Below are 47,721 nucleotides of genomic sequence, written 5' to 3'. Positions count from 1 at the left end.
GTTATGTTTTAGCAACATACAAATCAAAAAGGCATGGTATTCACAACCCTAAATACATCTTTTTAGGGTTGTGTTTACTATTTTCGAGGATTGTGTACAAATCAATTCTAACTGTTCTTTACAATCCCCATTCAACATTTACAAAACAACTATTTTACTCACAATCAGCAGGTGCTCCAGCTTTTTGAGCTGTTCTAAATGAAGTACCGCACCCACAGTTCGCAATCGCATTCGGATTGTCGATGGTGAAGCCGCCGCCCATTAGGGATTCTTTGTAATCCACTTTTGTGCCTTGCAGAATTGCTGCGTCTTCTTTTTTTACTAAGACAGGTATCCCGAACTGTGTGTACGAAATATCATCCTCTTCTTGCTCTTGAGCAAAACCGAGCCCATATGTTAATCCGCTGCATCCGCCGCCATTGACGGAAACGCGCAGATAAGATCCTTCTTCTTCATTGTGCTCCATCATTTTCTTCACGTGAAATGTTGCTGCTTCTGTAATTTCAACTGGATTGGTCATTCTTCTCACTCACTTTCCACGTTTTGTTCTATCATATCAATGTTTTTCATGGGAATGCAAACAAATACTCCGCCCATTAGGTCTATTTTGCTGTATAATAAGACTTAAGAATGAAAGGAATGAGTCTCATGGAAATTAGCCCTTTTTATGAAAAGAAAATGCAGTGCATGTTATGCAAAGAGCATTTTCCAACTACTAGAATCCGTTCGCGTCAAGTAAGGGTGTCAGAACATGATAGTGACTTCAGGCCTATATATGTAAACAAGGATATAAATCCTCTTTTCTATAATGTTGCGGTTTGTCCGAATTGCGGTTTTGCATTCACTGAAGATTTCTCACCTTATTTTGCACCCGGAACGAAAGAAATGATTGCACAAAACATAACATCCAAATGGCATAGTCGTTCATTCGGCGGTGAACGAACGAAAGAAGAAGCGATCGAGTCTTATAAACTGGCTTATTTAAACGCCAACTTCAAAAAAGAAAAACACTTAACAATGGCAGGTATGATGCTGAGGATCGCTTGGATTTATAGAGAAGCAGAGGACAAGACGGAAGAAATGCGCTATCTGAAAACTTCTCGGGATTTATACATACAGGCGTTTTCTGAAGGTGACTATGTAGGCACCCAGATGTCAGAGACTCGTGTGCAATTTATGATTGCAGAGCTTTCTTGGCGAATTAATGACCGCGAAGAAGCCATCCGTAATTTCTCCCGTGTCATCGAAGCACAAAAGAGATCAACCGAGCCGAATCTCATCCAGCTCGCAAAAGAACGCTGGCAGGAAATACGGGAAGCAGAAACTCAACCCGAAGAATGACAAAAGCGGTGCAAAGAGGCTATCTCTTTGTACCGCTTCTTTCATTATAATAATTAAAAGACCTGTTCTACTTCTACTACACCTGGAACTTCTTCCAATAATGCGCGTTCAATACCGGCTTTTAATGTAATGGTAGAACTCGGGCAAGTACCGCATGCTCCAAGTAGACGAAGCTTAACGATTCCTTCATCAATATCCACAAGTTCGCAGTCTCCTCCGTCTCGCAAGAGGAATGGGCGCAATTTATCTAAAACTTCTTTTACCGGTTCGTATAATTGAGTATCTGTTGTCATTGTAATCACTCTCTCCTTTCCTTATACTTATTATAAACTGCCAAGCAGAAAAAATCCAATAATGATTCGGAGGTTAGATCAATATGTCACAATCACCTGTAACAATTGAGGTATACGGAGCGGATATTATTTGCGCAAGCTGTGTCAATGCCCCATCTTCAAAAGATACGTACGAGTGGCTTGAAGCGGCTCTTTCCAGAAAGTATCCTGGACAGCCTTTTTCAATCAATTATATCGATATTGAGCAGGATATAAAAGATTCCCGCCAGCTTGAAATTATTGAAAAAATCCGGGAAGATGAGTACTTTTATCCGCTTGTCATGGTTGATCATGAGATGGTCGGGGAAGGCTACATCCAATTAAAACCAGTTTTCAAAGCGATGGAAGCACTTGGCTATCATGGAGAATAAGTTGATAATGAAAAGCAATAATTGAGAACATCCTGTACAATTTACAGCAGAATACCTCTTATTTGGCAGCCATTTCACTTTGTGATGGTTGCCTTTTTATATTAACCCACCATCAAAATTCATGCATTAAAAAAAGCCGTTGCACATCCGCGCAACGACTTTCATTTTTACCCATTGTGCCACTTGTACATCCACAGCAAACCGGATTTCATCAGTCTGGCAATTCGACCAGTTACCGTACGGTCAGCCAGATAAGCAAATCCTTGTTTCTTTCCTAATGAACCCATGAATCCCTTGAGTTTCAGTTCAGGCATCGTTTCCATTAGCGGCTCATCTTTCCAGATAAGACGCAGCACTTGAACGATCTGCTCGGCTTGGACCTCTGCCAGCTGGGCACTTGGTGCATGTGGAAGAGCCGCAATATCTCCTACTGCATAGACATTTGGATAATTCGGGATTTGATGGTACTGATTAAGCACTACGCGTCCTGAACGATCTTTTTGAATTTCCATTTCTTCAATAACCTGACTCGGCTTGATTCCAGCCGTCCATACGACAGCATCTACGTCGATTGTCTCTTCGTGATTATGTAGAGTACTCTCCCCAACTTTTGTAATATTCGAGTTGGCAATGACCTCTACATTGTTCTGGTCAAACCAGCCTTTAACGTAATTACTTAAACGTTCGGGGAAATCACGCAGAATACGAGGACTGCGGTCGAATAGTTTAATGTTCAAGTCAGGCCGGCTTTCACGCAGCTCACTCGCTAACTCGATACCGCTTAGACCGGCACCTACAATCCCTACTGTCGCGCCTCCGCTCAGGCCTAGAAGAGTCTGATAGGTAGTTCTGGACTTGCCAATTGTTTGGATGCTCAGTGTATGTTCTGCAGCACCGGGAACGCCATGGTAATTATCTACATTCCCTAACCCGATAACCAAATCATCATATGTCAGTACTTGTCCATTTTTGAGAATGACTTCATTTTGCTCAGGCTTAATTTCTTCGATCTCGCCTTCTACCACTTTTAATTGTTCATGAGTCGGAATCGCCACTCGAATCTCTGAATCAGGAGCCGTTCCTGCAGCAAGCGCGTAAAATTCCGTTTTCAAACTATGAAACGGCGTTCGGTCCACAAGTGTGATCTCCATATCGCTCGGTAAGTCTTTATTTAGCAGACGCAGCAATATTCGCATGTTGCCATATCCGGCACCCAGTAATAGTAATTTCCTCATAATGTTCTCCTTCTATGTCTATATTTCCGCTCAAACCTCATTTGCTATTATAGCAGTATGTGATTCTTTTCACAATATGCCATGTTCATTGACGCATATCTAAAAAAAGAGTACCATTTCTAATAGCGAGGTGAGAAAGATGAATCCCATCGTGGAATTTTGTATCAGTAATTTGGCGAATGGTTCCTATCCGGTATTCGAGACATTAGAAAGAGACCCGAACATTGATGTACTTGAGTACGGATGTTTGAGCTACTGCACAAAATGTGCGGATACGTTATATGCGATTGTCAACGGTGAACTTGTTGAAGCGGATACGCCTGATGAACTGACAAAAGCAATTTACCAGTTCATCGAGGAAAACCCACTTTTTTAACTATATAAGAAACAGCATAGCGCAAGTTGCTATGCTTATTTTTTTGGCCAGTCCGCCAATGAAGGAAGGACATACGTCGGCAAAACTTCTTTAATCAGCACTTCTTCTGCCGGCGTTACGCCGGTAGCGACATATGCTGTATCAATGCCATAGCGGATGCCTGCCAAGATATCCGTATCGTAATTGTCTCCGATCAGTACCATTTCCTCTTTAGCATAATCGCCTTGCTGTTGAATGAACTCAAGCATGTATGGTGCAGGCTTTCCTACTACGATAGGTGTCGTTCCCGTTGCGGCTTCCATTAAATGAAGGAAGGAGCCGTTGCCCGGCACTAATCCCCGCTCAGTAGGAAACTTCTTATCTTCATTGGTCCCGAAAAACTTTGCGCCGTTGCGTATCGCAAGACAGGCTTCCGCCAGCTTACTGTACGTAATCTGACGGTCCAGTCCCATCATCACGATATCGGGATTTTCATTGGTAATCGTAATTTTTTCGGCCGCCAATGCCTCTTCCAGACCTTCTTCACCGATCATCATGACACGGGCACCTGCATAATTTTGTTTACAGTACCTAGCGAGCGCAATTGCAGAATTCATAATATGATCAACATCTGTCTGCACACCAAATTCCGCCAGTTTCTTTTGCTGCGCGGCACGTGTCAAGGCCGCATTATTCGTAATGAAATACGTCTCTGCACCTGCAGCCTGACACCCATTGACGAAATCCACTGCCTCTGCAATAGGTTCTTTTCCACGATACATCGTGCCGTCTAAATCCAGACAATACGCCTTATAGTTTGTCATACCCATTACTCCGTCGGCAGAAACGCAGAAACAGGCCCTAATTCATTCTCTAGATAATCACGGACTTGTTTCGGAAACTGCCTTAACTCTTCTGACGTCGCACGGATTGCTTGTTCCACTTCAAGTGTCTTAACTTCAGTAAATTGGCGGACAATCATCGGCCGCAATGAAATAAGCGCTCGTAACGGGTCAGCCTGCTCCGTTGTGATCACTTTTTCATCTTCCAGAATATCGATAATATCCTCATAGCTGCCAGGATCTCTCATAATAAATCCATCAATCATGGAATTACCAACGTCAATGATTCCTTCAATTAAACCGTGTGCAATACGTTCAAGTGCCAACTTGTTTAATTCGTTCTGCTGCCAGCCGCTTTCCTTTTCAAAAATACGAAGCAGCTGTTCCATATACGCAAGTGTCTTACTGATTTGTTTCTGATCGACGAAATACATAACGCCTCTTCCTCCCTATTCATTAACTTCTTCTATCTTATCATATTTTTGATCAAACAAATAAAAGCTCCGGGCTAATTTTCCCGAAGCTTTCATTTTAATCTTGTTCAGTTTCCGGTTGTTGTTTTTCTTGCGATTCAGGTTTCACTTTCCCGATTTTCTTCAAAATGAAATAGGCGCACCCGAAGTTACAGTATTCATAAATATAATCCTGTACCGTGCTGATTTTCGTTTCATAGGTTGATTTGGCATTGCGGTCATCAAAAAAACCTTTTAACCGCAACTGTCCATAGCCCCAATCACCCAGAATATAATCATACTTCAAGAGTACTTCACTAAATCGTTCATTTAGTGCTTCCTCGTCAAAACCTTCCCGGAATTCTTCTGCTATTTCATACTGCATATTCTCTAAAATGACCATATTAAGCTTCACTTCCATATTAGCTGCTCGCTTGCTGTTCCAGCTCAAGCTGCTCGTCGCCTTTGCGCTGCTTTTCCTTAGCAGCAGCATTGACTTGCTCGTCAGCGTGGTAGCTGGAGCGAACTAGCGGCCCGGCCTCACAATGCGAGAACCCTTTTTCCATTGCAATCTTGCGTAGTTCACCGAATTCATCCGGCGAATAATACTTTACCACTTTTGCGTGTTTTTTTGTCGGCTGCAAGTATTGGCCGATTGTCATAATATCGACGTCATGCGCACGAAGATCATCCATCGTTTCGATGATTTCCTCTACTGTTTCCCCAAGCCCTACCATCAATGAAGATTTAGTTGGAATCTCCGGATACATTTCTTTCGCACGTAACAACAATTCTAATGAACGATCATAGGTTGCACGTGCACGGATTCTCGGTGTCAAGCGGCGAACCGTTTCAATATTGTGGTTTAGAATGTCAGGCTTAGCATCCATCAGACGCTGCAGATTATCACGTTCCCCGCCCATATCGGATGGCAGCACTTCAATGGTAGTGAAAGGATTGCTGCGGCGGATCGCGCGGATCGTTTCCGCAAAGATACCCGAACCTCCGTCTTTCAGATCATCACGTGCAACCGCTGTCACAACAACGTGCTTTAAGTTCATCAGTTCAACTGATTCTGCCACGCGTTCCGGTTCTGCTGTATCCAGTTCGTTCGGCAAACCTGTTTTAACTGCACAGAAGCGGCAAGCTCTTGTACATACAGCACCTAGGATCATGAAGGTCGCAGTACGGCGCTCTCCCCAGCACTCATGTATATTCGGGCAACGCGCTTCTTCACACACTGTATGTAAATTTTTCTCACGCATTAATTTCTTTAAACCTGTATAATTCTCGTTGGTGTTTAGCTTAATCTTCAGCCAATCCGGCTTCTTAATATGCTCTGTCTTCCTTCCGGTTTCAGGTCTACACGACAAGGCTACCTACTCCATTCTTTTGATAGATTCTACTCATGTCAATGTAACATAAATTCAGAAAACCTTCAATTAAGTTCGCACTTGCATCGAACAATAATTCCTGACAATCAATAAAAAAACGACTGCAGCAAAGTACACTGCAGACGTCTATCGATTACTGTTCAGTTTTGTACTTCTTCTTGAACTTCGACAAGATAGTTGCATAGAAGATGCTTAAAAATAGACCACCCCAGATGATTGTCACACCAACCAGCATCATGAGTATCGCAGAGCCACTCATTGCATTATCCATTTAAAGCCCTCCTTTATCATCTTCATAGTCTGTTGTAATTCGTGTATTGTCCTTCCACTTAAACGCAGTGAATACGATGGACATGACAAATGCGCCAATGGCAACCGGCCAACCGATCGTCCATAAGAACGATGTCGGATATCCTTCATAGTTTTCAGCAATATTGTCTTTGATCAGGAAGAACATCATGGTTCCAAGTAAAAGTGGCGTGATCACTGTCAATGACACTTTCCACCACCAACCTAAACGGATATCAGATACTGCATTGGCATGCTGTTCGAATACGCCAAGCTTTCTGAATACCCATGCCAGCAAGATTACTTCTACCAGACCGATTACAGCAATACCGAATTGGTTGATAAAGTAGTCTGCTGCATCAAGGAAGTACAGTCCGCCATTTGTTGCGTACAGCATAGAGATTAATCCTGAAAGACCGACACCGATTGTAACGGAACGGCGTCTTGAAATATTGAATTTATCAGATAATCCTGCAATGTACGTTTCACATATCGATATAAGTGATGTAATACCCGCCAGGACTAATGACAGGAAGAAGAAAGCTCCAAAGATTCCGTTCATACCCGGCATCTGATTGATGATTTCCGGGAATACAACGAAGGCCAGCCCTACTCCTGCTGCTGCCACTTCACTTACATCCACACCTTGCTGAGTTGCCATGAATCCAAGTACCGCAAACACCCCGATACCCGCAAGTAGTTCAACAGATGAGTTGGCAAAACCCGTAATGAATGCGTTATTCGTAATATCCGACTTCTTTGGCAAATAACTTGCGTACGTAATCATGATCGCAAATGCGATGGATAAACTAAAGAAGATATGTCCGTATGCAGCTACCCACACACGCGGATTCATCAGCTGCTCAAGATTAGGTTTGAAGAATGCATCCAATCCTACCATTGCCCCGTCAAGTGTAATCGCACGAATGACGACGAATAAAAAGAGTATAAAAAGGACAGGAATAAATATCCGATTCGCCAGCTCGATCCCTTTCTTGACACCGCCAAGTAAGATAAAGAAACAAATGACCCATACAAGCAGAAGCGGTAATGCAACGCCTCCCACTAATCCTCCGATTTCCCCCGGATTATCGGCACGTTTCAAGACATCGTTAATGAAGAAAGCTCCCGTGTCCTGACCCCAGGACAAACCAAATGAGTAAATCGTATACTTCATTGCCCATGCAATGATGACGGCATAGTAGGTAGAAATGACAAACGATACAAATATCCCCCACCAGCCTAAAAATTCCGTCTTTTTACCGCCTAAACGGAAAAAGGAAAGCGGCGCTGATCCACGGTACTTATGCCCGATTGTGAATTCCATGATCAAGATCGGAATACCTGCTGTCAGCAATGCGAACAGATACGGAATAAAAAACGCTCCCCCGCCATTTTCATATGCGACATACGGAAAGCGCCAAATATTACCTAGTCCGATTGCCGAACCCACTGCTGCTAATATAAAGCCTGCTCTCGTTCCCCATTGTGAACGATTTTCCATTCTGCTCTCCCCCTTCAAAATTATTATTCACAAACTTAACACCATTCTCTTTTTTCTGATAATTCTAGTTCCGTATATTTAGTATAAACAGGACTTTTGAAGATGTCAAAGCATTTTTTTAGACTAAGAGAACCACACTACTGGTACTCTTAGTCTAAATTAGGTTTACGCTGTATGTGCCTGACGCTGTCTGCCTTTGGCTGTCCAATACGTAAATAATACTATTAAGATAATAACAACTGCTGCTAATCCAATCCATACAGAACCAGTCAGTCCAAGAACGAAATATCCTGAAGCCGCAACGCTTGCGGCAACCATTGCATACGGTAGCTGAGTCGCTACGTGATCCATATGGTTACAACCCGCTCCCGTAGAAGACAGGATCGTTGTGTCTGAAATCGGCGAACAGTGATCTCCAAAAACTGCTCCTGCAAGAACTGCTGCCAAAGCCGGCAATAATAATTCCGGAGCTGCATTGACCATAATGGTTCCTGCAATTGGCATTAGAATACCGAAAGACCCCCATGAAGTTCCTGTAGAAAATGCCATCAGACCTGCTAAAACGAATATCAGCACAGGCAGGAAAGCTACCGGAATATTAAATTTCTCCACCGTTTCAGAAAGGAAGAGACCCGTATCGAGAGTAGCAATCAATTCTGTCAGACCCCATGCAAATATTAAAATCAGAATCGCCGGCATCATAGCTTTTAAACCGCTGATAAATGCACGGCCCATCCAGGAATAACTTGCCGTTTTATTTACTTTCATTTGCATCATATACAAGATCATCGCTAAAACCGTTGCGGTAATTCCGCCAATCACTAGTGATTTCGGTACATCCGTATTCTCGAAAATTGCCCAAATATTGAAGACGCCCGCTTCTTTGTATCCTGTATAGACCATCATGCCGAGTGTAACAACAATTAGTGTCACGATAGGTGCTACCAGATCAATTACTTTTCCATGGTTATGCTCCGGGAAATCTTCCTTAAGCTCCCCAGGAATTTCTTTATCCGGATCGTATAATGCACCTTCATTGATGGCACGGTCCTCATGCTTTTTCATTTCGAAAAAGTCGTTGTTCGTCCATGCGAAGAAAAAGACCATGGAAAGCGTCGCTATGACATAAAAGTTCATTGGCGCCATCATGATGAACGCTGTCAGCGGTGAGTAAGTGACCGCTGCTGTCGTGCCAAGTATAATAGCCAGTTGCCCTATCAGAAATGCGCCCCAGCTTGAAATCGGTGAGACTACACAGATGGGTGCAGACGTCGAGTCAATGAAATAAGCCAGTTTTGCACGCGATATTTTATGTTGATCCGTGATCGGTCTCGCAATCTGGCCGACTGCTAATGAATTGAAATAGTCATCAACGAAAATAGCAATCCCTAAAATCACCGTCAGCAATTTCGCTCCACGTTTTGTACGAATCCGTGTCACTGCCCACCTTGCAAACGCTGCGCTCCCGCCAGACAGGCTGACAAACGCAGTAATGACACCAAGCAGTAATAAAAATAGCATAATAAATAGGTTATACGTATTTAGTCCGCCATCCCAAAATGAAATCGTCATTGCCGTCCAGACGTTTTTTAATGTCTCTACCGGCGAAAAAGACGCGATCAGAAAGGCTGCAGTAACAATCCCCGCTCCTAAAGACAATAATACTCTCCTCGTCACCAATACCATTACAATGGCGATAACAGGAGGCAAAATGGATACCCATGTTCCAATCATGTTAATTCCTCCTCTTTCCTAGTTGCTAGACAATACCGAACATGCTAAATGATATGAAGAACAAATAGCTATTAACAGATAAAAAGCCCGCTCCGACAAGTTATACTAACGTGTAGGAGCCGGCTGAGTTCATCTGCAGATCATTCAGCATGACACTAAGTAAGTGGATGCAGATCATCTGGCTGTTGTAGTCCTCCATACATTTCGCTGTATGACAGTGTCATTCCTTTTCGAAATAACCCCAACCTGAGAAGTTGACCCTTCTCAGACTTCGGCATCGTCTCCTTTCACTTGCAGTCACGGACGTCACTCTCTTGCAAGATACTTATAAACAATGCAGCCTCTACGTAAGTCTCGATATTCTTCTATATCTAAGTGTAGCAATAATCGACAACGTTCACAATACCCATTTAATCCTCTTTCTCTAGCGGCACTTCAATTTGTGCCGGTGTCTGTTCACCCTTAGAATAAATTTGAGGTACCTTTCCTCTGATTAAACCAATCGCCACTGGCATCTTCTGTTCCACAACACTTTTGCTCGTCGCGAGCGGCACGATGATCTGTACATTTACTTGCAGCACTAAATTTAATTCCACGTAAGCATTGTTAATACCAAATTCTACTAAATTGGTTTCAACGTTGGCATGGACATCTCCTACGACATGAAAACGTATCGGAATTTTGGGACCGAGGTTACCGATTAACGGAATATTTGTCGCCTGACCGAGCGGAACAAAAAACACGATCCCTTGCTCTTTTTGCATCATATCTGGATTGTATTCCAAATCCCCGAGCGGCGGCAGCATATCCAGATCTCCGCCTTCAGCTCGTTCCAAATGATCTTCTACCAGTTGATGCATTTCTGCCATGACCTGCTGGATAATTTCCGCATTAAATTTCGTCGTCACGGTATCACTGGTGTCATCCGGTACATTTTCTATGATTTCATTGATATCATAGACACTGGAAGAACGCGCCTGAATTGCCTGGCTGATGACATAACTGGCTATTTTCTGTGTTTGAATTTCCGCATATTCAGTATAGATTGGGGTCAATTGTTTATTTACATAATAAAAGAATAAGGCGACTGCCACAATAATGGTCGGAATGATGAACCGCAGCCAATTTGTTGCCTGCCGCGTTTTTCTTGGTTTTTTTTGATTTGTATAAAACCGCATAAAGACGCCTCCTGCTTCACTTTATGCGAGTCAGGAGGCGTGCATAACTATCAGTCATTAAAATATTTCCTTCCATACCAGCCGAGAACATCACGCAGCATTTCGGGCATGATATATTGCTTAGGCGCTTCTTTCAATAACGGAAAGAAAAAACCAAATGTGAACATATCAAGTGTGGCAAGTGTGTAGCTTTTTCCTGCCTCCACCATTCGATTGCCGGCAAACAACTGACCTTCTGTGTTGAGAAATAGATGTTCATGGAGCACAGCACCCATGAATGTACCGCGAAAACCAAGTCCCCTAATTTTCATGTCCGTCCACTTGGGATCCAGTGACTGTTCATATACTTCCAGTAACTCCAAACCATCCAGCGTGACGAGGCAAGGATTAATTGGATGCGGCAGCAAACTGTGAAGATCTCCTTTCGTCACCCATCCTTTATCCAAACTGCCGAGGAATATTCCTGCATTGAAAAGGGCACAGTCTGCTTCTGTGTATGCAACTAGCGCGCGTCCGAAAAATGACGACAGCGGACTGTCACCGGTCAGCTTTTGCGATAAAGGGGATGGATTGTAGAATACCGGTACATGCAGTGCTTCTTCACCTGCAGAAAGATACCCTTTTATCTCCATCACATCTTCAGTTGTCTGTTCCATTTCATTCGTCGGAAAGACTTCCGCTTCCATAGAAACTACTTGATTAGTCATGCGGTCGACGTCTACACGGATATGGCCAATATAATGACCGAACTTTCCTGCAGCGCCGATCAGTGTATCACCTGACCACTCTCCATTTGGCAGCAAATGATGAGTGTGAGCACCTAAGATCACATCGAATTCAGGACATTCTTCTGCCAGCAGCCTGTCTTCATTAATCCCTAAATGCGATAGGCACACCACTATGTCTGACTCGTCCTTCAGCCTGCTGGCGATTTTCTGCAGCTGTTTATGCGGTTCTATAATCTCCCAGCCAAGCTGACGGTAAAAAGCGTAATAGGGTGCAGTCGCTCCGACAATTCCTATTCTGACGCCGTCTGACGTTTCAAGAATTTTAGAGGTCTTGATCCAATAAGGCACCGCACCTTCTACGTCTTTCAAATTACAAACCACCACATCGAATAAAGCATCTTCATAAAGAGTATTCAATGACTCCTTCGACATCGTAATTCCTTCATTATTACCGATTGTTACAGCATCGTATCCCGCTTCATTTAATAGCTCCACATTACCTTTGCCAACCGTTCCCTCTGTATAAGGATGTGAGCGGTCGACATGGTCGCCGATATCAAAAATGAAACAAGCTTCTCCAGCCTGAACTGCCTGCTCTTTGCGATCTTGTAAGAAACGCTTGATCTGCGGCCAGTTTTCAAAATGGCTATGTATATCGTTGGTATGATAAATATGAATGGTAGCAATCGTTTCCTTCATTAATTGTCAACCCCAAATCCCCTCATAAATGGAGCGCAGTCCAAAGACGAGTAAAATGATGCGTATGACTACAACCAATGTGTCTGATTTCAATTTTCCGTTTAAATAAGCACCGAGCATTCCGCCAAAGTATGCGCCAGGCACTACTGGAATCGTATAAAGCCACGGCACATGTCCGAGTGAAATATGAGATACCGAGTTAACGACAGCTGACAAAAAGACCATTAGCATAGAGGTAGCGACCGCCACATGCGGCGGGAACAGGAACAGCAAAATCATTGCCGGAACGATCATCGTACCGCCGCCGATACCGAATAATCCTGAGGTAAACCCGATAAACAGTGACAACAGTACAGCAAACCAGATTGGATAACCGTAAATATGCGTCTGGCCTTGCGGATCGGTAAATTTCATCTGCTTTCCGTGCTCCACAAACCATTGTATAGGTTTTAAATACTTTCTGGTTAATAATAACACGGACAGTACAATTAATAATATACCAAAATACAGATTAAAAGACTTAATATCGAGACCTTTATTGATATAAGCACCTAAGACAATTCCCGGTATACTCGCGCCAAAAAACAGAATGGCGCTGCGATAATCAATTGTTTTTACTTTCATATAAGTAACTGTCGAACCAAGTCCATTGGCAATCATCATAATGACTGACAAGCCAACCACGCTCTGTGGTGTTATATCGGGTATCATTCCCAGATTCAGTCCAATAAAAAGGGTCACGGGCACAAGAATCGTACCGCCGCCGAGACCTGCAATTGATCCGATCACACCGGAAGCTAATCCGATCAGTGCCAGTAGTAGAAATTCCATTTAATTTGACTCCTCTTCAAACAAATCCATTTGTTTCGTGATCGGCTGACCGTACTCTATATTGAAAAGCCCCGCAAACTGCTTGGCGTTCTTTGCTGCATGCTGACCGGAATTGTTATTAAAAATGACAAACACTTCTTGTGCCTGTTGCTGAAGACTGTTGACGATTTCGCCCATCTCTTCCAACTCTTTTTCATTATAATCATATAAGTAACGAACTTTTCGCCAGGCTTTGTTGTCTCTTTCTGTATTAACCCAGCCGCTGCCATTTCGCCCATGAAGCCTCAGCAGCACTTTAGAATCTGTAGCTACCGGCACAAGTGGTGCACTGCCGTCACCGACTTGCGGTTCATCGCACACTGCGTGGATAATATTCAAGCTTTGCAGAAAATCCAGTGTCTTTTGCCTGAAGGCAGGCGAATACCATGACTGGTTACGGAATTCCACCGCAATAGGCAGAGGCGGCAGTTGTTCATGAACATAGCGGATCCGGTCCACATTTTCTTTCTGGCAGTCAAACCAAGGCGGAAACTGCACAAGAACCATCGCCAGTTTCCCTGCTTCAGAAAAAGCGGTCATCGACAGTTTGAATAATGAGAACATCTCTTCCTCTGATTCATATGGCAGCTTGCCACGCTGATGTCCCGTGATACCCTGGTAGGCTTTCACAATGAACTGAAATCCATCGGGCGTTTCCTCCGTCCACTTCCGCATCATCTTGTCTGACTGTATTGCGTAAAATGTAGAGTCGAGTTCTACTATTGGAAAGTGTTTGCTGTAATCAATTAGTTTTTTATTGGCTGCAGTTTTTTCATTATACAGGCTTGGATGGTCTCCCCACCCTGTCAACCCCACATGAATCATGGCAACGCTCGCCCTCCTTTTACCTTTCTCGTAGTGTATCATACCTTATGTATTTTTCGGAATAATCGTTACTCTTATAGTCATAATTGGTTAGCTGCTCGGCCTTTTCTATTCTAGTACCCTGTCGCCCAACTTTTTATTCCATAAAAAAAGTGTTTCAGGAAAATTTACCTGAAACACTTTTGATCGTTATCCTTGCCACGCGCTCATACCGCCGCGAACATTTGTCACGCTGGTAAATCCTGCTTTTTTCAGCTGCTTGGCAGCCTGTGAACTGCGCATGCCGCTTTGGCAGATGACTACTACATCACGTTCTTTATCCAAAGTGGAAATCTTATTGTTCAATAGATTCAATGGAATATTTTTAAACTCTTTAATACGGCGTCCTTTATACTCTGCCGGTGTGCGTACATCGACGAACTGAATTTTTTTATCTTTTAAAATCTCTTTCAGCTCTCCCGTCGACATGGATTTTACGCCTTTTGTCGATTTGATCCGCCAGACAAGGAATACGACGATTACTGCAGCGATGATCCATCCCATTTTTGCTGCCTCCTCTTCATTAATGAGTTAGTTCTATGATGACCAGCACTATACCCATCACAACAAATCCGACGTGCCCTATACAAAACCGCGGAAACAGTTTCTTTTCCATCTCTTCCGCTGTTTCAAGCGTGCATGTTTTGCATACAAAAAGCTGTCTGATATACTTCATGCGTCCAAAGCAGCTTGCACACTTGCCGGATCAAAGCCTAAAATCCACTTGCCATTCAGCTGAGTCTGAGGTACACCCATCTGCCCTGTCGTTTCAACGAGGCGCTGTCCTGCTACCGGATCAGTTGAGACATTGATGGTTTCATAAGGTACATGAATCTCATCTAAATAATTCGTCATCATCGTACAGTAAGGACAAGTAGAAGATACATAAACAGTTGCTTTTGCAGTCATAATAAAGACCCCTTTTCATTAGTTGATATGTAGATTATATACCCCTGTAGGTATATAATCAACTAATTGATTTCTCTCCACCCATTCCTTACACAAACTAGTTATAATAAACGATTCATCTTGCCATCTTTCAACTCAAATATTGCAGTGCATATCGATTTTACAATATCTAAATCATGCGCTAATCATAGTATGATTATACTTTTACGTTGAAAGAAGATGTTCATTTTCAAGATGAAACGATTCTTTCGACGAATGATGTAATCTTTACAATTTAGATAATAATGAAACCTTTCATTTGTATATCCGTATAATTAGTAACAAAAGAATGTAGAAAAGAGGGATCAAAGATGGAGCTATTCGGAATTGCAGTTCAGAATCTGTATTTATCTATATTGATTATTGCAGGTATTGCCAGTGTGCTGTATGTATTGCTTAGCGACCTGGCAGAAGGTATCGGCGAATCTAGTCCATTCTTAGATCCCGCTGTCATTCTGGCGTTTATCACCTTTACTTCAGCTGCCGCATATATTTTAGAATTGCTTACGTCTATGAACAGCTGGGGCATACTCGCTATAGCAGCAGGGGTAGCTGTTGTACTCGACTTCTTACTCTATTTCTTTGTATTGGCTCCGCTCAGATCAGCTGAAGTCTCGCTTGCCTATACAGATGAATCACTGACAGGACTGGTTGGAAAAGTAATCGTTCCCATACCGTCAGACGGATTTGGTGAAATCCTGCTCGAAACTGTCAATGGGAATCTAGCAAAACGCGCTGCTGGATATGAGAATGAAGCAATCGAGTATGGAAAAGAAGTATTGCTGATCGAAGTGGAAAACGGAACATTCCTCGTCAAAGAGTATGAGCCGTTCCGCTTCAAATAATAAAAAGGGGGAAATAGTATGAATTTATGGATTGTGTTAGGTATTGTTGCAATTGTATTAATTTCTGTTATCGGTATCTATGTTTTGAAATACAGAACGGTAGGACCGGATGAAGCACTGATCGTAACCGGAAGTTACCTGGGCCCGAAAAATGTACATACGGATGAGTCAGGGAATCGAATTAAAATCATCCGGGGAGGCGGTACATTTGTATTCCCTGTATTCCAGCAGGCAGAACCGCTTAGTTTATTATCAAGTAAACTGGAAGTCTCCACACCTGAAGTTTATACAGAACAAGGGGTTCCGGTTATGGCGGACGGCACAGCCATCATCAAAATCGGAGGCTCCATCTCTGAAATCGCAACGGCTGCTGAACAATTTTTAGGAAAATCAAAAGCTGACCGTGAAAACGAAGCGAAAGAAGTTCTCGAAGGTCATTTGCGGTCGATCCTGGGCTCCATGACGGTAGAAGAAATCTACAAGAATCGTGATAAGTTTTCACAAGAAGTTCAGCGGGTCGCTTCACAGGATCTCGCGAAAATGGGACTGATTATCGTATCGTTCACGATAAAGGATGTACGCGATAAAAATGGCTATCTTGATTCATTAGGAAAGCCGCGTATTGCACAAGTCAGACGTGATGCTGACATAGCGATGGCTGAAGCAGAAAAAGAAACACGCATTAAAAATGCAGAAGCTTCAAAAGAAGCACAGAAAGCAGAGCTGGAACGTGCGACCGAAATTGCTGAAGCGGAAAAAGAGAATCAGCTGAAAGTAGCTGAATACCGACGCGAGCAAGATGTGGCGAGAGCACGTGCAGACCAAGCCTATGAATTGCAGACTGCCCGTTCCAAACAAGAAGTTACAGAACAGGAAATGCAGGTCCGAATTATCGAACGACAGAAACAAATCGAACTGGAAGAAAAAGAGATACTTCGCCGTGAAAAGCAATACGATTCAGAAGTGAAGAAAAAGGCAGATGCAGACCGCTACGCAATCGAACAAAATGCTGAAGCGGACAAATCAAGGCAGTTGGCAGAAGCCGACGCGGAAAAATACCGAATTGAAGCACGCGCCCAGGCAGATGCAGAGAAGGTCCGTCTAGATGGTACAGCGAAAGCACAGTCACAGCGTGCGCAAGGTGAAGCAGAAGCTGATATTATCAGATTGAAAGGTCTCGCCGAAGCGGAAGCAAAACGTAAAATTGCAGAAGCATTTGAATTCTACGGCCAGGCAGCTATGCTCGATATGATCGTCAATATGCTTCCTGAATACGCGAAAGAAATCGCTAGTCCGCTTGGCAATATCGATAAGATCACTGTAGTCGATACAGGCGGCGGTGAAGGTGGCGGTGCCAATAAAGTGACATCCTATGCAACTGATCTGATGTCGACACTGCAGGAAACACTGAAAGCTTCTTCAGGCATTGACGTAAAAGAGATGCTGGAAAACTACTCAGGCAAGAGCAATATCCGCCCGAGCATCGAACAGCTGACAAATGAAGTGATTCGTTCTAAATCTGATCCTGCTGCTTCTCAAACAGAATCAGCGGCATCAGTTGAGGATACTGAAGAGTAAATAGGAAAAACCGAAGTGCAATTGGCACTTCGGTTTTTGCGTTTTACGTACTCACGTAATTTTCACGTATTTTGAATTTCAGTAATTTCCCCTGCAGGCTGCGTGGAAGTATATCTACAAAATCAACATGCTGCGGAATTTTATATTTTGCCAATTTACCCTGACAAAATTCAATTAGCTCTTCTTTTGAAACTTCTGCGCCTTTTCGCAACACTACAACAGCTAAAGAAACTTCTCCCCATTTCTCGTCTGGGACCCCAATGACAGCAACGTCCACAACGCTCGGATGTTCGTGCAGGACACCTTCAATCTCTGCAGGATACACATTGATTGCGCCCGATAAAATCATATCCTGTTTCCGATCCACGATAGAATAATATCCGTCTTCATCCTGAACACCGACGTCGCCTAAACTGAGCCACTCACCGTCAAAAGACTCTTCATTCGCTTCCGGCCTCTTATAATATTCATCACACAGAGTAATTCCTCTGACAAAAAACTCTCCTGCTTCACCAGCCGGCACAGGTTCTCTTACATCATTGCGTAATTCAATTTCCATTCCAAGCATAGGGACGCCAACCGACCGGTCTTTATCGTTCTGCATTTCAGGAAATAAATTAGCTGCTCCGCCTAACTCAGTAGCTCCATAAAATTCATTCAGATCGACAGTCGGGAAATAATTGAAGACCTTTTCCTTCGTGCTAGTATGCAGAGGCGCCCCGACAGAAATGATAGATTGTAAAGACGATACGTCATATTGGCGCAGGATTTCTTCAGGTAATGAAAAAATCGCTTCCAGCATAGGCGGCGCCAAAAATGTAGTAGTTGTCTTTTCTTCATCAAGTGCTTTCAAGACTTCAACAGGATGAAAACTCTCCAATATATGAAGACTGTTTCCTACATATAAATTCGGAAGTGAAATACTTAGCGCAGCGGCGCCGTATAGAGGACCCGCTGCCAGTCCTTTCCCGAGCCTGCTGATATTAAATTCGATGCTGAATAATAACGTAACTAAGTACATACTGCGATGTGTGCGGACTGCTCCTTTCGGATATCCGGTTGTCCCGCCGGTATACATAATCGTTAATGTGTCTAATTCAGTAAGAGGTGACGAAGGGACCGGCTCTTCCATAGAGAAATCTGCAATCAATTTCTCATACTCAGGATATTGCACCTTTTCGCTCGATCCTACCGTTATAAAGTGTTTTACAGTCTTATATTTTTCAATTGAAGGCGTGATTTCACCCATAAATCGAGAGTCAACAACGAGCAAAACAGCTTCAGAATCATCTACAACATGTTGAATCTCCCGACTGACAAACCTGGAGTTAACCGGTACAGAAACGGCACCAATCTTCGCGCAGGCGAAAATCAGTTCGAATAATTGATGGCAATTCATCAGCATAATTGCCACCTTATCGCCTTTTTTTACTCCGATACTTTGCAGCGCATGAGACAGTTGATTAATTCTGTTGTTAAAATCCTGATAAGTAAATCGCAAGCCATTAAAGGAAAGAGCTTCTCTATCTTTATAGCGTACTGCATTTAATTTAATTGGATCACTGAATAACATGTGCTGCATAAATACCCTCCTTCATTATCTGCTTGCTGCGTTTACTCTGTCGCCAACTAATTGATCTTTCGCCAGTTTGTACTGCTCTGCTAATTGTGCCACATAGTCTTTCGTCGGCTGTACTTTATCGATCACGCCAATGCCCTGTCCGCAGCCCCAGATGTCTTTCCAAGCTTTTTGGCCGGCATCTCCGCCAAAATTCATTTTCGTCGGGTCACTTTCCGGCAAATTATCCGGGTCCAACCCTGAAGCACGGATGGAAGGGGCTAAATAATTCCCGTGTACTCCAGTAAAGTAGTTGCTGTAAACGATGTCATCAGAATTCGAGTCTACAATCGCCTGTTTATACCCATCTACTGCTCTTGCTTCTTCAGTCGCAATAAACGGCGACCCGATGTATGCAAAATCCGCTCCCATTGCTTCTGCCGCCAACACGCTTCCTCCAGTTGCGATGGAACCGCCAAGTGCAAGAGGTCCGTCAAACCATTCACGGATTTCCTGAACAAGAGCAAACGGGCTTTTCGGTCCTGCGTGCCCTCCTGCGCCTGCTGCTACCGCAATTAAACCATCTGCTCCTTTTTCAATCGCTTTCTTTGCGAACATATTATTAATGACGTCATGCAAGACGATCCCGCCATAGCTGTGCGCCGCCTGGTACACATCTTCTCTAGCTCCGAGTGATGTAATAATGATCGGAACCTTATACTTCACACATAGCTCCATATCTTCCTGTAGTCTTTCATTCGAACGGTGAACGATCTGGTTTATTGCAAATGGTGCAGCGGGTTTATCAGGATTTTTTGCATTATAATCCGCTAACTCTTCTGTAATCTCGATGAGCCATTCTTCAAATTGTGCGATTGGTCTTGCATTTAATGAAGGCATGGAACCGATAATTCCTGCTTTACACTGCTCGATTACCGTCTTCGGATTACTGATAATAAACATGGGCGAAGCGATCACCGGAAGACTCATACTCTTTTTCAATTCTACTAAATTCATCAAAAACACTCTCCTTTTCCGTAAGCGCTTTCAATATATTTGCAAGTCTATCACGTATAAAAAGCAAATAGGTATTGTAAGCAAACTCACATTGCATGTATATACATGTATTTTACTAGATTTTTTAGACTTGTCAATCAATTTATTACTATAATTTCTAAATTCCTACTCTAAACTCAGTGAATAACGCAGAAACAACTTACGTATCGTGCTAATTCAGATGTCGTAATTGTCAATGACGTCTTGCAACTCGTCTAGTTTGCGTAATAAATTTGCATACTCATCTTTCCCTATTGAACCTTCAATCTGATCTTGGACCTTGTTCCAGATGGGTGTAGCATTATTTAATTTCTCATATCCTAAATCGGTTATAGATACCACTTTTGTGCGCGAATCATGCTCATCACGTTTGATCTGAACTAAGCCAGATTCCTTTAAAATATTCAAACTACGGGTGACAGTTGTTTGATCCAGCTGCATAATATCCCCCAGCTTGCTAATAGAAATATCCGGTGAAGTATAAATATTGCCCAACATATAGTATTGGGTGATCTTCAACCCTGTTGGTTTCAACAGCTTATTGTATAGCTGTGTTAAAGATCCTGAAACTGTTCTAAGATTTGCACATGCGCAGACCTGGATTATATGATCGGCTTGTTTCTGCTCTAAATCATGTTTCATTAAGTCCGCTCCTTTTATAGAAATTCAATTCAGTTATCGATGTTTTCTGTTAATCTTGACAAATGGTATACATTCTATATTATTATATGTATATACATGGATTATAACAGAATTTATGCTTCAAGTAAAAATCTTATGCAAATGTCGATGAAGTAGAGCACAGCATATAGACAGGAGAGATTCATATGAATGAGCTTAATTTATTAAATGGTATTGATTTGGAGAAGACGCTTATCGGGGCACTGGGGATTACATTTAAAGAGGTAACGCCAGACAAGGTAGTATGTGAAATGCCAGTGGGGCCAAAAACCGTTCAGCCTATGGGATTGCTGCATGGAGGAGCTTCCGTTGCCCTTGCTGAAACAGCTGCCAGCATAGCCGCTGCCGCGAACCTGAATCCTGAGACTCATTATCCTGTTGGTCTTGAAATTAACGCGAATCATATACGAGGTAAAAAAGATGGCACAGTCACCGCAACTGCCGTACCATTTCACAGAGGACGTACATCAATGGTATGGGATATTCAGATCACGGATGAAGAAGGTAAATTAATCAGCGTTTCACGATGTACAATTGCTGTTGTGCCAGTCAATAAGGATGAACGTTAATATCTTTATTACAGAAATCGTGTAGGAGCGAGCGTTTAACATCCGACAACTCTCACCACCGTACGTACTGTTCGGTATACGGCGGTTCAATCAAGATAGATGATGCAAATTTCCGTAACGAGATAATAGACTTTTGAGCCCTCGGGAACTCCAGTAGGGGTTTCCGAGGGTTCTGTGTAGTATGATACTTCGGGAGATTCGCCAATAGCTTTTACGTGTGTTGCCCTATTCGTAAGCCTTCGCTTTTGGGACACCTAATCCGATCAGTTTAATCTGGTTCTATGCTTCTTCATTGTGTTCATGTTGTCGCCTACATTGCTTACAAGTTTCGTGCTCGTTTCGCTGCTTCATTGGCTTCCCGCTGCAACGTATTCGCTTTGTTGAGCCTGCTGTCAAAATGATGCGTATTTACATTATACCGAGCTTGCTTTCCTGCATGCCTCCATGCGTGGTCAGCTTTTCCTTGTTTCTGTCTAGCTTCCCAGTCCGCGTCTTTTTTCAACTTCTTTCTGTTACTTGAACCTGGAGACGAAGTGCCGCCTCCTCCTCCTCCTCCTCCGTATCCAGACGAGTACCCACCGCTGCGACCACCAGAGCTGAAAGCCCCTATAAAGAACGCTATATACAGAAGCACTGTACCCATAACTGATAGCACCTTCCGTATGCCTACATACAACTTAACAACCACGATTCCGAACAATCGCAGCCCTTTATAAACTTCTCCATCTTTTGTCAGCTGCCTGGAAGCCAAGGCTCTATTGACAGTTGGATTGCTCAATACGTGACCCTTTGCAAAAAGCCACAGCTTGACTGTCCAAACACTTAAAATAGCTGCCGGGATAACAAAGAGTAACCCAATGTTTCCAAGAGAATAGTTGTACTGGAAGATGGATGTGTTTTTAGCATTCATCATGTTGCTATATCCATTCTCCGCCATTTTAATGAATATAACAGTAAAGATCAGCGTCCATATGGAAAGTTGAATCTTCTTCCCTTTGACAATTTCTCTCCATGTCCATTTTTTTTGTAAATTACTCATGCATTTCTTCCTTTCTTTTTTGACTTTCCACACAATCTGTTCTTGATCTCTTAAAAAGTTTTTTAGTACAAGAATCCAGTATAACGATTACTTTTTGGATTTGGGCGGAAGATGGGCGACTCCAGCGGGAACAGCGCGAGTCGAAGACCATGGACCGAGCAGAGCTAGCGAAGCGGCTGAGGCTGAGGCTGAGGCCGTGCCCTCGCAAAGCGTCCCATCTCATGCATAGATCCCGGACAGCATAGTAAATGCGCTATCAAGCATTTTAATAACGAGCCCTTTTTTCTAACTGTTTATTTTCTCATTGACTACATAACTCACATTTCATATTTTGTATTCAAATGTAATTATACCAGATTTATACACCTAGTACTCCGGCCAATAAAAAAAGCACCACATTATGTGATGCCTTGCATGTTTAATCATTCGCCGTCAAGTACAACCGACGTTAACGCATGGTATGTCTGAGATTTATCTACAGATTTCAAGGGCAATATCCGTACAATCAACTAACCGAAAATCCCTTTCTGATATATGGTGCCAATCATAGAACTATCTTGACTATTGTCGATATTGTCACCCATCACAAAGTATTCATCTTCCGGTACGACCATTTCTCCGACCGTGAAGGTCTTTAGGACATGAAGGATACGGTTCTTCGATTAATTTATCGTTCAGATACACGGATTCATCGTTAAATTGAATATGGTCACTAGGGCAGTCCGACAATCTGTCAAGGAAACCAGCATAGTTACATTCCCGTCAAAGAAAGAAGCAGAAATCTCAGCTAACAAAGTGTCAGAATATATATATCACAGCCAGACATCGAATGACTATTCTTGTAGAGAATGAATGGCAGCAGGAACATAAGAAGCCGACATTAAAGCGTACATATTCGACCAACTGCAAGTTATCGTGAGGTTGCATATTATTCCGTATTTCAAAAACTTGAAAATCTTGTGGAGTAGGAGAAATAACGTGAAGGATTCGATTGGAGCATTTGAAGAGAATTCTTAAGGCGCATCGAAAGCTACTAGACATCACCGAAATAATATAAGAAGACGAACTGAAATAGTTCGCCTCTAATTCAAAACGTGCCGACCATCCAAATTGAATCGGCATGAAATCGGCACGTTGCTTTATATAACTGTTAGGAATACCTTGTAAACACTGGACTAGCAGTGCTTAACCGATGGAACCTTCCATCTCAAACTTGATCAATCTATTCATCTCTACCGCATATTCCATCGGCAGTTCTTTTGTGAATGGCTCGATGAAGCCCATTACGATCATTTCCGTTGCTTCCAATTCAGGAATACCGCGGCTCATCAAGTAGAAGAGCTGCTCTTCGGAAACTTTCGATACTTTTGCTTCGTGTTCCAATGAAATGTTATCGTTCAAGATTTCATTGTACGGAATTGTATCGGAAGTGGATTGCTTATCCATGATCAATGTATCACATTCGATATTCGCACGAGCACCGTCCGCTTTACGTCCAAAGTGGACAATACCGCGATACGTTACTTTACCACCGTGCTGAGAAATCGACTTGGATACAATCGTTGAAGAAGTATTTGGAGCCAAGTGCATCATTTTCGCACCGGCATCCTGATGCTGACCTTTACCGGCAAGTGCAATCGATAACGTCATACCGCGTGCGCCTTCGCCTTTTAAGATAACAGCCGGATACTTCATCGTCAATTTAGAACCGATGTTGCCGTCGATCCATTCCATTGTCGCGTTTTCTTCACATACCGCACGCTTCGTTACCAAGTTGTAGACGTTGTTCGCCCAGTTCTGGATCGTCGTATAACGGCAATATGCGTCTTTTTTGATAATGATTTCAACAACTGCACTGTGAAGTGAGTTCGTTGTGTAGACAGGTGCTGTACATCCTTCCACGTAGTGAACGCTTGCGCCTTCGTCTACGATGATCAGTGTACGCTCAAACTGTCCCATGTTTTCCGAGTTAATACGGAAATACGCTTGCAGCGGTGTTTCTACTTTAACGCCAGGCGGTACATAGATGAAAGAACCACCGGACCATACAGCAGAGTTTAATGCTGAGAATTTATTATCCGAGTTTGGGATAACCGTACCCCAATACTTCTTGAATAGCTCCTCGTTTTCACGAAGTGCGGAATCTGTGTCTTTAAAGACAATTCCTAGATCTGTAAGTTCTTTTTTCATATTGTGGTAAACCACTTCTGATTCATACTGTGCAGATACACCAGCCAAGTATTTTTGTTCCGCCTCAGGAATCCCTAGTTTATCAAACGTACGCTTGATTTCTTCAGGCACTTCATCCCAAGAAGTTTCAGTTGCTTCAGAAGGTTTAACGTAATACGTGATTTCATCGAAGTTCAATGAATTCAAGTCTCCGCCCCACTGTGGCATTGGTTTGCTGTAGAAAATCTCTAAAGATTTCAAACGGTAATCCAGCATCCACTGCGGCTCTTCTTTCATATTTGAAATTTCTTCTACTATTTCACGTGTCAGACCACGTTCTGAACGGAATACAGAAACGTCTTTGTCATGAAAACCATACTTATAATCGCCGATTTCTGGCATTTGTTTCGCCATTTATTATTCCTCCGTCCCATAATTGCTCATACTTTGGCCAAGGTCACTGCGGCTCGCCGGAGACTCCCTTTTCCATCGCTTTCCAGCTCAATGTTGCACATTTAATGCGGGCAGGGAATTGCGCGACACCCGAAAGTGCTTCTAAATCATCGAGTTCAATCGAATCATCCAAGTCTTTGCCTAACATCATATCCGAAAAAGTATGCGCTAGTTTCGTTGCCTCTTCCGTCGTTTTGCCTTTGATCATTTGGGTCATCATGGAAGCCGACGCCATTGAAATGGAGCAGCCTTCCCCTTCAAACTTCGCTTCTTTGACGATATCATCTTCTACATTCATAGTCAGATGAATGACATCACCACAAGTCGGATTATTCATGTCAATCGTGACATTTCCGCCTTCCAAGACGCCTTTATTTTTCGGGTTTTTATAATGATCCATGATTACAGACCGGTAAAGTTGATCAAGTTTATTAGTTGACATCTTTGAAATACTCCTTTGTTGAACGAAGTCCTTCCACGAGACGATCTACGTCATCTGTCGTGTTATAAAGATAGAAACTAGCACGGGCTGTCGCTGAACATTCAAGCCATTTCATCAATGGCTGTGCACAGTGATGGCCAGCACGGACAGCAATTCCGTTCATGTCCAGCACAGTTGCAACATCGTGTGGATGTACATCATCCAAGTTAAATGTCACTAAGCCTGCACGTTTTTCAGGATCTCTCGGACCATAGATCGTCAGTCCGTCAATTTCAGACATTTTATCCATTGCATAGCCCGCTAAATCGTGTTCATGACGTTCGATTGCATCCAAACCGATTTCTTCTAAATAATCGATGGCTGCGCCTAATCCAATAGCACCTGCAATAATCGGTGTGCCGCCTTCAAATTTCCAAGGGAGCTCTTTCCAAGTAGATTCGTAAAGACCGACAAAATCAATCATTTCGCCACCGAATTCAATTGGTTCCATATTATTGAGCAAGTCCTTCTTACCGTACAGCACTCCGATTCCTGTTGGTCCACACATCTTATGTCCGGAAAACGCCAGGAAATCACAATTAAGCTTCTGTACATCGATTTTCAAGTGAGGAGCTGCCTGAGCAGCATCCACTACCATTATTGCACCGTGCTGATGAGCAATTTCAGTAATTTCTCTAATTGGATTCATTGTTCCAAGAACATTTGAGACATACATAATCGATACGATTTTTGTACGATCTGTAATTGTCTCACGCACTTTATCAAGTGACAGCGTGCCGTCTTCTTCTAAATCAATATACTTCAGCACCGCGCCTGTTTCTTTAGCGAGCTGCTGCCACGGAATGATATTAGAGTGATGTTCCATATGCGTGATAACAATTTCATCGCCTTCAGAGAGATTTGCATGCCCATAGCTTTCTGCCACAGTGTTCAAAGCAGTTGTCGTACCGCGCATGAAAATAACTTCTTCTGTTGACTTCGCATTTATAAATTTACGGACTTTTTCCCGAGCGCCTTCATAACCATCTGTCGCTTTATTTCCAAGCGTATGCACTCCGCGATGCACATTGGAATTGTTCCAGCGGTAATAGTTGTCGAGTGCCTCAATGACTTGAACAGGCTTCTGTGAAGTAGCTGCACTGTCTAAGTACACGAGAGGATGTCCATTGATTTCTTGGTTTAGTATCGGGAAATGATTGCGGATCTCTTTATTGAGCATTAGCGCACTTTCCTTTCGATAACCTCCGTCAATTGCTTTCTAACCCCTTCGATCGGCAATTTGCTGACCACTGGCGCTAAAAATCCATGAATGATGAGGCGTTCTGCTGCTTCTTTTGAAATACCACGGCTCATGAGATAGAACATTTGCAGCGGGTCTACCCGGCCAACTGATGCTGCGTGGCCTGCCGTTACATCATCTTCATCAATAAGCAAAATTGGATTCGCGTCACCGCGTCCTCTCTCACTCAGCATGAGAATACGTGATTCTTGAACAGCGTTAGAGCGAGTTGCTCCTTTAGCAATACGGCCAATACCGTTAAAGATTGCAGAAGAAGATTCTTTCATTACGCCGTGTTTCAAAATGAAACCCTCTGTATCCGTTCCCCAGTGCACAATCTCTGAAGTGAAATTCTGCTTCTGGCTTCCACGTCCGACAACCACTGATTTCATATCACTTGAAGAGCCGTTTCCGACTAAGTGTGTAATGTTTTCCGAAATCGTGTTGCTGTCATTCATCAAGCCCAGAGCCCATTCAATACGTGCATGAGGCCCTGTTACGCCGCGACGATTCACGTAAGTAGTCAAACCTTCCGCTAACACGTCTACTGCGCCATAGACAACTTTGGCATTATCCTGGGCAAACACCTCAGACACAATGTTCGCTTGCCCTTCGCCACGTTCCATTGTAGAAAGATAGTTCTCTACATATGTCACAGAGCTGTTTGCTTCAGCTACCACTAACACGTGGTTAAATAATGAAGCTTTTTCATTATCATGAATGAACAGTACTTGAAGCGGCTCTTCAATCACAACATTTTTCGGTACATAAACGAATGCACCGCCATTGATCAATGCTGCATGTAGAGCAGTCAATTTATGCTCATCCACTTTAACACCGTCAGTCATCAAATACTTCTGCATCAGATCACTGTGCTCGCGTGAAGCAGTGAAGATATCTGTCAAAATTACACCCTGTGACTTCAAGTCTTCTGATAATGAAGTGAATGCCGGTGTATTATTGTGCTGCACGTAAATATTTTTTTGCTGTTCATGGTCAATCAATGCTTTTGCTTCAGTCGGTAATTCCTCAAGCGTCGCAAAAATTGAACTTTCTACTGTATGTGAAGGGAATTCTGTGAAATTCCAATTAGTAATCTTAGTTTTATCTGGTTTCGGCATTGCAAGCGTCTCTGCTTTCGCAAGAGCATTTGCACGAAAATCTGCCATCCAAGCAGCTTCCTCCACTTTTGCGGAATAAGAGCGGACGTCCTGTTCGGTCAATGCCAATGTTGTTTCAACCGTCATTTTGAGTCGTCCCCTTTCTTATGCTTCTGAATGAACTGTTTCGTCTTCGATGCCTAACTCTTCTTTAATCCAGTCATAACCTTGGCTCTCAAGCTTAGCTGCCAATTCAGGACCGCCGGATTTCACTACTTTACCCTGCATCATCACGTGTACGTGGTCAGGTGTAATGTAGTTAAGCAAACGCTGATAGTGTGTGATGATCAAGCAACCGAAACCTTCTCCGCGCATTTCGTTGATTCCCTTAGAAACTACTTTCAATGCATCAATATCCAATCCGGAGTCAATTTCGTCGAGAATAGCGAATTTAGGTTTTAACATCATAAGCTGAAGGATTTCATTACGCTTTTTCTCTCCGCCTGAGAAGCCTTCGTTTAAATAACGAGTGGCCATATCTTCATCCATTTCAAGGAACTCCATTTTGCTGTCGAGTTCACGAATGAATTTCATCAGACCGATTTCATCGCCTTCATCGCGGCGCGCGTTAATACCTGAACGAAGGAAATCTGCATTTGTAACGCCAGTGATTTCACTTGGGTACTGCATTGCAAGGAACAGACCAGCTAAAGCACGCTCGTCCACTTCCATTTCAAGAACGTCTTCTCCGTCAATTGTGACAGATCCGGAAGTTACTTCATATTTCGGGTGACCCATGATTGCAGATGCAAGTGTGGATTTTCCCGTTCCATTCGGTCCCATAATTGCATGGACCTCATTTGTATTAATTGTTAAGGTAACACCTTTTAAGATTTCCTTGCCTTCAATTTCGACATGAAGATCTTTAATTTCCAAAGTTGCCATTCCAATACCTCCAGTATGATCGCGTTGAATGGTTAGCCATTCTCTATTTAGTATCATTCTAATCTTACCCCATATTACAACCGGTTGCAAATCATTAAGAATCATTATAAATGATGAGGTGTTTCCCTGTTATGACGCGGTTCATTTCACTTCAACCACCCAATATTTTTCAATTGACTTATATCCAATGAGAATCAATGAGAGAATGGTACATAAGAATTAGACAGAAAAAAGCCGGCAGAAATCGCCGACTTTAGAGCTAGAGCTATACTTTTTTTGTAAAACGGTCTACGATCATAGCAAGCGCACCGTCTCCTGTTACGTTGGTAGCTGTACCAAAACTGTCCTGCGCTAAATACAGGGCAATCATCAGCGCAACCATTGCCTCACTGAATCCTAGCATGGAAGTCAACAGACCTGTCGCCGCGACGACAGCTCCTCCAGGGACCCCCGGCGCTGCAATCATCGCGATGCCCAGCATGAATATGAACTGAAGATAACTGCCAAAACTAATGTCGAATCCGTTCATCAGCATGACGCCGATTGAACATGAAACGATGGTAATCGTACTTCCGGATAAATGAATCGTCGCGAATAAAGGAATCGCAAAGTTTGTCACTCGTTCGGAAGCACCGGTTTTCTTAGCCTGACGCAGCGTAACGGGAATCGAAGCAGCTGAAGATTGAGTGCCGATTGCCGTTAAATAAGCAGGCAGCATTATTTTCATTAGACTGAAAGGATTACGTCCGTTCAGTACACCTGCCGTCGTATACTGGATTGTCAGCATGATCAGATGAAGTGCGATGATCATGACAAATACAACAACAAATACAGAAAGTACATTTACCACTTCACCAGTGTACGTCATATTCAAGAAGATACCAAAAATATGGAATGGCAATAAAGGAATGATGATTACGGAAATTACTTTTTCGATAATGAGGTTAAACTCATCGAAGAAGCTCATCATCGTTCTTCCTTTAATCGCAGCTATTCCAATACCAAGAACGAAGGCTAGCAGCAGCGCGGTCATGATTCCCATCACCGGTTCCATTTCCATCTTAAAGAATGCTTTACCTGCTTCACGCGCACCTTCTGCAAAAGAAGTATTCGTTGATTGATGAATGAAGTTCGGCAAAATCATTGTTGCCGCAAAAAATGCGAGCAATCCCGCAATAATAGTAGATCCGTATGCAAATGCTGCAGACAGACCTAGTAATTTCCCAGAACCCTTCCCAAGCTTCGCAATACTTGGGGCGATAAATGCGATAATAATAAGTGGAACAATAAAATTCAAAAATCCTCCAAACAGCATATTAAACGTGGCCGCCAAACGAACGAACCAATTCGCAAACCCTTCATGTATGGCAGGTAGCAACATACCCAGCCCGATCGCTAGCACAATGGCAATCAAAATTCGCCAAATGAGCCCTAATTTAAACTTCACAATACGTCCTCCTCAAATAGACATCTGTATGACTGAAACAAAATAACTTTACCACAATTAACTGAAATAGAATAGACGGAGAGTAAATTCGTAATTGTCTGAACTCCCATTGGAAAGAAGTATTGCTGTAGGAAAAGGCCGATAAGCGCAAATTTCAGGTGTATGATCGCTTGGTCGGATTGAATGATCTTTTCCACTATAAAAATCCGGCAGCTAATTTAGCTGCCGGTCTGATTCTGCTTATTTTACCGGAACGACCGCGCCGCCCCATTGTTCTACAATAAAGTCTTGAATCTCCTGTGAATTCAATACTTCTATCAATGCTTTGATTGCTTCACTGTCTTCATCGCCTTTTTTCACTGCGATGATATTGACATAAGGAGATTCTTTATCTTCTAATGCGATTGAATCTTCCATCGGGTTCAATCCTGCGTCGATTGCAAAGTTCGAGTTGATCAACAATGCATCGCCTTCGTCATTGTTATATAGCTGAGGCATTAAAGCTGCTTCATAGTTCGCATCAAATTTAAGATTTTTCGGATTTTCAACGATATCTCCTAATTCAGCCTTAACTTTCTCCACGCCGTCCGCAAGCTTGATCAATCCTTTTTCTTCGAGCATCGCAAGTACACGTCCGTGATCTGCTACTGAGTTACTGATCAAGATGTTTGCGCCTTCAGGTAATTCTTCTAATGACTTATATTTCTTAGAGTAAACACCAATCGGCTCGATGTGAATAGAACCTGCATTAACAAAGTCATAGCCAAAATCAGCAATTTGACCTTCGAAGTAAGGAATGTGCTGGAAATAGTTTGCATTCAGTTCCCCTTCATCCAAATCTTTATTGGGAAGTACATAATCTGTATAGCTTTCAATTTCTAGGTCGTACCCTTTTTCAGCTAATAATGGTTTTGCTTCTTCCAAAATCTCCGCGTGCGGTGTATTGGACGCCCCTACTTTTAACGTTGTTTTTTCCCCTGCCGGCTTTTCTGCATCCCCATCTGTTGCATTGCTGCCGTTGCTGCTATTGTCTTTTGTTCCGCAAGCTGCCAATGCTAATACTAGCACAGCTGCGAATAGACCGAATAAAAACTTCTTCATGTCCACATTTCTCCCTTTTCCAATGTTTTATATGGTTAACAGGTTTCCCTGAAAATCCCTTTATCGCTTGTCTAACCGTTTGACGATTAAATCTCCAATAAATTGAATGATAAATACGATCACAAGAACTAGAATCGTAGCCATTATCGTAACATCTTCGCGTGAACGCTGGAAACCTTCCAAATAGGCCAGAGTTCCAAGTCCTCCTGCTCCAATCGCCCCCGCCATCGCCGTATAGCCAACGAGTGCAATGGACGTAACCGTGATACCGGATACTAGTGCCGGCATCGATTCAGGCAGCAGTACTTTAAAGATGATCGTAGAAGTCTTGGCACCCATTGAACGAGCTGCCTCAATGACTCCTCTATCAATTTCCTGTAATGCGATCAATACCATGCGTGCATAAAACGGTGCTGCACCAATGATCAAAGCAGGCAGCGCGGCATTCGGGCCTCGAAGTGTACCAATTAACATCTTCGTTACCGGGAACAATAAAATAATCAAAATGATGAATGGAATCGAGCGGAAAATATTGACGAATGCAGCGGTAATCACATTTGTGAACTTGTTGGACCATAATTGTCCGCGGCTGGTCAGGAATAATAGCAGTCCGAGTGCGATACCGAATATAAATGTCAGAACAGTCGAGAACGCAGTCATATAAAGCGTTTCGCCTGTTGCCTCCCACATCTTGTCCCAATTTACGTTAGGAAACCACTGTTCAATCATTTGTCAGCACCTCCGTCTTCACTTCATTGGCGTGCAGATAAAGGATCGCTTCATCTATGATTGCCGGGTTGCCGATTAGCTGCAGCATTAAAGTACCGTATGCACCGTCACGCAATGTGGAAATATTCCCCTGTACAATATTTACATCAATTTCAAACTTGCGGATTAATTCCGCCAAAACCGGCTGCTCCGTCCGTTCTCCAATGAACGTGAGCTTTACCAGCTTGCCGTTCGTATCTTCCTGCAAATGCTTAATTGCTTTATCCGCATCTGTATTTTCGGAAACCTGAGAAATAAAACGCTTCGTGATCTCGGCCTGCGGTGATTGGAAAACATCAAGCACATTGCCGATTTCAACCACTTTGCCCGCTTCCATGACCGCCACACGATGACAAATCTTCCGGATGACGTGCATTTCATGTGTTATGAGCACGATCGTCAGTCCAAGACGTTCGTTGATCTCCGTCAACAGATCCAAAATGGCATTTGTCGTCTCAGGATCCAGCGCTGAAGTCGCCTCATCACAAAGTAAAACTTCAGGGTCATTGGCAAGCGCTCGAGCAATGCCGACACGCTGTTTCTGTCCACCTGATAACTGTGAAGGATAGGCTTTTTCCCGGCCTGTTAATCCAACAAGATCAATCAGTTCTTTCACTTTCCGCTCGCGTTCAGCTTTCTTCACGCCTGCAATCTCTAATGGAAATGAAATATTATCTTCGACTGTACGCGACCAAAGTAAATTAAAATGTTGGAAAATCATACTGATCTTCTGTCGTGCATTCCGTAGACCCGCACCCTTAAGTGTAGTCATCTCCAGATCATTGATTACAATACTTCCGGAAGTCGGCTGTTCCAAACCGTTCAACAGCCGGATCAATGTACTTTTCCCCGCCCCGCTGTATCCAATCACGCCGAAAATTTCTCCCTCTCGAATAGACAATGTTACATCGTCGACCGCAACAATGTCTGTCTGGTTCAATTGGAATCTTTTATGAACATTTGTCAGTTGAATCATTTTCTGCACCGCCTTTAGTAAATCCGTGTTTATGTTTCGATAGCTCGATGCGTCAGTGCCTGTCGGAGCTAAACGGCATCTTCCGCTTTTGAATATAAAAAACCCTTCTGCAGACGAGCAGAAAGGCTGAACGTATTTATGAATTATGTACGTTACCGTTCTCTCATCTGTCAAAGCTGTTCGCTTTGAGTGACTTGGCACCATTTCACAATTGTGACGGTTGCCGGGCTTCATAGGGCACTTCCCTCCACCGCTCTTTATAAGAGTATCATTATTCAATTGGTTGTACTACTTATACCATATATTCAAATTGAATGTCAAGTCAACTTTTCCAATAAGTGAGGTACGGATTGAAAGGCATAGATCTTTTCAACCGGCTGTCCGGGCCGATGGACAAGTAGACATGGAACACTTTCAATTTCGTAGTCATAGGCTAATTGTTCCGTATAATTCAGATCTGCTTTACCAATCTTTAACTCAGGACGCATTGCTTCGATCACTGTCAGCATTTTTGAAGCGACAGCACATGTCCCGCACATGGGAGTGAACAGATAAAAAGCGGCCAATCGCTCTGCCGCTTGCCCGCGTTCCCAATCTTCAATTGTCCAATTTTCCATTTACTCCACCTGCCAAGTAGTTAGGATGTACTTTAAAATTTGCTGCGACTAAAATGCCCGCCAATACTTTGAGCGGCGTTGTAGCCACTTCCCGATACAGCCGATCCGTAAATAAGTGCCTGGCTTCCGGGTAAAGTTGTATAAACAACTTTCTTATGGAATCACCTGAAGCATCCGCATCCATAAAGATGAATAGATCCTGCTCTTCGTATGGCTCTAGAAGTTCTTCTATATGATAGGAACTGATCGTGCCGTTTGTACAAATGATTACTACAGGTTCCGCAAGCATCGGCATGAGCCTTCTGCGATCGGAACTGCCTTCCACAATAAGTACTTTCGGATCCATCTAGTTTCCTCCTTATAGTGTAAAAAAAACACCAGAACGTTCCGGTGCTTTTCGTTTTCTTATTCGCCAGCTGTCATTTCGTCATACTGCTCAGCTGTCATCAATTCATCAAGTTCTGCTTTGTCAGCGATCTCCACAACGATCATCCAAGCGCCTTCATATGGAGATTCGTTTACCAGCTCAGGGCTGTCTTCAAGGTTTTCGTTCACTTCAACTACTTTACCTGTTAATGGAGCGTACAATTCAGAAACAGTTTTCACTGATTCAACGCTTCCGAAAGGCTCGTCTGATTTCACTTCGTCCCCGACTGAAGGAAGTTCAACGAAAACGATATCCCCTAGTTCAGACTGTGCGAAATGTGTGATTCCGATACGGTATTTACCGTCTTCTTCTTTTACCCATTCATGCTCTTCTGAATAACGTAATTCTTTTGGTGTGCTCATGTCTTAACCTCCAACAATTATAATAGTTTATCTATATTTAGTTTGCCATAGTTCAGAATGAAAGACAAGATTCGGGTGTTACTTTGACCATGTTTCCGCAAACGTATCTTCATTAAAGCCAACTGTGACATGATCACCATCTGTCACGATCGGACGCTTAATCAGCATGCCGTCAGAAGCGAGTAATGCGATCTTTTCATCGTCTGACATTGAAGGTAGTTTGTCCTTCAATTGAAGCTCTCTGTATTTCATGCCGCTCGTGTTAAAGAACTTTTTCATTTCGAGACCGGAGTTTGCGATCATCGTCCGCAGCGTCTCTTCACTTGGAGGCTGTTCTGCGATATTATACTCTTCAAGTGAAATCCCCTCGTTCTCCAACCATTTCTTCGCTTTACGGCACGTGCCGCATTTAGGGTAGCCATAATAAGTAACTGTCATGTGTAAAACCTCTCCTTTTTCGTCAGTATATCAAACAACTGTAGTGTGAAGCTAATATTGTAGTGGTTATGCTTTGTAAGGCTGGCAGTAGGCTGGCAGTAGGCTGGTAGTTAAGGATTTGCGCTCTAGGCGGACGCGTTCGGGAGGGCCCGCGGTGAGCCAACTTGGTCGCTTCGCTCCCCTAAGTTGTCATCACCTGTCGGGCTGATCCTCCCCGAGTCGCCGCCTGCCGCTCCAATCCTTTGCAACGCGAGTGGATGATACTTACTAAAGCACCCTAAATTTAGGGATGTGATTTGTGTAGTTACTGAAATTGAACTCATCTGCACGTGAACTAAAATACTTCAAGAAGAGTAAAAAGGTAGACCTTTACTGAAGCTGTTTCTGCTATATATTTTTACTCACTATAAAAGTCGTAATAATTCATACTCACTAAACCAGTGTACCGAAGTGCAGGGCGGCTACTCCCGGAGGATCAGCGTGCGCCTTGAGACCCCGCAACAAATGAAGATGCCTTAATTTCTGTAAAGTTCACAGAAATACGGCAAAGCGAACCCTTCGCTGTTCGCTTGGCTCAAGCCACGCCCTCGGGAACGCGTCCGCCTAAAACGCCGGGAAACGGTATCTCTTCACTTACATGTTTCAAATCTAAACTCAAAACAAAACGCTCCGTATAAAACCGGAGCGCTTCGTTTTTATTCAAATCAAACGATATACTTTTCAGCTTCGATCAGCTTCTCAGCCGCTTCACGCTTCTTAGCAATCAAGTTGTAAGGATTGTTGCGAGTCAACTTACGCAATGCAGAAATCATCATGCGCTGGTTGTCGCCGTCCACAGCTGCAAGCAATGTTTCTTTTGCTGCTGCTTCGATACGTCCGAACGCTTCCTGACAGAAGATCTGTGTATAAAGAAGCTTCTGGTTTTCTTTCTCTACGCCGTTTTTGTTGATCGCTTTTTCCGTACGAAGAAGTGCTGACTCCATACCGAATAGATCGTTCGCAATGTCTGCGATATTCACAAGGATTTCCTGCTCTTGATCCAGCTTCGTGCCGTAACGCTGTGCAGCAAGACCTGCTACTAGAATACCAATCTTCTTCGCGTTCTTCACAAGTGCTTTCTCCTGTGCCAATGGCTCGTCGCCAACTTCTTCCGGCATCATAGACAGCAATTCTCCCTGCAAAGCCTGGGCTTGCTGAAGCAATGGCAATTCGCCTTTCATTGCTTTCTTAAGGAATGTTCCTGGAACGATCATACGGTTGATTTCATTTGTACCTTCGAAGATACGGTTGATACGTGAGTCACGGTAGATACGCTCTACTTCGTACTCTGCCATGAAGCCGTAACCGCCGTGGATTTGAACTGCTTCGTCAGAGATGTAGTCCAATACCTCAGATCCTACTACTTTGTTGATAGAACATTCAATAGCATATTCAGCAATTGAAGCTGCTACTTTTGCTCCGTCTTTTTGCTCTTCAGGGCTCATTGCAGCATTGTGCTCTTCAAAGTAACCAACTGTACGGTAGATCAAGCTCTCAGTAGCATAAAGCATTGAAGCCATTGTACCGAACTTTTCTTTCGTCAGGTTGAATGAAGAAATGGGTGTGTCGAACTGCTTGCGCTGGTTCGCATATTTGATAGCCAATTCAAGCGCGCGCTTAGATCCACCTACTGTACCTACTCCAAGCTTGTAACGGCCGATGTTTAAGATGTTGAACGCAATAACGTGTCCGCGTCCGATTTCACCTAACAAGTTTTCAACTGGTACTTGAGCATCTTCCAAAATCAACGTACGTGTAGAAGATGATTTGATACCCATTTTCTTCTCTTCAGGTCCTACAGAAACGCCTGGATATTCTTTTTCTACAATAAATGCTGTGAACTTCTCACCATCAATTTTCGCATAAACTACGAATACATCAGCAAATGCAGAGTTTGTAATCCACTGCTTCTCCCCATTCAGTACATAGTGTGTACCTTCAGCGTTTAATTTAGCAGTTGTTTTTGCTCCTAAAGCGTCTGACCCTGAACTTGGCTCTGTCAATGCATACGCTGAAATTTTCGCTCCGCTTGCAGAGTTTGGCAAGTACTTCATCTTCTGCTCATGGTTTCCGAATAAAACGATCGGCAACGTACCAATACCTACGTGTGCACCGTGAGTAATCGAGAAGCCGCCTGCTACTGATAATTTCTCAGCAATCAAAGCAGATGAAATCTTGTCTAATCCAAGACCTTCGTACTCTTCTGGAATATCTGCAGCAAGAAGACCCAGGTCTCCAGCTTTCTTCAGCAATGTTACGGAGTTTTCGAACTCATGGTTTTCAAGCTTTTCAATCAACGGCGCTACGTCGTTTTTCACGTACTCTTCCGTTGTTTTTGCGATCATTTTTTGCTCGTCAGTAAAATCTTCCGGTGTGAAGACGCGGTTAGCGTCCATGTCCTCAGTTAAAAATGCGCCACCTTTTACGAAATCTGTCATTTTAGTATCCTCCATAGCTTTAGTCATCTATACTCCCCCTATTTCTCCCATTTTTTTATTACAAAGTTTTATAGTACTTCGAATACCCCTGCAGCACCCATTCCGCCGCCGATACACATAGTAACGACACCGTACTTCTTACCTTGACGCTTTAATTCGTTAATTAATTTCAGTGTCAACACTGTTCCTGTTGCGCCCAGTGGGTGACCAGTAGCGATAGCGCCACCGTTGACGTTTACTTTATCTGTATCAAGTCCAAGAGTACGGATAACTGCCAGTGATTGTGAAGCAAATGCTTCGTTCAGCTCCCACAGATCGATATCTTCAATGGACAAACCGGCAATCTTCAATGCTTTCGGAACTGCTTCGATCGGCCCGATCCCCATGATTTCTGGTGGCACGCCGCCTACTGCGAATGAAAGGAATTTTGCTAATGGCTTCAGTCCACGCTTCTCTGCAAGCTCGGAATCCATTACCAGTACAGTTGCTGCTCCATCAGAAGTCTGTGAAGCGTTACCTGCTGTAACAGAACCAGTTGCTACGAATGCCGGGCGTAATTTGCCAAGTACTTCCGTAGTTGTTCCTGGACGTACACCTTCATCCATTTCAAACATTGAAGTTTTTTCTTGATACTTGCCGTCTGGACCGACAAAGCGTTTTGTCACTTCGACCGGTACGATTTCATCCACGAACTTGCCTGCTTTAATCGCAGCTTCTGCACGTCTGTGAGATTCTACAGCGAATGCATCCTGATCTTCACGTGAGATTTCATACTTCTGAGCTACCTGTTCAGCTGTATGCCCCATTCCCATGTAATATTCAGGTGCTTCTTCTGCTAATTTAAAGTTTGGACGGATTGTATTCCCCATCATCGGAATCATACTCATGGATTCCACGCCGCCAGCAATAATTGCTTCAGAATGACCAAGCATAATCCGCTCTGCTGCATATGCAATCGTCTGCAATCCTGATGAACAGAAACGGTTAACCGTTACAGCAGGTGTTGTATCAGGTAAGCCCGCCAATGCGCCGATATTTCGCGCCACGTTATTCCCCTGTTCTGCTTCCGGCATTGCACAGCCGATGATTAAATCATCAATCGGCCCATCATAATTTCCTGCACGTTTCAATGTTTCCTTTATCGTCAACGCCCCTAGATCATCCGGACGGACAGTTGCCAAAGAACCTCTTCCCGCTTTTCCAATCGGTGTTCGAGCACCGGCTACAATTACTGCTTCGCGCATTCTGTTTCCTCCTTTATCATCTTCCTATCAGTTACGTAACGGTTTGCCCTTCACAAGCATATGCTGCATACGCTGTTGTGATTTCGGCTCTGCCACCAAGCTCAAGAAAGCCTCACGCTCAAGATCCAACAAGTACTCCTCATCAACAAGTGTACCGAACGGAATCTTACCTCCGGAAATTACATAAGCCAATTTCTTTGCAATCTTCAAGTCATGATCGCTGATGAAGCCGGATAAGTGCATACCTTCCGCAGCTAACAGCAATGTTGCATAGCCTGAATCGCCCGTTACCGGAACTTTCGCCTTCTTCGGCGCTACATAGCCTGCTTCATATAATGAAAGTGCTGCCTGCTTCGCATCGTAAATCAAGTGGTCTGGATTGAAGCTGATACCGTCTGCAAAGTCCAAGAAGTTATTTTCTCTAGCTTCGTCTGCAGATGCAGAGACTTTTGCCATTGCAATTGATTCGAATACTTTATTCGCAACATTCTGGTAGTCTATCGGCACGCCGTTTGGAAGACCTTTCAGATGTTTCTGGTATAGGTTGACGTTTCCGCCGCCGCCCGGGATCAACCCGACGCCTACTTCTACAAGCCCCATATATGTTTCAGAGGAAGCCTGGATATGTGCAGCCGGAAGACAAACTTCTGCTCCGCCGCCCAGTGTCATCTGGAATGGTGCAGCGACAACTGGCTTACTGCTATATTTAATTCTCATCATCGCGCTCTGGAATGAACGGACTACGTAATCAAGTTCAAAGATATTATCATCCTGTGCTTCCATCAGGATCATTCCAAGGTTTGCACCAACACAGAAGTTTTTCCCCTGGTTCCCGATGACAAGGCCTTTATAGTTCTGTTCCACTTCGTCAATCGCGAAGTTGATCATTTGCGTGATATCCAGTCCGATTGCATTGGACTGTGAATGGAACTCTAGCAATGCAATGCCGTCGCCTAAATCAATCAGACTAGCACCTGAGTTCTTTTTGATAACGCCATGTTTCTTCTTGTAGCTTTTGAGATTAATTTCTCTCTCATTCACTTGTACTTTTTGGTAGTCAGTACCGTCAAAGTAGTAAAGCTCGCCATCTTCTTCTTTATAGAAAGTTTGATAGCCTTTATCTAGCAACGACTGTACGAATGAAGGAATCTCTTTTCCCTCTTCTTTTAATCTATCAACTGATTTGCCTACACCGATAGCGTCCCAAATTTCAAATGGTCCCTGAGTCCAGCCGAAGCCCCACTTCATTCCATTATCAATTGCTACGATATCGTCTGCGATTTCGCCGTGAAGTTCTGCAGCATACAGCATAGATGGAAGAAGTGTATTCCACAAAATCTCTCCAGCGCGGTCTTTTGCATACACTAAAGTCTTCACTTTATTAGCTAATCCTTTTTGCTGTTTTGCCATTTCGATTGAAGGCGCTTTCATTTTCTGAGCAGGTCCATATTCCATTGTGTTCAGGTCTAGCTCAAGAATTTCGCGGCCTTCCTTCTTATAGAAGCCTTGCTTTGCTTTCGCACCGATCCAGCCTTTTTCAACCATTTTCACAACCACTTCTGGAAGATCGAAAATGCGCTGTTCTTCACCAGTCGTCTGATCATACACATTTTTCGCAACATGCTGATACGTATCAAGTCCGACTACATCAAGTGTACGGAATGTCGCAGATTTCGGACGTCCGATTAACGTTCCCGTAATGGAATCGATCTCACCGATTGAATAGCCGCGTTCGAGCATTTCATGCAATGTTACCTGCAAGCCATACGTTCCGATACGGTTACCAATAAAGTTTGGTGTATCTTTTGCAATAACGACACCTTTACCTAGTCGGTTTTCACCAAACTCTGTCATGAAGTCTATTACTTCAGGTGAAGTTTTTTGAGTAGGAATAATTTCTAGTAATTTTAAGTATCTTGGTGGATTAAAGAAGTGCGTTCCAAGGAAATGCTTTTGGAAATCTTCCGAACGGCCTTCCGCCATTGCTTCGATACTGATACCAGATGTATTGGAAGTAACAATCGTACCTGGCTTGATTACGCTTTCCACTTTTTCATATAGACTCTTCTTAATATCTAGGTTTTCAACGACAACTTCAATAATCCAATCTACTTCAGACAGTCGTTCCAAATCGTCCTCAAAGTTACCTGGTGTAATTAGTGACAAGTTTCTCTTTGTTGTAAGAGGAGCTGGTTTTTGTTTCAATAGTTTCTCCAACGCCGTCGCAGCAAACTTATTGCGGAATCTAGGATCCTCAACCGTAAGCCCTTTCGCTTCATCATCAGCACCCAATTTTGGTGGAACGATGTCCAGTAAAAGAACAGGAATTCCGATATTGGCTAAATGTGCTGCAATACCAGAACCCATCACACCAGATCCTAAAACTGCCGCTTTTCTAATTTGATAAGTCACGTGCAATCCTCCCTTTGTCTTTGAATGAACACTCATTCATTTATAGCGTAAAAAAAATACGCGTTGCTTATAGATACTAGTGTAAATCATTTGAAACTATTTCGCAATATTTATATTGGAATTAATTTTATTTAATCAGATTTTTTAAACAAGCATTAAAATACCCAACCTATAGGAAACATTGTACACTATCTATTGAATGGAGGCGACTTAAATGAAAGAAATTAAATCCACAGAAGAATTTAATGAACTAATCGCAGGAGACAATCCGGTCCTTGTGAAATTTGAAGCTGACTGGTGCCCAGACTGCAAACGTATGGACATGTTCATCGATCCAATCATCGAAAAATACGATGCCTATTCATGGTATGAAGCCGATCGTGATGTACTCCCTGAAATCGCTGAAAAATACGAAGTAATGGGAATTCCAAGTCTGCTAATCTTCAAAGACGGTGAAAAACAAGCACATTTGCACAGCGCAAATGCTAAATCCCCACAGCAAGTTACAGATTTTCTTGATGAAGTGAAAATTTAATGATAAGCAGCGCTGACTTCGGTCAGCGCTGTTTCTCACTATAGGAGGCGGCAGCCATGTCCAGATACATAGAAGTACAAGGTAAATCCCAGCACGACCATGATATCCACCCCACATACCGTCCTTCCGCATGCGGCCCCGTTACCGCCTTCGTTATACTGCGCCATCTTCTTCCTGCTGCGCAGACAACTGACATCAATGAACTGTACCGGCAGCTTGGCGGTACAAAGATCGGTCTCCCCGCTTGGCGCTTCGTACGCCTATTAAACAAACTTCTCGGTGCAGACTGGCAAGTTTCTGTATGCACAATAGAAGAAGCTTTGTCCCAACTCGATGAAGGCCGGCCTGTTGCGCTAAAATTTGATAAATGGTTCCGACTGAAATGGCGTGGCCGTTTTTCATTCGATTACCATTGGGTTGTCCTGGTAGGCTACGAATATATAGAAGGAACTTTGCATTTACTCGTCCATGACAACGGCGGAAGGAATCGTCCAAGCACTGTCCGTACCGTGCCCTATCCTATGAATAAAAGTATCCTGACATTCGTTAAAATTGAACCGTTAAAACGGTGACACAGGGAATCCTTGTCGAGCAATCAATGAATAGCCCTGCTGTTCCATCCGTTTCGCGGTTTCCTCTGTGAATTCAGGAATCTCCAAATGAGCAAGCGGATCGTCAAGCGTCAATTCACAATGAATCTCAGCCAGTTCCCTAGACAGCATCAGCATCTCTTCATCTGCTTCAATCTTTTTACGCACCCCTGCAGCCAACTCCTCTTTGGCAGCGAGAACACCGTCAACCGATCCATATTGCTGAATCAGCTTCAGCGCTGTTTTCGGCCCAATCCCCTTCACTCCCGGATAGCCATCACTTGAATCACCTGTAAAAGCTTTCATATCCACAAACTGCGCAGGTGTAATTCCATACTCTTCAATAAATCTATCCGCATTGTATTCCTCATATTGCGTGTAGCCTTTTTTGGTTAACGCAATGGACACATCGGGCTTTAACAGCTGCAGTAAATCCTTATCACCCGACACCACAGTCAATCTGGCTTTCCCATTCCACGTCTTAATTAGCGAACCAATTAAATCATCGGCTTCCATATTTGGTATGCCATAACTCTTCCATCCTAATGCTTCAGATACTTCACGCGCCATATCGAATTGTGGAACAAGCTCAGGCGCTGGTGCCGGTCGGTGTGCTTTATAATCCGCAAACAATTCATTTCGAAACGTTTTGGAACCCATATCCCAGCACACTGCGAGATGCGTCGGCTGAAATATAGAAATAGCACTCATCGTATGACGCGCAAATCCCTGCACGCCGTTCGTCGGTACATTATTAGCATTCGGGAAAAACTGTCCGCTGTGTGCCGTCGCAAAAAAGGATCGGAATAACAAAGCCATTCCGTCGACTACTAAAATATGCGGTTTCATTTCATTCATCATGATCCACTTCCTTTCTATTAGTGTATCACAGCAGCACAACCAATGAAGAAAAAGTCAAATGACTCAGTCACTGCATATACTAATTCGAGACAGCATAGAAGGAGTGATGTTTTGAATCAACGTGATGGATATCGGCAATATCCTACAAATCAGCAGCCGTTTTGGCCAGGTCAGGGATTTAATCAGTTATTTCCGTCTTGGATGCAAGGAATTCCGGGTTTTCCCGGACAACAGGGTTCGCAGTGGTTTCCTAGTACTCCTGGATTTCCCGCACAGCCCAACTTTCCAAATCAACCGGGGTTCCCCGGACAATCCGGACCAGGCGGCCAGGCAGCTGCTCCTAGTTCACCGCCGCCAAGTTATACTCCGAGTTATCCCGAATTTCAAACATTCGCGGTAGATCCCGGGGCGATCTCCGGATGTTTATTCCGCTTCACTTACGTCTGGACTTCGAGGTTCAATGGATTCTGGTTCTACCCGACATTCGTCGGAAGAAATTCTGTTGCAGGTTTCCAGTGGAATTCACGCAGGAACCGATGGGAATACCTAGGTATTGATTTGCAGCGCATTGATGCATTCCGCTGCTTCTAAATGAATTCAATACTTTGCACACAATAGAAAGAAGGAGTGATAGTTTGAATCAGCAAAACGAAAATATGTGGTACCCGCAATTGCCCGAAGGTTATCCGGGACAGCAATATGATACTCATCATCACACAAATCATTACCCGCAATATCCGCCAAATCAACAGGGGTGGCCGGGGGGGCCAGGTTCAGGCGGTATGCCGGGCTATCCGCCATGGCAGCAAGGATATCCAGGTCAACAGCCAAGCTTCCCAAACCAGCCGGGTTATCCAAACCAACCAGGCTATCCTAGTTTCCCTGGATATCCTCAGCAGCCTAACTATCCTGATTTTCCAGGACATCAAGGACAACACGGAAATCCTAATCAGCAAGGCGCGCCGACCTCAGCCCCGCCAAGTCAGACACCGAGTTATCCAGATGTAGGCTTACGTGCAGTAGATCCCGGCGGTATAGCGGGATGCCTGTACCGTTATACGTATATATGGACTTCTAGAAATAAAGGGTTCTGGTATTATCCAACTTTCGTCGGACGCACGTCGATTGCAGGCTATCGATGGGATCCGCGCCACTACCGATGGGAATATTACGGAATGGATTTAAAGAAGATCGATTCATTTAGATGTACGTAAAAGAAACCTGGCGGACATTCGCCAGGTTTTTTCATGAATGCAATGATGAGGGTTACTCTAAAGAAATAACAAGTACATCGTCAAAGAACCAAAAGCCAAAGCAGCAATGATTACACTATATGTAGAAGAAGAGTGTTTAATGGAAGCCGGAAGAATTTCTTTCATTGTCACCATATAAATAGAACCGACCGTGACACTTAACAAAAATGCGCTAAGCCAATTACTTTCTAACTCTATCCATGCGACAATGAATGCCCCTATTGCAACAGGAGCTGCAATGAATAGTGATAGGAGAAATAACTTATACAATCGCACGCCCGCAATCAGCATAGGCGTAAACAAAATCATTCCCTCTGGAATATTATGCAAAATTAATGCATGAAGTAATGCCGAGCCGAATGGAAAATTCTCACTTGTCGCCAGGACCATTCCCATTGGTAGGTTGTGCATGGAAAGAATCAATACGAGAAATATCCCCATGCGCAAGCTATGACTTCGATCAGATTCTGTAGAACGAACCATATTTCGATAGAACACTATATGGATAGCCTCAAATAGAAATACTCCAGCTATAAAACCCAGTGCAAAGATGATCCAATTGCCTAAACTTATAGCTTCGGGGCTAATTTCCACACTCAATAAACTTAATAGCAAACCTACACACACTGCATAAATGGTCCCTATACTTTTCCTGAATTGATTGATTAACACAGCAATGACTCCACCAACACTTACCCCAGCAACTGTTGAGAGAAAGCCTATTAACCAAACAGGTGCCATTAAACCATCCTTTTGTAGTTTGTCTCTATGTTTATATGGGAAGAGCATTGAAAATATGCTTTGTATGCCATTGAAAAACTTTTATTTCCGTTTCATACTGCGAATTAAACCCTTCGTTTCTGTATCCACCCTACATGATTCCGTAATTTTTTGCAGCGCTTTATTATATGTGAAAATATCTAATGCAGTATCTCTTTTTAAATAGGCAAGCGTCGGTTCGGGTAGCTTTATAAAACAAATGGATAACGCCCAGGCAACCGCCATTTTCACGTAGTAGCCATCATGCTTTATAGTACCCAGCCGCGCCAATACTTCATCTATATATGACGTTTCAACATAGTAAGTGAGCAGCATGACAATACCAAAGCGCAATTCATATTCCTTTGTTGAGAGAAGATACGGCTGTAAAAATATCCAAACACGTTCCTTATGCTTTTTTGTAAATTTTAGCCCTGAACAAAAACTGTCACAGACTGACCAATTATCAATCTTTGGCACGAAATCCGCTACATACGTTAGGATCTCTTCAATATCTGCCTTAGCATAGCCAATGACCAGCCCCTGCAGCATGACTTCTTCAAAATAGTCATCATCTGCAGTCTCGAGATACGAACGCCAGTCATCCTTTACAAGTACTTTGGCCAATTTCCGAAGTTCTGGCATGCGTACACCTAATACGTTTGTAATGTTCGGTATGAGTGCAGAAGCGAATTTTTGATAGTCTGAATCTATCAGTTCATGGATTTGTTTACGAATGGTATTTTGCATAACGGCTCCCCCATTGATTTGATTACGATTCCTGAAACGTTAGTCAGCTTATCTTTTGTACTGCTACACCCGTACTATCTCTATGATTATACGACGCAACTGAATTCACAGATAAGTATCCACCAGGTATACGGAAAGTAATTCGGTTTAAATAGCGGATTTATTGGAACTTCGTAACCGATTACACTTACAGACACATTATACAGAACACTTTGCCGCTCCCTGACGTTTTTTCAATTCACTTAAAAGCAACGATTACTTTACTATATATGTTGAAATGTCACAGCAACGAACGATAAATCTTCGGCAAACATCGGATACAGATTAGGTCTCTTCCGGCCATACCTCACAACTAATTGAATTCATTTATCACTCACTCCTTACAATTTAGAATTCCCTGAACGATCGACCCTATTCAAATAACAGAAATAACACCCACCAGTAGGGTGCCCCTTTGTGCACATCACTGGTGGGTGTCTTTTTATCTGATTAGATCGCGTGATATACATCATCTACATTCTCTTTTTTAACGTAAGCATAACCAGGAAGGACATACAGTATAAGCACGCCAAATAAAGCATCGCAACTTTCATATCATAGCTTTGCAAAATGTAACCTACCAAAGTCGGTTAGAATCCACCTATCGCTCTTCCTAAGTTAAAAATTGTATTGGTGCTGTACTGCGGATTTGAACAAGATACAAGCTGCCGATTAATACCCCATATTATAAATTTAATGTTTGGATAGATGAACTTATTATTACAACTTTTCGTAAGGCAGTAAATGACATATTATTAAACTTTATTTAGGCTTTTTCAAATACAAACCCTTCATATTGACCGTCTGCTACTTTATCACAAATCATACGGTAATTATCGAGTCCCCCAACATAAATGACGAAACCTCGTTGAGTCCCATCGATATTGGCACCTGTATACCAGGAGTTCGTATGCGGAAATAATGTACTATTTGCAATATCATCACATTGTTTCCCCCATGATATTTCTGCATGTCTTTGAGCTTCGATCGTTTGCAAACCGTTCGACTCGATATACCCTATACATTGATCTATCCAATCTACATGCTGCTCAATCGCTGATGGCATATTTGTGAGAACAGATGGACTTTGTGGACCTGTGATCATAAAGAAGTTCGGGAAGTTTTCCATTGTTAATCCTAGATATGTTTTAACATCTTTGCCGTCGCTCCACTTTCCCTGAATTGTTTGTCCATTACGTCCTTGTATATTTATCTTTGTCAGTGACCCGGTCATAGCTTCATATCCAGTCGCAAACACAATCACGTCACATTCAATCGTATCATTAAGAAGCTTCACTCCATTTTCTACTATACGTTCAATTGGATTATCTTTTAAAGAAACAAGATTGACATGTTCCTCGTTAAATATCTCATAAAAGTTTGTCCCGATAATTAAGCGCTTAGTCGTAATATAATAATCTGGATGTAACTGTTTAGCAGTATCCTGATCTTCTATAATTTCATCAATCTTATCACGCACAAACTGTGAAACAGTGTGATTCGTATCTTTATTGATGCTGATATCCGGATATGCGGATTGTAACGCCAGTCCACCTGTTTTCCATACCTGATCTAAGGTGTCCTTTTGTTCTTTGGATGAAAACTCAGAAGCCGATTTCCCCGTAGTAAACATACGTATACCGCCTGTAGTTGTCAGGAAAGCATCACGGATCTCAGAATAATTTTCAATCGCATCTTTTTGTTGCTCATTACTTAATGTATGATTACGTGCCTCAGCTACATAGTGGGGAGTACGCATTAATAACGTTAGCTCTTTTGCTTCCTTTGCTATTTCGGGCATAGCTTGAACTCCACT

The 47,721-nt window shown here is 43.1% G+C and carries 51 protein-coding genes, 1 pseudogene and 2 riboswitches; of the genes and pseudogenes, 10 read left to right on the top strand and 42 right to left on the bottom strand.

Going from position 1 to position 47,721, the window contains the following annotated elements:
• Positions 1-154: 154 nt before the first annotated feature.
• Positions 155-520 (bottom strand): HesB/IscA family protein, encoded by a 366-nt coding sequence (locus Q1J64_RS09895; protein ID WP_301108898.1) that lies wholly within the window; start codon positions 518-520, stop codon positions 155-157.
• Between the two features lie 128 nt (positions 521-648).
• Between Q1J64_RS09895 and Q1J64_RS09890 the strand changes: the two genes are divergently transcribed.
• Entirely contained in the window at positions 649-1,341 is a 693-nt protein-coding gene (locus Q1J64_RS09890; RefSeq protein WP_301108897.1) for a DUF2225 domain-containing protein, read from the top strand.
• 53 nt (positions 1,342-1,394) lie between these two features.
• On the opposite strand, the gene Q1J64_RS09885 is transcribed toward Q1J64_RS09890, so the two are convergent.
• The gene (locus Q1J64_RS09885) at positions 1,395-1,634 is read right to left on the bottom strand and encodes a NifU family protein (protein ID WP_009498020.1); all 240 of its coding nucleotides are present in this window, start codon (positions 1,632-1,634) and stop codon (positions 1,395-1,397) included.
• A gap of 83 nt (positions 1,635-1,717) precedes the next feature.
• On the opposite strand from Q1J64_RS09885, the gene Q1J64_RS09880 reads away from it, so the two are divergent.
• Positions 1,718-2,044, top strand: coding sequence for a YuzD family protein (locus Q1J64_RS09880; RefSeq protein WP_301108896.1), 327 nt, complete (start codon positions 1,718-1,720; stop codon positions 2,042-2,044).
• A 167-nt stretch (positions 2,045-2,211) separates the two neighbouring features.
• On the opposite strand, the gene Q1J64_RS09875 is transcribed toward Q1J64_RS09880, so the two are convergent.
• Positions 2,212-3,279: an NAD(P)/FAD-dependent oxidoreductase gene (locus Q1J64_RS09875; protein ID WP_301108895.1), complete on the bottom strand. Its 1,068-nt coding sequence runs from the start codon at positions 3,277-3,279 to the stop codon at positions 2,212-2,214.
• Positions 3,280-3,418: 139 nt separating this feature from the next.
• Between Q1J64_RS09875 and Q1J64_RS09870 the strand changes: the two genes are divergently transcribed.
• Positions 3,419-3,655, top strand: a complete 237-nt coding sequence (locus Q1J64_RS09870) for a YuzB family protein (protein ID WP_301108894.1) — start codon at positions 3,419-3,421, stop codon at positions 3,653-3,655.
• Positions 3,656-3,690: 35 nt separating this feature from the next.
• Here Q1J64_RS09870 and Q1J64_RS09865 read toward each other — a convergent pair whose 3' ends face one another.
• The 13 genes from Q1J64_RS09865 to Q1J64_RS09805 all read right to left on the bottom strand — a co-directional run bounded on the left by Q1J64_RS09865 (position 3,691) and on the right by Q1J64_RS09805 (position 15,096).
• Positions 3,691-4,458: a TIGR01457 family HAD-type hydrolase gene (locus Q1J64_RS09865; RefSeq protein WP_367183465.1), complete on the bottom strand. Its 768-nt coding sequence runs from the start codon at positions 4,456-4,458 to the stop codon at positions 3,691-3,693.
• 5 nt (positions 4,459-4,463) lie between these two features.
• Positions 4,464-4,910, bottom strand: coding sequence for a DUF86 domain-containing protein (locus tag Q1J64_RS09860; protein ID WP_301108892.1), 447 nt, complete (start codon positions 4,908-4,910; stop codon positions 4,464-4,466).
• Between the two features lie 97 nt (positions 4,911-5,007).
• Positions 5,008-5,331 (bottom strand): YutD family protein, encoded by a 324-nt coding sequence (locus Q1J64_RS09855; RefSeq protein ID WP_301108901.1) that lies wholly within the window; start codon positions 5,329-5,331, stop codon positions 5,008-5,010.
• 19 nt (positions 5,332-5,350) lie between these two features.
• Entirely contained in the window at positions 5,351-6,301 is a 951-nt protein-coding gene (lipA, locus tag Q1J64_RS09850) for a lipoyl synthase (protein WP_301108891.1), read from the bottom strand.
• Positions 6,302-6,455: 154 nt separating this feature from the next.
• Positions 6,456-6,593: a MetS family NSS transporter small subunit gene (locus Q1J64_RS09845; RefSeq protein WP_301108890.1), complete on the bottom strand. Its 138-nt coding sequence runs from the start codon at positions 6,591-6,593 to the stop codon at positions 6,456-6,458.
• Entirely contained in the window at positions 6,594-8,114 is a 1,521-nt protein-coding gene (locus Q1J64_RS09840) for a sodium-dependent transporter (RefSeq protein WP_301108889.1), read from the bottom strand.
• A gap of 165 nt (positions 8,115-8,279) precedes the next feature.
• Positions 8,280-9,848: a Na+/H+ antiporter NhaC family protein gene (locus tag Q1J64_RS09835; protein ID WP_301108888.1), complete on the bottom strand. Its 1,569-nt coding sequence runs from the start codon at positions 9,846-9,848 to the stop codon at positions 8,280-8,282.
• Between the two features lie 180 nt (positions 9,849-10,028).
• Positions 10,029-10,202: riboswitch (Lysine riboswitch) on the bottom strand.
• Positions 10,203-10,258: 56 nt separating this feature from the next.
• Positions 10,259-11,026 (bottom strand): sporulation protein YunB, encoded by a 768-nt coding sequence (gene yunB / locus Q1J64_RS09830; RefSeq protein WP_301108887.1) that lies wholly within the window; start codon positions 11,024-11,026, stop codon positions 10,259-10,261.
• A 50-nt stretch (positions 11,027-11,076) separates the two neighbouring features.
• Positions 11,077-12,453: a bifunctional metallophosphatase/5'-nucleotidase gene (locus Q1J64_RS09825; RefSeq protein WP_301108886.1), complete on the bottom strand. Its 1,377-nt coding sequence runs from the start codon at positions 12,451-12,453 to the stop codon at positions 11,077-11,079.
• Between the two features lie 6 nt (positions 12,454-12,459).
• A complete protein-coding gene (locus tag Q1J64_RS09820; RefSeq protein ID WP_301108885.1) occupies positions 12,460-13,284 on the bottom strand; it encodes a sulfite exporter TauE/SafE family protein in 825 nt (274 codons plus the stop codon).
• Positions 13,285-14,148, bottom strand: a complete 864-nt coding sequence (locus Q1J64_RS09815) for a DUF72 domain-containing protein (protein WP_301108884.1) — start codon at positions 14,146-14,148, stop codon at positions 13,285-13,287.
• Between the two features lie 189 nt (positions 14,149-14,337).
• The gene (locus Q1J64_RS09810) at positions 14,338-14,691 is read right to left on the bottom strand and encodes a rhodanese-like domain-containing protein (protein WP_301108883.1); all 354 of its coding nucleotides are present in this window, start codon (positions 14,689-14,691) and stop codon (positions 14,338-14,340) included.
• Positions 14,692-14,859: 168 nt separating this feature from the next.
• Positions 14,860-15,096, bottom strand: a complete 237-nt coding sequence (locus Q1J64_RS09805; RefSeq protein ID WP_301108882.1) for a glutaredoxin family protein — start codon at positions 15,094-15,096, stop codon at positions 14,860-14,862.
• 350 nt (positions 15,097-15,446) lie between these two features.
• Here Q1J64_RS09805 and Q1J64_RS09800 point away from each other — a divergent pair, with 350 nt between their 5' ends.
• Positions 15,447-15,980: an NfeD family membrane protein gene (locus Q1J64_RS09800; RefSeq protein WP_301108881.1), complete on the top strand. Its 534-nt coding sequence runs from the start codon at positions 15,447-15,449 to the stop codon at positions 15,978-15,980.
• Positions 15,981-15,998: 18 nt separating this feature from the next.
• Positions 15,999-17,558 (top strand): flotillin lipid rafts scaffold protein FloT, encoded by a 1,560-nt coding sequence (gene floT / locus Q1J64_RS09795; protein WP_301108880.1) that lies wholly within the window; start codon positions 15,999-16,001, stop codon positions 17,556-17,558.
• A 43-nt stretch (positions 17,559-17,601) separates the two neighbouring features.
• Here floT and Q1J64_RS09790 read toward each other — a convergent pair whose 3' ends face one another.
• The 3 genes from Q1J64_RS09790 to Q1J64_RS09780 form a co-directional block, all read right to left on the bottom strand.
• Positions 17,602-19,140, bottom strand: coding sequence for an AMP-binding protein (locus Q1J64_RS09790; protein ID WP_301108879.1), 1,539 nt, complete (start codon positions 19,138-19,140; stop codon positions 17,602-17,604).
• 15 nt (positions 19,141-19,155) lie between these two features.
• Complete coding sequence (locus tag Q1J64_RS09785; protein ID WP_483315977.1) at positions 19,156-20,133, bottom strand: NAD(P)H-dependent flavin oxidoreductase; 978 nt, start codon at positions 20,131-20,133, stop codon at positions 19,156-19,158.
• 216 nt (positions 20,134-20,349) lie between these two features.
• Positions 20,350-20,814, bottom strand: coding sequence for a MarR family winged helix-turn-helix transcriptional regulator (locus Q1J64_RS09780; protein ID WP_301108877.1), 465 nt, complete (start codon positions 20,812-20,814; stop codon positions 20,350-20,352).
• 185 nt (positions 20,815-20,999) lie between these two features.
• On the opposite strand from Q1J64_RS09780, the gene Q1J64_RS09775 reads away from it, so the two are divergent.
• Positions 21,000-21,422, top strand: a complete 423-nt coding sequence (locus Q1J64_RS09775) for a PaaI family thioesterase (RefSeq protein ID WP_301108876.1) — start codon at positions 21,000-21,002, stop codon at positions 21,420-21,422.
• Positions 21,423-21,741: 319 nt separating this feature from the next.
• On the opposite strand, the gene Q1J64_RS09765 is transcribed toward Q1J64_RS09775, so the two are convergent.
• The 18 genes from Q1J64_RS09765 to Q1J64_RS09685 all read right to left on the bottom strand — a co-directional run bounded on the left by Q1J64_RS09765 (position 21,742) and on the right by Q1J64_RS09685 (position 41,118).
• Positions 21,742-22,461, bottom strand: coding sequence for a hypothetical protein (locus tag Q1J64_RS09765; RefSeq protein WP_301108875.1), 720 nt, complete (start codon positions 22,459-22,461; stop codon positions 21,742-21,744).
• Between the two features lie 509 nt (positions 22,462-22,970).
• Positions 22,971-23,075: a S26 family signal peptidase gene (locus Q1J64_RS16715; RefSeq protein ID WP_367183464.1), complete on the bottom strand. Its 105-nt coding sequence runs from the start codon at positions 23,073-23,075 to the stop codon at positions 22,971-22,973.
• Between the two features lie 571 nt (positions 23,076-23,646).
• Positions 23,647-25,044: a Fe-S cluster assembly protein SufB gene (gene sufB, locus Q1J64_RS09760; RefSeq protein ID WP_301108874.1), complete on the bottom strand. Its 1,398-nt coding sequence runs from the start codon at positions 25,042-25,044 to the stop codon at positions 23,647-23,649.
• A 43-nt stretch (positions 25,045-25,087) separates the two neighbouring features.
• A complete protein-coding gene (gene sufU, locus Q1J64_RS09755) occupies positions 25,088-25,525 on the bottom strand; it encodes a Fe-S cluster assembly sulfur transfer protein SufU (RefSeq protein WP_301108873.1) in 438 nt (145 codons plus the stop codon).
• On the bottom strand, positions 25,515-26,744 hold the full coding sequence (locus Q1J64_RS09750; protein WP_301108872.1) for a cysteine desulfurase: 1,230 nt from the start codon (positions 26,742-26,744) through the stop codon (positions 25,515-25,517). Before Q1J64_RS09750 ends, sufU begins: the two co-directional genes overlap by 11 nt.
• On the bottom strand, positions 26,744-28,051 hold the full coding sequence (gene sufD, locus Q1J64_RS09745) for a Fe-S cluster assembly protein SufD (protein ID WP_301108871.1): 1,308 nt from the start codon (positions 28,049-28,051) through the stop codon (positions 26,744-26,746). Before sufD ends, Q1J64_RS09750 begins: the two co-directional genes overlap by 1 nt.
• Positions 28,052-28,069: 18 nt before the next feature.
• The gene (sufC, locus tag Q1J64_RS09740) at positions 28,070-28,849 is read right to left on the bottom strand and encodes a Fe-S cluster assembly ATPase SufC (RefSeq protein ID WP_483315976.1); all 780 of its coding nucleotides are present in this window, start codon (positions 28,847-28,849) and stop codon (positions 28,070-28,072) included.
• A gap of 265 nt (positions 28,850-29,114) precedes the next feature.
• A complete protein-coding gene (locus tag Q1J64_RS09735) occupies positions 29,115-30,296 on the bottom strand; it encodes a dicarboxylate/amino acid:cation symporter (protein ID WP_301108870.1) in 1,182 nt (393 codons plus the stop codon).
• A gap of 240 nt (positions 30,297-30,536) precedes the next feature.
• Positions 30,537-31,397, bottom strand: coding sequence for a MetQ/NlpA family ABC transporter substrate-binding protein (locus Q1J64_RS09730; RefSeq protein ID WP_301108869.1), 861 nt, complete (start codon positions 31,395-31,397; stop codon positions 30,537-30,539).
• 60 nt (positions 31,398-31,457) lie between these two features.
• Positions 31,458-32,126, bottom strand: coding sequence for a methionine ABC transporter permease (locus Q1J64_RS09725; RefSeq protein WP_301108868.1), 669 nt, complete (start codon positions 32,124-32,126; stop codon positions 31,458-31,460).
• On the bottom strand, positions 32,119-33,141 hold the full coding sequence (locus Q1J64_RS09720) for a methionine ABC transporter ATP-binding protein (protein WP_301108867.1): 1,023 nt from the start codon (positions 33,139-33,141) through the stop codon (positions 32,119-32,121). Before Q1J64_RS09720 ends, Q1J64_RS09725 begins: the two co-directional genes overlap by 8 nt.
• A gap of 160 nt (positions 33,142-33,301) precedes the next feature.
• Positions 33,302-33,407: riboswitch (SAM riboswitch) on the bottom strand.
• A gap of 51 nt (positions 33,408-33,458) precedes the next feature.
• Positions 33,459-33,758: a thioredoxin family protein gene (locus Q1J64_RS09715; RefSeq protein WP_301108866.1), complete on the bottom strand. Its 300-nt coding sequence runs from the start codon at positions 33,756-33,758 to the stop codon at positions 33,459-33,461.
• On the bottom strand, positions 33,739-34,104 hold the full coding sequence (locus tag Q1J64_RS09710; RefSeq protein ID WP_301108865.1) for a hypothetical protein: 366 nt from the start codon (positions 34,102-34,104) through the stop codon (positions 33,739-33,741). The genes Q1J64_RS09715 and Q1J64_RS09710 overlap by 20 nt, the downstream gene beginning before the upstream one ends.
• A 59-nt stretch (positions 34,105-34,163) precedes the next feature.
• A complete protein-coding gene (gene gcvH, locus Q1J64_RS09705) occupies positions 34,164-34,547 on the bottom strand; it encodes a glycine cleavage system protein GcvH (protein ID WP_301108864.1) in 384 nt (127 codons plus the stop codon).
• Between the two features lie 78 nt (positions 34,548-34,625).
• Positions 34,626-34,985: an arsenate reductase family protein gene (locus Q1J64_RS09700; RefSeq protein WP_301108863.1), complete on the bottom strand. Its 360-nt coding sequence runs from the start codon at positions 34,983-34,985 to the stop codon at positions 34,626-34,628.
• A 704-nt stretch (positions 34,986-35,689) separates the two neighbouring features.
• Positions 35,690-37,489, bottom strand: coding sequence for an acyl-CoA dehydrogenase FadE (locus tag Q1J64_RS09695; RefSeq protein WP_301108862.1), 1,800 nt, complete (start codon positions 37,487-37,489; stop codon positions 35,690-35,692).
• 41 nt (positions 37,490-37,530) lie between these two features.
• Positions 37,531-38,706: an acetyl-CoA C-acetyltransferase gene (locus Q1J64_RS09690; protein ID WP_301108861.1), complete on the bottom strand. Its 1,176-nt coding sequence runs from the start codon at positions 38,704-38,706 to the stop codon at positions 37,531-37,533.
• Positions 38,707-38,733: 27 nt separating this feature from the next.
• Positions 38,734-41,118, bottom strand: coding sequence for a 3-hydroxyacyl-CoA dehydrogenase/enoyl-CoA hydratase family protein (locus Q1J64_RS09685; protein WP_301108860.1), 2,385 nt, complete (start codon positions 41,116-41,118; stop codon positions 38,734-38,736).
• Positions 41,119-41,332: 214 nt separating this feature from the next.
• Here Q1J64_RS09685 and Q1J64_RS09680 point away from each other — a divergent pair, with 214 nt between their 5' ends.
• Entirely contained in the window at positions 41,333-41,653 is a 321-nt protein-coding gene (locus Q1J64_RS09680; protein WP_301108859.1) for a thioredoxin family protein, read from the top strand.
• 56 nt (positions 41,654-41,709) lie between these two features.
• Complete coding sequence (locus tag Q1J64_RS09675; RefSeq protein ID WP_301108858.1) at positions 41,710-42,225, top strand: C39 family peptidase; 516 nt, start codon at positions 41,710-41,712, stop codon at positions 42,223-42,225.
• Here Q1J64_RS09675 and Q1J64_RS09670 read toward each other — a convergent pair.
• On the bottom strand, positions 42,214-43,101 hold the full coding sequence (locus Q1J64_RS09670) for a 5'-3' exonuclease (protein WP_301108899.1): 888 nt from the start codon (positions 43,099-43,101) through the stop codon (positions 42,214-42,216). The two genes, Q1J64_RS09675 and Q1J64_RS09670, sit on opposite strands and share 12 nt — an antisense overlap.
• Before the next feature lie 204 nt (positions 43,102-43,305).
• On the opposite strand from Q1J64_RS09670, the gene Q1J64_RS09665 reads away from it, so the two are divergent.
• Together Q1J64_RS09665 and Q1J64_RS09660 are read left to right on the top strand one after the other, a co-directional pair.
• Positions 43,306-43,695 carry a hypothetical protein gene (locus Q1J64_RS09665; protein ID WP_483315983.1) on the top strand — a complete coding sequence of 130 codons (390 nt, stop codon included), beginning with the start codon at positions 43,306-43,308 and terminating at the stop codon, positions 43,693-43,695.
• A gap of 44 nt (positions 43,696-43,739) precedes the next feature.
• Complete coding sequence (locus Q1J64_RS09660) at positions 43,740-44,318, top strand: hypothetical protein (protein WP_301108856.1); 579 nt, start codon at positions 43,740-43,742, stop codon at positions 44,316-44,318.
• A gap of 57 nt (positions 44,319-44,375) precedes the next feature.
• Here the strand turns inward: Q1J64_RS09660 and Q1J64_RS09655 are convergent, their stop codons facing one another.
• The 4 genes and pseudogenes from Q1J64_RS09655 to Q1J64_RS09640 form a co-directional block, all read right to left on the bottom strand.
• Positions 44,376-45,098, bottom strand: a complete 723-nt coding sequence (locus tag Q1J64_RS09655) for a ZIP family metal transporter (protein WP_301108855.1) — start codon at positions 45,096-45,098, stop codon at positions 44,376-44,378.
• Positions 45,099-45,179: 81 nt separating this feature from the next.
• A complete protein-coding gene (locus Q1J64_RS09650) occupies positions 45,180-45,866 on the bottom strand; it encodes a DNA alkylation repair protein (RefSeq protein WP_301108854.1) in 687 nt (228 codons plus the stop codon).
• Between the two features lie 512 nt (positions 45,867-46,378).
• A pseudogene (locus Q1J64_RS09645) lies at positions 46,379-46,590 on the bottom strand (MFS transporter); the annotation flags it as partial.
• Positions 46,591-46,671: 81 nt separating this feature from the next.
• Positions 46,672-47,721, bottom strand: a 1,050-nt coding sequence (locus tag Q1J64_RS09640) for an NAD(P)/FAD-dependent oxidoreductase (protein WP_483315975.1), incomplete at its 5' end; no start/stop codon positions are given.

This window comes from Sporosarcina sp., assembly GCF_029257255.1.
Taxonomy (GTDB): domain Bacteria; phylum Bacillota; class Bacilli; order Bacillales_A; family Planococcaceae; genus Sporosarcina.
This window is presented reverse-complemented; position numbering and strand designations above follow the sequence as displayed.

Coding starts and splice junctions, on each gene's coding strand:
- Q1J64_RS09885 (WP_009498020.1), bottom strand. CDS start 1,634: ATGACAACAGATACTCAATTATACGAACCGGTAAAAGAAGTTTTAGAT.
- Q1J64_RS09855 (WP_301108901.1), bottom strand. CDS start 5,331: ATGGTCATTTTAGAGAATATGCAGTATGAAATAGCAGAAGAATTCCGG.
- Q1J64_RS09815 (WP_301108884.1), bottom strand. CDS start 14,148: ATGATTCATGTGGGGTTGACAGGGTGGGGAGACCATCCAAGCCTGTAT.
- Q1J64_RS09865 (WP_367183465.1), bottom strand. CDS start 4,458: ATGACAAACTATAAGGCGTATTGTCTGGATTTAGACGGCACGATGTAT.
- Q1J64_RS09780 (WP_301108877.1), bottom strand. CDS start 20,814: ATGAAACATGATTTAGAGCAGAAACAAGCCGATCATATAATCCAGGTC.
- Q1J64_RS09790 (WP_301108879.1), bottom strand. CDS start 19,140: ATGCAGCACATGTTATTCAGTGATCCAATTAAATTAAATGCAGTACGC.
- Q1J64_RS09860 (WP_301108892.1), bottom strand. CDS start 4,910: ATGTATTTCGTCGATCAGAAACAAATCAGTAAGACACTTGCGTATATG.
- Q1J64_RS09775 (WP_301108876.1), top strand. CDS start 21,000: ATGAATGAGCTTAATTTATTAAATGGTATTGATTTGGAGAAGACGCTT.
- Q1J64_RS09800 (WP_301108881.1), top strand. CDS start 15,447: ATGGAGCTATTCGGAATTGCAGTTCAGAATCTGTATTTATCTATATTG.
- sufD (WP_301108871.1), bottom strand. CDS start 28,051: ATGACGGTTGAAACAACATTGGCATTGACCGAACAGGACGTCCGCTCT.
- sufB (WP_301108874.1), bottom strand. CDS start 25,044: ATGGCGAAACAAATGCCAGAAATCGGCGATTATAAGTATGGTTTTCAT.
- sufU (WP_301108873.1), bottom strand. CDS start 25,525: ATGTCAACTAATAAACTTGATCAACTTTACCGGTCTGTAATCATGGAT.
- Q1J64_RS09730 (WP_301108869.1), bottom strand. CDS start 31,397: ATGAAGAAGTTTTTATTCGGTCTATTCGCAGCTGTGCTAGTATTAGCA.
- Q1J64_RS09875 (WP_301108895.1), bottom strand. CDS start 3,279: ATGAGGAAATTACTATTACTGGGTGCCGGATATGGCAACATGCGAATA.
- Q1J64_RS09675 (WP_301108858.1), top strand. CDS start 41,710: ATGTCCAGATACATAGAAGTACAAGGTAAATCCCAGCACGACCATGAT.
- Q1J64_RS09695 (WP_301108862.1), bottom strand. CDS start 37,489: ATGACTAAAGCTATGGAGGATACTAAAATGACAGATTTCGTAAAAGGT.
- Q1J64_RS09720 (WP_301108867.1), bottom strand. CDS start 33,141: ATGATTCAACTGACAAATGTTCATAAAAGATTCCAATTGAACCAGACA.
- Q1J64_RS09665 (WP_483315983.1), top strand. CDS start 43,306: ATGCAAGGAATTCCGGGTTTTCCCGGACAACAGGGTTCGCAGTGGTTT.
- Q1J64_RS09655 (WP_301108855.1), bottom strand. CDS start 45,098: ATGGCACCTGTTTGGTTAATAGGCTTTCTCTCAACAGTTGCTGGGGTA.
- Q1J64_RS09750 (WP_301108872.1), bottom strand. CDS start 26,744: ATGCTCAATAAAGAGATCCGCAATCATTTCCCGATACTAAACCAAGAA.
- Q1J64_RS09690 (WP_301108861.1), bottom strand. CDS start 38,706: ATGCGCGAAGCAGTAATTGTAGCCGGTGCTCGAACACCGATTGGAAAA.
- Q1J64_RS09805 (WP_301108882.1), bottom strand. CDS start 15,096: ATGACTGCAAAAGCAACTGTTTATGTATCTTCTACTTGTCCTTACTGT.
- Q1J64_RS09880 (WP_301108896.1), top strand. CDS start 1,718: ATGTCACAATCACCTGTAACAATTGAGGTATACGGAGCGGATATTATT.
- Q1J64_RS09870 (WP_301108894.1), top strand. CDS start 3,419: ATGAATCCCATCGTGGAATTTTGTATCAGTAATTTGGCGAATGGTTCC.
- Q1J64_RS09820 (WP_301108885.1), bottom strand. CDS start 13,284: ATGGAATTTCTACTACTGGCACTGATCGGATTAGCTTCCGGTGTGATC.
- Q1J64_RS09825 (WP_301108886.1), bottom strand. CDS start 12,453: ATGAAGGAAACGATTGCTACCATTCATATTTATCATACCAACGATATA.
- Q1J64_RS09840 (WP_301108889.1), bottom strand. CDS start 8,114: ATGGAAAATCGTTCACAATGGGGAACGAGAGCAGGCTTTATATTAGCA.
- Q1J64_RS09715 (WP_301108866.1), bottom strand. CDS start 33,758: ATGGAAAATTGGACAATTGAAGATTGGGAACGCGGGCAAGCGGCAGAG.
- Q1J64_RS09680 (WP_301108859.1), top strand. CDS start 41,333: ATGAAAGAAATTAAATCCACAGAAGAATTTAATGAACTAATCGCAGGA.
- gcvH (WP_301108864.1), bottom strand. CDS start 34,547: ATGAGCACACCAAAAGAATTACGTTATTCAGAAGAGCATGAATGGGTA.
- Q1J64_RS09810 (WP_301108883.1), bottom strand. CDS start 14,691: ATGGGATGGATCATCGCTGCAGTAATCGTCGTATTCCTTGTCTGGCGG.
- Q1J64_RS09765 (WP_301108875.1), bottom strand. CDS start 22,461: ATGAGTAATTTACAAAAAAAATGGACATGGAGAGAAATTGTCAAAGGG.
- sufC (WP_483315976.1), bottom strand. CDS start 28,849: ATGGCAACTTTGGAAATTAAAGATCTTCATGTCGAAATTGAAGGCAAG.
- Q1J64_RS09700 (WP_301108863.1), bottom strand. CDS start 34,985: ATGACAGTTACTTATTATGGCTACCCTAAATGCGGCACGTGCCGTAAA.
- Q1J64_RS09895 (WP_301108898.1), bottom strand. CDS start 520: ATGACCAATCCAGTTGAAATTACAGAAGCAGCAACATTTCACGTGAAG.
- Q1J64_RS09650 (WP_301108854.1), bottom strand. CDS start 45,866: ATGCAAAATACCATTCGTAAACAAATCCATGAACTGATAGATTCAGAC.
- Q1J64_RS09710 (WP_301108865.1), bottom strand. CDS start 34,104: ATGGATCCGAAAGTACTTATTGTGGAAGGCAGTTCCGATCGCAGAAGG.
- Q1J64_RS09835 (WP_301108888.1), bottom strand. CDS start 9,848: ATGATTGGAACATGGGTATCCATTTTGCCTCCTGTTATCGCCATTGTA.
- Q1J64_RS09785 (WP_483315977.1), bottom strand. CDS start 20,133: ATGAATTTAGTAGAATTGAAAAAGAGTATGAGTCTTCCGGTGATCGCT.
- yunB (WP_301108887.1), bottom strand. CDS start 11,026: ATGCGGTTTTATACAAATCAAAAAAAACCAAGAAAAACGCGGCAGGCA.
- Q1J64_RS16715 (WP_367183464.1), bottom strand. CDS start 23,075: ATGGTCGTACCGGAAGATGAATACTTTGTGATGGGTGACAATATCGAC.
- Q1J64_RS09890 (WP_301108897.1), top strand. CDS start 649: ATGGAAATTAGCCCTTTTTATGAAAAGAAAATGCAGTGCATGTTATGC.
- Q1J64_RS09725 (WP_301108868.1), bottom strand. CDS start 32,126: ATGATTGAACAGTGGTTTCCTAACGTAAATTGGGACAAGATGTGGGAG.
- Q1J64_RS09845 (WP_301108890.1), bottom strand. CDS start 6,593: ATGGATAATGCAATGAGTGGCTCTGCGATACTCATGATGCTGGTTGGT.
- Q1J64_RS09670 (WP_301108899.1), bottom strand. CDS start 43,101: ATGAATGAAATGAAACCGCATATTTTAGTAGTCGACGGAATGGCTTTG.
- floT (WP_301108880.1), top strand. CDS start 15,999: ATGAATTTATGGATTGTGTTAGGTATTGTTGCAATTGTATTAATTTCT.